The organism is Photobacterium rosenbergii (assembly GCF_003026455.1).
Classification (GTDB): domain Bacteria; phylum Pseudomonadota; class Gammaproteobacteria; order Enterobacterales; family Vibrionaceae; genus Photobacterium; species Photobacterium rosenbergii.
In genome coordinates this window covers 1-57077 of record NZ_PYMB01000022.1, presented here as the reverse complement: position 1 = coordinate 57077, position 57077 = coordinate 1, and the positions used below count along the sequence as shown (strand labels likewise).

Annotated in this window: 54 protein-coding genes and 2 tRNA genes (1 of these 56 running past the window's edge); 20 read left to right on the top strand and 36 right to left on the bottom strand. The window is 47.4% G+C overall.

The features are described 5' to 3' along the window. The 3 genes from C9J01_RS24270 to C9J01_RS24260 all read left to right on the top strand — a co-directional run. Positions 1–449 carry the 3' portion of a TRAP transporter small permease gene (locus C9J01_RS24270; protein ID WP_107300700.1) on the top strand. 124 nt of this gene lie to the left of the window's left edge, so the window shows 449 of its 573 coding nt (coding positions 125–573); its start codon lies off the left edge, out of view; the stop codon is at positions 447–449. 1 nt (position 450) lies between these two features. Next, positions 451–1761, top strand: coding sequence for a TRAP transporter large permease (locus C9J01_RS24265; RefSeq protein ID WP_107300699.1), 1311 nt, complete (start codon positions 451–453; stop codon positions 1759–1761). Positions 1762–1863: 102 nt separating this feature from the next. Then, positions 1864–2511 carry a GntR family transcriptional regulator gene (locus tag C9J01_RS24260; RefSeq protein ID WP_107300698.1) on the top strand — a complete coding sequence of 216 codons (648 nt, stop codon included), beginning with the start codon at positions 1864–1866 and terminating at the stop codon, positions 2509–2511. 84 nt (positions 2512–2595) lie between these two features. Here the strand turns inward: C9J01_RS24260 and tcuB are convergent, their stop codons facing one another. The 4 genes from tcuB to C9J01_RS24240 are packed head-to-tail and all read right to left on the bottom strand — an operon-like array spanning position 2596 to position 8179. Continuing rightward, the gene (gene tcuB / locus C9J01_RS24255) at positions 2596–3735 is read right to left on the bottom strand and encodes a tricarballylate utilization 4Fe-4S protein TcuB (protein ID WP_107300697.1); all 1140 of its coding nucleotides are present in this window, start codon (positions 3733–3735) and stop codon (positions 2596–2598) included. Continuing rightward, positions 3719–5116, bottom strand: a complete 1398-nt coding sequence (gene tcuA, locus C9J01_RS24250) for an FAD-dependent tricarballylate dehydrogenase TcuA (RefSeq protein WP_107300696.1) — start codon at positions 5114–5116, stop codon at positions 3719–3721. The genes tcuB and tcuA overlap by 17 nt, the downstream gene beginning before the upstream one ends. Positions 5117–5128: 12 nt before the next feature. Further along, positions 5129–7084, bottom strand: a complete 1956-nt coding sequence (locus tag C9J01_RS24245) for a tripartite tricarboxylate transporter permease (RefSeq protein WP_107300695.1) — start codon at positions 7082–7084, stop codon at positions 5129–5131. Between the two features lie 9 nt (positions 7085–7093). Next, positions 7094–8179 (bottom strand): Bug family tripartite tricarboxylate transporter substrate binding protein, encoded by a 1086-nt coding sequence (locus C9J01_RS24240; protein ID WP_107300694.1) that lies wholly within the window; start codon positions 8177–8179, stop codon positions 7094–7096. Positions 8180–8437: 258 nt separating this feature from the next. Between C9J01_RS24240 and C9J01_RS24235 the strand changes: the two genes are divergently transcribed. Next, positions 8438–9199, top strand: coding sequence for a sulfite exporter TauE/SafE family protein (locus C9J01_RS24235; RefSeq protein ID WP_107300693.1), 762 nt, complete (start codon positions 8438–8440; stop codon positions 9197–9199). Between the two features lie 43 nt (positions 9200–9242). Beyond that, complete coding sequence (locus C9J01_RS24230; protein WP_107300692.1) at positions 9243–9950, top strand: GntR family transcriptional regulator; 708 nt, start codon at positions 9243–9245, stop codon at positions 9948–9950. A gap of 80 nt (positions 9951–10030) precedes the next feature. Here the strand turns inward: C9J01_RS24230 and C9J01_RS24225 are convergent, their stop codons facing one another. Further along, complete coding sequence (locus C9J01_RS24225; RefSeq protein ID WP_107300691.1) at positions 10031–11005, bottom strand: NAD(P)H-dependent oxidoreductase; 975 nt, start codon at positions 11003–11005, stop codon at positions 10031–10033. Between the two features lie 144 nt (positions 11006–11149). Between C9J01_RS24225 and C9J01_RS24220 the strand changes: the two genes are divergently transcribed. After that, positions 11150–12049: a LysR family transcriptional regulator gene (locus C9J01_RS24220; RefSeq protein WP_107300690.1), complete on the top strand. Its 900-nt coding sequence runs from the start codon at positions 11150–11152 to the stop codon at positions 12047–12049. On the opposite strand, the gene C9J01_RS24215 is transcribed toward C9J01_RS24220, so the two are convergent. Then, positions 12050–12793 (bottom strand): FadR/GntR family transcriptional regulator, encoded by a 744-nt coding sequence (locus C9J01_RS24215; RefSeq protein ID WP_107300689.1) that lies wholly within the window; start codon positions 12791–12793, stop codon positions 12050–12052. A 232-nt stretch (positions 12794–13025) separates the two neighbouring features. Here C9J01_RS24215 and C9J01_RS24210 point away from each other — a divergent pair, with 232 nt between their 5' ends. The 3 genes from C9J01_RS24210 (at position 13026) to C9J01_RS24200 (ending at position 16511) form a co-directional block, all read left to right on the top strand. After that, positions 13026–14285: a M20 family metallo-hydrolase gene (locus C9J01_RS24210; protein ID WP_107300688.1), complete on the top strand. Its 1260-nt coding sequence runs from the start codon at positions 13026–13028 to the stop codon at positions 14283–14285. Positions 14286–14391: 106 nt separating this feature from the next. Further along, positions 14392–15783, top strand: coding sequence for a YfcC family protein (locus C9J01_RS24205; RefSeq protein WP_107300687.1), 1392 nt, complete (start codon positions 14392–14394; stop codon positions 15781–15783). Positions 15784–15806: 23 nt separating this feature from the next. Beyond that, on the top strand, positions 15807–16511 hold the full coding sequence (locus C9J01_RS24200) for a DUF1028 domain-containing protein (RefSeq protein ID WP_107300686.1): 705 nt from the start codon (positions 15807–15809) through the stop codon (positions 16509–16511). Between the two features lie 65 nt (positions 16512–16576). On the opposite strand, the gene C9J01_RS24195 is transcribed toward C9J01_RS24200, so the two are convergent. Beyond that, entirely contained in the window at positions 16577–16909 is a 333-nt protein-coding gene (locus C9J01_RS24195; protein ID WP_107300685.1) for a DUF4156 domain-containing protein, read from the bottom strand. A 224-nt stretch (positions 16910–17133) separates the two neighbouring features. Here C9J01_RS24195 and C9J01_RS24190 point away from each other — a divergent pair, with 224 nt between their 5' ends. Continuing rightward, entirely contained in the window at positions 17134–17352 is a 219-nt protein-coding gene (locus tag C9J01_RS24190) for a hypothetical protein (RefSeq protein WP_107300684.1), read from the top strand. A 3-nt stretch (positions 17353–17355) separates the two neighbouring features. On the opposite strand, the gene C9J01_RS24185 is transcribed toward C9J01_RS24190, so the two are convergent. The 7 genes from C9J01_RS24185 to C9J01_RS24155 all read right to left on the bottom strand — a co-directional run bounded on the left by C9J01_RS24185 (position 17356) and on the right by C9J01_RS24155 (position 23864). After that, positions 17356–18078, bottom strand: a complete 723-nt coding sequence (locus C9J01_RS24185) for a sulfite exporter TauE/SafE family protein (protein ID WP_107300683.1) — start codon at positions 18076–18078, stop codon at positions 17356–17358. 153 nt (positions 18079–18231) lie between these two features. After that, positions 18232–18750, bottom strand: a complete 519-nt coding sequence (locus C9J01_RS24180; RefSeq protein WP_107300682.1) for a MerR family transcriptional regulator — start codon at positions 18748–18750, stop codon at positions 18232–18234. Positions 18751–18756: 6 nt separating this feature from the next. Continuing rightward, a complete protein-coding gene (locus C9J01_RS24175) occupies positions 18757–19683 on the bottom strand; it encodes a DMT family transporter (protein WP_201797864.1) in 927 nt (308 codons plus the stop codon). Between the two features lie 60 nt (positions 19684–19743). Further along, positions 19744–20634, bottom strand: coding sequence for a GNAT family N-acetyltransferase (locus tag C9J01_RS24170; RefSeq protein WP_107300681.1), 891 nt, complete (start codon positions 20632–20634; stop codon positions 19744–19746). Between the two features lie 92 nt (positions 20635–20726). After that, a complete protein-coding gene (yidZ, locus tag C9J01_RS24165; protein ID WP_107300680.1) occupies positions 20727–21683 on the bottom strand; it encodes an HTH-type transcriptional regulator YidZ in 957 nt (318 codons plus the stop codon). After that, positions 21658–22887, bottom strand: coding sequence for an MFS transporter (locus C9J01_RS24160; protein ID WP_107300679.1), 1230 nt, complete (start codon positions 22885–22887; stop codon positions 21658–21660). The genes yidZ and C9J01_RS24160 overlap by 26 nt, the downstream gene beginning before the upstream one ends. A 128-nt stretch (positions 22888–23015) precedes the next feature. Further along, positions 23016–23864 carry an SIS domain-containing protein gene (locus C9J01_RS24155; protein WP_107300678.1) on the bottom strand — a complete coding sequence of 283 codons (849 nt, stop codon included), beginning with the start codon at positions 23862–23864 and terminating at the stop codon, positions 23016–23018. Between the two features lie 301 nt (positions 23865–24165). On the opposite strand from C9J01_RS24155, the gene murQ reads away from it, so the two are divergent. Then, positions 24166–25071, top strand: coding sequence for an N-acetylmuramic acid 6-phosphate etherase (gene murQ / locus C9J01_RS24150; RefSeq protein WP_107300677.1), 906 nt, complete (start codon positions 24166–24168; stop codon positions 25069–25071). A 16-nt stretch (positions 25072–25087) separates the two neighbouring features. Then, complete coding sequence (murP, locus tag C9J01_RS24145) at positions 25088–26530, top strand: PTS N-acetylmuramic acid transporter subunit IIBC (RefSeq protein ID WP_107300676.1); 1443 nt, start codon at positions 25088–25090, stop codon at positions 26528–26530. Between the two features lie 79 nt (positions 26531–26609). Here murP and C9J01_RS24140 read toward each other — a convergent pair whose 3' ends face one another. The 3 genes from C9J01_RS24140 to norV all read right to left on the bottom strand — a co-directional run bounded on the left by C9J01_RS24140 (position 26610) and on the right by norV (position 30723). After that, a complete protein-coding gene (locus C9J01_RS24140; RefSeq protein WP_107300675.1) occupies positions 26610–27704 on the bottom strand; it encodes a permease in 1095 nt (364 codons plus the stop codon). Positions 27705–28060: 356 nt separating this feature from the next. Continuing rightward, positions 28061–29209 (bottom strand): NADH:flavorubredoxin reductase NorW, encoded by a 1149-nt coding sequence (gene norW, locus C9J01_RS24135; RefSeq protein ID WP_107300674.1) that lies wholly within the window; start codon positions 29207–29209, stop codon positions 28061–28063. Continuing rightward, entirely contained in the window at positions 29209–30723 is a 1515-nt protein-coding gene (gene norV / locus C9J01_RS24130) for an anaerobic nitric oxide reductase flavorubredoxin (RefSeq protein ID WP_107300673.1), read from the bottom strand. The genes norW and norV overlap by 1 nt, the downstream gene beginning before the upstream one ends. A 622-nt stretch (positions 30724–31345) precedes the next feature. On the opposite strand from norV, the gene C9J01_RS24125 reads away from it, so the two are divergent. After that, positions 31346–32779, top strand: a complete 1434-nt coding sequence (locus C9J01_RS24125; RefSeq protein WP_107300672.1) for a cytochrome-c peroxidase — start codon at positions 31346–31348, stop codon at positions 32777–32779. 202 nt (positions 32780–32981) lie between these two features. On the opposite strand, the gene C9J01_RS24120 is transcribed toward C9J01_RS24125, so the two are convergent. From C9J01_RS24120 to C9J01_RS24075, 10 genes are all read right to left on the bottom strand, one after another. Further along, positions 32982–33620 (bottom strand): DUF1190 family protein, encoded by a 639-nt coding sequence (locus C9J01_RS24120; protein ID WP_107300671.1) that lies wholly within the window; start codon positions 33618–33620, stop codon positions 32982–32984. A gap of 10 nt (positions 33621–33630) precedes the next feature. Then, the gene (locus C9J01_RS24115) at positions 33631–34047 is read right to left on the bottom strand and encodes a DUF350 domain-containing protein (RefSeq protein WP_107300670.1); all 417 of its coding nucleotides are present in this window, start codon (positions 34045–34047) and stop codon (positions 33631–33633) included. 33 nt (positions 34048–34080) lie between these two features. After that, positions 34081–34713, bottom strand: coding sequence for a YjfK family protein (locus C9J01_RS24110; protein WP_107300669.1), 633 nt, complete (start codon positions 34711–34713; stop codon positions 34081–34083). Positions 34714–34771: 58 nt separating this feature from the next. After that, positions 34772–35806: a potassium channel family protein gene (locus tag C9J01_RS24105; protein WP_107300668.1), complete on the bottom strand. Its 1035-nt coding sequence runs from the start codon at positions 35804–35806 to the stop codon at positions 34772–34774. A 23-nt stretch (positions 35807–35829) separates the two neighbouring features. After that, entirely contained in the window at positions 35830–36516 is a 687-nt protein-coding gene (locus C9J01_RS24100; RefSeq protein ID WP_107300667.1) for a PspA/IM30 family protein, read from the bottom strand. Further along, entirely contained in the window at positions 36516–36914 is a 399-nt protein-coding gene (locus C9J01_RS24095) for a DUF2170 family protein (protein ID WP_107300666.1), read from the bottom strand. Before C9J01_RS24095 ends, C9J01_RS24100 begins: the two co-directional genes overlap by 1 nt. Before the next feature lie 266 nt (positions 36915–37180). Continuing rightward, positions 37181–38248 (bottom strand): hypothetical protein, encoded by a 1068-nt coding sequence (locus C9J01_RS24090; RefSeq protein WP_107300665.1) that lies wholly within the window; start codon positions 38246–38248, stop codon positions 37181–37183. After that, a complete protein-coding gene (locus tag C9J01_RS24085) occupies positions 38241–40703 on the bottom strand; it encodes a TcfC E-set like domain-containing protein (protein ID WP_158264595.1) in 2463 nt (820 codons plus the stop codon). Before C9J01_RS24085 ends, C9J01_RS24090 begins: the two co-directional genes overlap by 8 nt. Before the next feature lie 27 nt (positions 40704–40730). Beyond that, a complete protein-coding gene (locus C9J01_RS24080) occupies positions 40731–41387 on the bottom strand; it encodes a hypothetical protein (RefSeq protein WP_146157113.1) in 657 nt (218 codons plus the stop codon). Positions 41388–41532: 145 nt separating this feature from the next. Next, a complete protein-coding gene (locus tag C9J01_RS24075; protein WP_107300662.1) occupies positions 41533–42063 on the bottom strand; it encodes a CS1 type fimbrial major subunit in 531 nt (176 codons plus the stop codon). 302 nt (positions 42064–42365) lie between these two features. Between C9J01_RS24075 and C9J01_RS24070 the strand changes: the two genes are divergently transcribed. After that, entirely contained in the window at positions 42366–43052 is a 687-nt protein-coding gene (locus C9J01_RS24070) for a hypothetical protein (protein WP_107300661.1), read from the top strand. Positions 43053–43061: 9 nt separating this feature from the next. Here C9J01_RS24070 and C9J01_RS24065 read toward each other — a convergent pair whose 3' ends face one another. Then, positions 43062–43337, bottom strand: coding sequence for a hypothetical protein (locus tag C9J01_RS24065; RefSeq protein ID WP_107300660.1), 276 nt, complete (start codon positions 43335–43337; stop codon positions 43062–43064). Between the two features lie 309 nt (positions 43338–43646). On the opposite strand from C9J01_RS24065, the gene C9J01_RS24060 reads away from it, so the two are divergent. The 4 genes from C9J01_RS24060 (at position 43647) to C9J01_RS24040 (ending at position 47359) form a co-directional block, all read left to right on the top strand. Beyond that, a complete protein-coding gene (locus tag C9J01_RS24060) occupies positions 43647–44222 on the top strand; it encodes a winged helix-turn-helix domain-containing protein (RefSeq protein ID WP_107300659.1) in 576 nt (191 codons plus the stop codon). A gap of 722 nt (positions 44223–44944) precedes the next feature. Continuing rightward, entirely contained in the window at positions 44945–45637 is a 693-nt protein-coding gene (locus tag C9J01_RS24050; RefSeq protein ID WP_107300657.1) for a hypothetical protein, read from the top strand. A 527-nt stretch (positions 45638–46164) separates the two neighbouring features. Then, positions 46165–46710 (top strand): peptide deformylase, encoded by a 546-nt coding sequence (locus C9J01_RS24045; protein ID WP_146157112.1) that lies wholly within the window; start codon positions 46165–46167, stop codon positions 46708–46710. Between the two features lie 31 nt (positions 46711–46741). Further along, positions 46742–47359 carry a PadR family transcriptional regulator gene (locus C9J01_RS24040; protein WP_107300655.1) on the top strand — a complete coding sequence of 206 codons (618 nt, stop codon included), beginning with the start codon at positions 46742–46744 and terminating at the stop codon, positions 47357–47359. 73 nt (positions 47360–47432) lie between these two features. Here C9J01_RS24040 and C9J01_RS24035 read toward each other — a convergent pair whose 3' ends face one another. The 8 genes from C9J01_RS24035 to C9J01_RS24000 form a co-directional block, all read right to left on the bottom strand. Next, complete coding sequence (locus tag C9J01_RS24035) at positions 47433–48179, bottom strand: ABC transporter ATP-binding protein (RefSeq protein ID WP_107300654.1); 747 nt, start codon at positions 48177–48179, stop codon at positions 47433–47435. Further along, on the bottom strand, positions 48179–49270 hold the full coding sequence (locus tag C9J01_RS24030) for a FecCD family ABC transporter permease (protein ID WP_237157060.1): 1092 nt from the start codon (positions 49268–49270) through the stop codon (positions 48179–48181). Before C9J01_RS24030 ends, C9J01_RS24035 begins: the two co-directional genes overlap by 1 nt. Further along, positions 49267–50475: an ABC transporter substrate-binding protein gene (locus tag C9J01_RS24025; RefSeq protein WP_107300653.1), complete on the bottom strand. Its 1209-nt coding sequence runs from the start codon at positions 50473–50475 to the stop codon at positions 49267–49269. Before C9J01_RS24025 ends, C9J01_RS24030 begins: the two co-directional genes overlap by 4 nt. A 221-nt stretch (positions 50476–50696) precedes the next feature. Beyond that, complete coding sequence (gene ptsP / locus C9J01_RS24020) at positions 50697–53198, bottom strand: phosphoenolpyruvate--protein phosphotransferase (protein WP_107300652.1); 2502 nt, start codon at positions 53196–53198, stop codon at positions 50697–50699. A gap of 19 nt (positions 53199–53217) precedes the next feature. Further along, entirely contained in the window at positions 53218–53529 is a 312-nt protein-coding gene (locus C9J01_RS24015; protein WP_107300651.1) for a PTS fructose transporter subunit IIB, read from the bottom strand. Positions 53530–53815: 286 nt separating this feature from the next. Then, positions 53816–54658 (bottom strand): helix-turn-helix transcriptional regulator, encoded by an 843-nt coding sequence (locus tag C9J01_RS24010; protein WP_107300650.1) that lies wholly within the window; start codon positions 54656–54658, stop codon positions 53816–53818. Positions 54659–54882: 224 nt separating this feature from the next. After that, positions 54883–55197, bottom strand: a complete 315-nt coding sequence (locus C9J01_RS24005) for a PTS fructose-like transporter subunit IIB (RefSeq protein ID WP_044620522.1) — start codon at positions 55195–55197, stop codon at positions 54883–54885. Positions 55198–55218: 21 nt separating this feature from the next. After that, positions 55219–56280, bottom strand: coding sequence for a PTS fructose transporter subunit EIIC (locus tag C9J01_RS24000; protein WP_107300649.1), 1062 nt, complete (start codon positions 56278–56280; stop codon positions 55219–55221). A 457-nt stretch (positions 56281–56737) separates the two neighbouring features. Here C9J01_RS24000 and C9J01_RS23995 point away from each other — a divergent pair. Both C9J01_RS23995 and C9J01_RS23990 read left to right on the top strand, forming a co-directional pair. Continuing rightward, a tRNA-Ser gene (locus tag C9J01_RS23995) sits at positions 56738–56828 on the top strand. Positions 56829–56956: 128 nt separating this feature from the next. After that, positions 56957–57033: transfer RNA gene (locus tag C9J01_RS23990), tRNA-Asp, on the top strand. Positions 57034–57077 lie beyond the last annotated feature (44 nt).

Below are 57077 nucleotides of genomic sequence, written 5' to 3'. Positions count from 1 at the left end.
CTTGGAGTGAAGAATTCGTTCGCTGGTGTTTTATTTGGTTTATCTGGATTGGGGTGAGTTACGGCTTTAAAACCCGAAAACATATTTCGGTGACGGCACTGGTGAATATTTTGCCGCAGACAGTGCAGAGGGTGATCAGTCTGCTGGTCAATTTAGTCGTACTTTGGTGCATGGTTAAATTGTTCATCTACGGTTGGGATCAAATCATGAGCCCGATTATCGCTCGCCAGTCATCCATCGTGCTGTATTGGCCGTTGACAGAAACCCGGGTCAGCATGCAATGGCTTTACGCTTCGCTGCCGGCAGGGGCATTGCTGAGTGCCTTCCGTTTGGCACAAAACCTCCTTGAAGATATTCGAGATATGTTTGCTACCAAACAACAAGCAACTGAACAGAAATCAGAGGAAACAATATCGACTGGCCAAATGCAGCAGCAGGGAGGGAATTAAAATGGTTTCAACTACCTTATTCGGGGTCTTCTTATTGCTGGTCTTACTCGGGGCACCGGTGGCCATTTGTCTTGGGGTTTCGTCGCTTATTGTCTTGGAATACTTGCCGGGCACACCCAATATCACTTTGCTTGCAAAAAGCGCGGTGATGGGGGGGAACTCATTCCCACTGGTGGCAATCCCGTTGTTTGTTCTGGCGGGCGAAGTGATGCAGCGCGGTGGCCTATCGACCCGTATTGTTGGCGCAGCCTATAGCTTGGTCGGCCATTTCAAAGCAGGTTTGGCATATGTGAATGTACTGGCGAGTATGTTTTTTGCGGCCATTTCGGGCTCCTCTCCTGCCACCGTTGCGGCGATTGGTTCGAATATGATCCCCGAGATGGAGCGGGTGGGGTATAAGCGGCCTTTCTCGGCGGCATTGACTGCAGCTGCTGGAATTACTGGGGTGATGATCCCACCTTCCATCCCGCTCATCATTTATGGTGTTACTGCCAACCAGTCGATTGGTAAGTTGTTCCTGGCTGGGATTATTCCGGGCTTGATGTTTGGTCTTGGTTATATGCTGGTGGCTAAGATGACCATTAACAATAACCTTTCGCCGGCTAGCCGTGTTTCTCAAAAGATGGTGCAAGCCATTGAGGGGAGCCAAAAAGAACAGCAAGGTGGTTGGCGCCAACATTCTATTTGGGCATTGATTGTACCGGTGATCATCCTTGGTGGTATTTACGGGGGGATTTTCACTCCGACTGAGGCCGCAGGGGTTGCTGTTGTCTATGCCTTGTTTGTTAGCCTGTTTATTTATCGCGACCTGAAAATATCAGATTTAAACGGTGTCTTTTTAAAGGCTGGCCTGACTTCGGCGACAGTGCTTGTCATGGTTGTAATGGCGTCTTCGTTTGGCCGCTTGCTTACCCTTGAGCGGGTTCCGATGGAAGTGGCTAACTTCATTACAACCGTGTCAGAAAACCCATTGCTGGTATTGCTGCTGATTAACATTATGCTGTTGATTGTTGGTATGTTTATGGAAACAATCGCTTCGATTATTATCCTAACGCCGATCCTGCTACCTATCGTGCAAACAATGGGGATTGACCCGGTGCACTTTGGGGTAATAATGACAGTCAACTTGGCGATTGGTTTCTGTACGCCGCCACTAGGGGCTAACCTGTTTGTTGCCACCGGGGTTGCTAACGTTAGTTTGGAGGAGTTGGTGAAATCTATCTTGCCTTTCTTGCTGGCAATGGTGGTGATGTTGATGATGGTGACTTTTATACCGCAGCTGTCTTTGTTCCTACCGTCAATTCTTCTATAAGCTATTGATTGCTTTTGGAAAGAATAACAAGTAACTGGTATAATCACGCAGTACTCAATACGGGCAACGATAGGTTGCCCGTTTCATTGATAGTGAGCTTTTATGAAACAAGACCTTCTCAAAGACATAATTTACCGTCGAATCAGAGACATGATTGTTGTCGGTACACTACCGATGGGCATGAAGATATCGGAAACTGTGCTCGCAAACCGTTTGAATGCGACCAAAGCACCGATCCGAGACGCAATTAAACGTCTGCAAAGCGAAGGTCTGGTTCAAGTAAAACCGAAAAGTGGCACCTTTGTGTTTCACTTTACGGCTGAAGAGTTCCATGAGCTGCTTGAGTTCCGCTACCATATAGAATCTCAGGGGTTGAAGCTTTCATTCCAAAAGAACCCCAAGCAGCTTATCCAGGAGATGTGCTTTATTCTCGATAAGATGGAGTTGTGCATTAATTCGGGAAGCACTTTTGAGTATTTGAACCTTGATAACGAGTATCACCAGATCATGATTTCATTGTGTGATAACCGTTACTTTCAAGAATCCTACGATTTGATTTCGGCCCGTATGGCAACAGTTCGAAACCATCTTGGCAACAGCGAATCACATATGTTGCGCTCGTTTGTTCAGCACAAAGAGATTATCGAGTCGCTGAAGAATAATGATATCGAACATGCCCAGCACCAGTTGCTATGCCACATTCTTCCAGAACACGGCGCATTCTGGAATATGAAAAATATCAGTACCTGAGTGGTAAAACGCGGTACCTGTTAAGTGTTTTTAAAAATAAAAAGCCCGGTATCTACCGGGCTTTGTTGTATTGGTGGGGAACGGCTATTTCGCCTTAGCCTCTATCGCATTGCGGTTCAGTGCCGCGAAGCGATAGATGATATGGACAAACTTGCTAAATGGCATCGCGACAAACAAGGTGAACACGGTGCCGAGGTGGATAGCCAAGGTCATGCCCATCAACGAGGTGTCCCTGACTGCCAGTAGCAACAGCCCAGTGATGCTGACCAGCATCAGCAAAACTAAGAAGGCAACATCCATACCGAACATGCTTCTTACCGACGGTTGCTCGGCAAAGTTGATTTTGGTCCACAGCAACCCAGCAGGGCCGATGATCAGGCCTATCCCTCCCACAGTTCCCAGCACAACCGGTAGGCTGAAGTAAGGGTAAGGTGCCGGCCAGCCAAAGCCATAATCATAGACGGTGGCGACCGATGTTGCGGCAAAGCACAACAGGAAACCGTACATCATGAAGTGGTGGAACATCCTACGTGTATTGGAGAAAGATTCGTTTCGTGTATTACAGCCTTCGCCGTTGCCGCCAAGGTGGCGTAGGGTCAGGGCATCTTTCAATGCCGGGATCAGGTTATCTCGCGAGAAAAATTGTTTGAGGCTGTAGCCTGTTTTGCGCCAAAAGCCGACGAAGGACATCACCAAGGCGGCAATGACAAACAGCATGGCTCCTCCCATCAGGGCAACCATGGCGTTGTGAGGCATGATGGCATAGAAATCGCCTTGGTGTTCGCCGAACAAGACTTCCGGCGATTGGATAGCAATCGCGATCAGGATAGCCAAAGACACACTGACCAAGGTGAGCATCGAAACAAACAAGCCGTTATGGGCGATCAAACCAGACAGTTTGCCCGGCCAAGCATATTTCTTGTAAGTTTCGTTCCTCAAATCTCCCAGCGCTTTGGGCACATTGAGGTTGAACGGATGCGGCGCAGTGTACTGGCAGGCATGGTAGCAGCCTGTGCAGTTGTGGCAGAGGTTGGAGAGGTAATCCAGGTCTTCATCGCTGAACTCGCGCCGTTGCTGCATCGCCGGAAATACCGCACAAAAGCCCTCGCAATAACGGCAGGCATTACACACCTCCATAACCCTGCGGGCTTCTTGGACTTTGTCCTTATACTGGGTATTCCCCTTGTCGATGAAGATGATATCTTCCTCAAGAATTTGCGCCATGGCTTGCCTCCTTGCCTGCAATGCGTCCAAATACGGTTCCGATAGTCATGCCTAATCCGGCAAGGTAGCCTTTGCCCAATACGTTACCGGCCATCACTTCACCGGCTGCAAAGACATTTTTCGATGGTTGTCCGTCGGCCATCAGTGCCCTCGCATTTTCGTCCACTTTGACACCCAAGTAGGTGAAGGTAATGCCTGGGCGAAGAGGGTAGCCATAAAATGGCGGCTCGACGATTTTGCGTGCCCAGTGGGTTTTGGGCGGGGTTAGCCCCTCGGTACAACAGTCATCCAAGACAGTATTGTCGAATGTCCCCGGGGTAACGTGGGCGTTGAACTCGTCCACAGTCTGCTGCAGTTTGGCCGGATCCAACTTGAGCTTGGCCGCGAGTTCCTCAATGGAGTTGGCCTTGACCGGCGGAAATACCGAAGGCATGAAGTTGTTAATAGATTGGCTGTCGATGATGACATACCCGATCTGATCGGGCTGGGCGGCTACGAGGCGACCCCAAATCGCATAGCGTTTGGGCCAGAAGTCTTCCCCTTCATCATAGAAGCGCTCGCACTGGTTGTTGACCACAATACCGAAAGAAACGCAGTCGAGTCGGGTGACGATCCCGCCATCGAATTTAGGAGAGCGGGCATCAATGGCCACGGCATGGCATTGGTCTGGCTCGCCGACAGGCTGGAAGCCGTTATTGATAAGCTCTTTGAGCAAGCGGCCTTTGTTGTAAGGGGTACCGCGGATAATAAAGTTCTCTGCCGCAGGCCCCCAGGCTTCTTTCAGCCAGTCGATGTTGGCTTGGAAACCACCTGCTGCCACCACTAAGCTGTTGGCGCGGATTTCATAGGGAAAGCCTTTGGCATTGACCACCGCTTTTTTGAACACGCCGTCTTCTATGACCAGTTCCTCGACTTCGGTGTCGTATTCGATTTCCACCCCCATTTTTTCTGCCGACAGGTAGTAGGCGTTCACCAAGGCTTTGCCGCCGCCAAGGAAAAACGCATTGGTTCGTGACAGGCTCAGGGTGCCGCTCAGCGATGGCTGGAAGCGGACGCCGTGGGATTTCATCCACTCACGGACACTTTCAGACTCGCGGATAGCCATGCGGGCAAGTTTTTCATCGGTATTGCCGCCGGTGACCCGCATCAGGTCTTCCCAGTATTCGTCTTCGGAATAGCTTTCGCTCAATACGTCCTGCGGCTCGCTGTGCATGCAGCGCAGGTTTCGGGTATGGCGGCTGTTACCGCCGCGAAAGACTTTGGGGGCGTGTTCGATCACCAGAACCGACGCGCCTTGCTCCCTGGCACTGATGGCAGCACAGAGTGCGGCATTGCCACCTCCTACAACCAATACATCCCAGTGTTTTGATAAATCAGCCATTGATTTGCTCCGTTACCAGCCCATAGAGTGCTGGACTAGTGTTAATAATTGTTCGCCTACCACGCCGCTCGGGTATTCCAGCACCATGACGTAAGACATGGTTTCTAATACCCCGAGCGTCAGCCCTGTCAGCACGGCAGTCCGTGTCCAGCTGGCGTTGGCTTCTTTGCGAAGGAAAGTGATATAGAAAAGGGTCACAGCGGGCAGGAACCCGGCCAAGATTACAGTTCCGGCGAAACCACCAAACCACCACAGGTAGTAGTAAAACGAGCGTTGGTATTGGTTGTCATTTTCCAGATCTTGCAGCTCGACAGCCGCGGTTTGGGTACGCCCAAGCCGCCATAGGTGCCAGGCCATGGCAATGATCATGGCGAGGCTCACGATTCCGCCAAACACACCACCGAGTAAGCTCAACTGAAGCGCTTCGTAGCCAGCCCAGATAAAGAAAATCAGTATCACTGCGGTAAATAGCTTTTGCTCGGTTGAAATCTTGGTTGATGCTTGTGAAATTTCCGGCTTGGGTTGTTTTTTGAAACTAAACCAAAGCGACGCTGCCGTTAGCAGGGCAATAATGATAGTGCCGGGGCGCAGGAACATCTCAGCGCCGTAAAACTGCATCGCTTGGTAAAGGTAAGTTTCGATGTTTCCTGCCAGGACAAAGCCAATCAGGAATGCCGGTCGAGGCCATTCGAACCGCTTCATGGCCAAACCAAGGATACCGACAGCAAACAAGGTCAGTAGGTCGCTGATATCCCTTGTCGCTTGGAAGGCAGCAAAACTGATCACGACCAGCATGAACGGTGCCATCAGGGCGTAGGGAATCGTAGTGAGCTTGGCGACTTGGCGCGAGAACAGCAAACACAGTCCGGCTCCGAAAATGTTTGCGATGGCCAGAGACCAGACGATGGTATAGGTAAGCCCGAGGTTGTCACTGACCATAGAAGGACCAGGCTCGATGCCAATTAACACCATGCCGCCGAGGAACACCGCCATACTGCCGGAACCGGGGATGCCAAATAGCAGTGTCGGAATTAGGCCGCCACCTTCCTTGGCGTTATTGGCAGACTCGGGAGCCAATACACCCCGTACGTCGCCCTTACCAAACTCGCTATTATCTTTGGCACTTTGTTTGACGTGGCCGTAGGCGATCCAATCCACTACGTTGCCACCCAAACCCGGAATAGCTCCAATCATGGCACCGATAGAGGCACACCTGACACATAACCAGCGGTAGAGCCACATGTCGCGGATCCCCTGTACCCAGCCAGAGCGCAACTCGCCCTGGGAGATAGCACCGCCTTGACGCAGCAGGTAGATGATTTCGGGAAAGGCGAAAATGCCCAGTGCCACTACCACTAAGGGTAAGCCATCGTAGAGGTAGAACATGCCAAGTGTCATGCGCTCTTCACCAGTTGCAGGAGCACTGCCCACACTACCAAGCAATAGGCCAAGGCCACACGCCATCAGGCCTTTGCTGATACTGTTGCCAGCCAACACCCCAACCATACTGAGTCCCAATATTGCCAGCATGAATAACTCTGCCGAACCGAGGCTGAGGATCAGTGGCCTTGCGACCAAGACAAACACGGTTAAGATCAGGGCGCCGAATACCCCGCCGAATAGCGATGCGGAAAAGGCAGCACCAAGTGCCCGAGCAGCCTGGCCTTTTTTGGCCATCGGGAAGCCATCGAGTACGGTGGCCTGTGAGGCACTGGAGCCAGGGATCCCCATCAAAACCGAAGTGAAGGTATCGGAGGTTGGGATCACCGCAACCAACCCGATCAGCATTGCCAATGCAGGTACGGTGTCCATCCCGTAGAGAAACGGTAGCAATAGCGAAAGGCCGACGATGCCGCCGAGGCCAGGGAAGACCCCGACCGCGAGCCCCATTAGTACCCCAGCCAGCATGTACAGCATGCTTTGGGGCTGGAATACTTCAGCTAGTGCTAAAAAGAGAGTATCGAACATACATCACCTCTAGAATCGGGCGTTGAATCGTTCTTTTAACCAAGCTTGGACCCAGGCCTGATCGTCCTTGCTGATTGCTGTCGCTTGTTTGTAGAGCGTGCCTATATTGTCACCTGTCGCAGGGCTATAAGCCCCTAAAGCCAGCTTTGATGCTTGGATGAACTCAGGGTTATTGGCGATTTTCTCAAAGGCAGCTTTATAGGTAGAAATCACCTCGGGATCGGCATTTTTAGGCAGCAAGACCAGTTTTTGGGCAGGGAAGCCGGGGATGAAAAAGGCTTTCCAGGCTTCAAAGGCAGGGCCAGACGGTGCCTTACCATGGATAGATTCATAAACTTCGGCAAAGTGCGGTAGGTCTGGGAACGACGGGTCGCGAATAAGGTTGCCTTGTGAGTCAAGCGCCCCCCAACTCATCAAGGGAACAGCTTTGCCTTCTTCGACGAGAGGAGTCACTTTCGACAAATAAGCCGACGATGTCTGGTAATCCAGGTTCACTTCGCCACGTTCGAATGCCAACCGCGCTGCACCTTTCCCAGTCATACCAAATACTGGTTTGACGTCCATCCCGAGTAGTTCAAAAGCCAGAAGGGGAATAAGATCGAGAGAGGTTGGGCCCTGACTACCGTAGGTAAGTGCCGACTGGGTATTTACTAACTTTTCAGCAGTATCAATATTCAATTCTGGGTTTACGTATACCACCCCACCAGATGGCGAGGCAAAAACGGCTTCCCAGTCAAGGTAGTCATAACGAACACGCTTATCATCCAAAAGCCATGGCAGCTGGGTTGTCCCAGAGGTACCCAGTAACATCAATCCGTCTTTACGGGCCCGTTTCTGGAAGAAGTTGGCACCTTTTATCGAGCTTCCTCCCGGCATGTTCTTAATAACAATAGCTGGCTGACCTGGTAGGGCATCTGTGAGGTAAGGAGCGATAAAGCGTGCCCAGCGGTCAGTACCGCCACCTTCTTTAAATGGGATCACCCACTCGATGCGCTTGCCGCTAAAGTCTGTCTCAGCCACCGCAGGGGCAGAGATACTGATGGTGGAGATGGCGGCAATAAACACACCGGAAATAAGCCGTTTGAATTTGTTCATGTTCGCTTCCTGTATATCCGTTCGGGTAGGAGGTGTTGTTGTTTTTATTTTGTATTGCATTGTATACAATGCAATACAATAATTAACAATATATCAACATCGGTCAATAAGTGAGCGCCAAAGTATGAGCTGAATCGACTTTTTTATTTGGTATCTGTGGTGTCATCAGGTGTTGGAAATGATGTGTTAGTACATTTAAGTTTATTTAAAACAATGCTTTAATTGTTATTGTGAATAGAAGGGAGCAAGGGGAGACTGATGGAGCAGTTTTACGAGTGGTTCAAACCTTCAGTGTTAACAGAATTGCAATTTGCCATTCTGATTTCATTGAGTTTTGTAACATCGGCGATAACGGCAATCATGGGGGTTGGCGGTGGTGCGGCCTTGATTGCGGTTATGGCGAGCTTTATGCCGGCAGCGGCGATCATTCCTGTTCATGCAATGGTACAGCTCGGCAGCAATGGCGGCCGTTTATTGCTGATGCGCCGGCATGTTGTCCGCCATTTCGTGTTGTGGTTTGTGGTCGGAACAACCATTGGGGCCATGATTGGCGGCAATATCGCCGTGTCTTTGGAGCCGGCCTATATCCAGTTGATCTTGGGCGGATTTATCCTTTTCAGTTGCTGGGTACCCATTGCCTCTGCGCTCAATGGCAAAAAGAGCCTGACCTTGCTCGGTTCGCTGACTTCATTCTTGACTATGTTCGTTGGGGCAACGGGACCGTTTGTCATGGCCTCTATGCGTCATGTTATTAATGACAAGCAAAAATTGGTTGGCACTATGGCTGCGCTAATGACCGCGCAGCATTTGATCAAGGCGGTAGTCTTCGGTGTGCTGGGCTTTGCGTTTGCCGAATGGCTAGGCGTTATTTTGCTTATGATTTGTAGTGGTTTTTTTGGCACAATGGCAGGCAAGGCATTACTTGAGCGGGTTTCAAACGAAAGGTTCCAGCTAGCGTTGCGAATTATGCTGACCTTGCTGGCGTTGAGGATGCTGTGGTCTGCGTTCGGGCAACTGTAATAGCCGGGCGTCGAGCGACTCGCTGATTTGAAAAGGAAGATAGATGAATACGATAGCGGCCTTATCTGCTGAGGATTTTAGCTTCGAGCTTGAAGCAGAGGAACAAAGTGCTATTGAGGGTACTTCGCGGTCGGAGTTTGCTTATCACATGCTGCGAATGGCCCTGCAGCGAGGGGTGTTCAAGCCGGGTCAGCGCTTGAGAGAAGTCGAATTATCAACGGCACTGAATGTAAGCCGTACCCCTATCCGCGAAGCGCTGCACCGCCTTGCTAATGATGGCCTGCTGACTATCAGTGCAAATAAGGGGGTGGCCGTAGCGCAGTTGGATATCCAGCAGGTAATGGAGCTCTACACCATGCGCGAAATCCTGGAAGGGGCTGCTGCAGGGCTAGCCGCGACGCGGGCGTCGGACATGGAAGTGATGCTAATGCAGCAGTTGCTGGATGAAGACCGGCAGTCGGCGGCGGATGATTATGCCCGCCATGCCCTGATGAACCGCCGGTTCCACCGTACCATTTACCAAGCGGCCCATAACCCGTATTTGCTCCGTTCGCTCGATGGCCTGCGTGATGCGATGGCCTTGCTTGGCAAAACAACCTTGAGCGACCCAACCCGTTGGCAAACCGCCCTTGAAGAGCATCAGGCGATGGTTGATGCAATTAAAAATCGTGATGCCTCCGAGGCAGAAAAGCTCGCTCGCTCCCATGTCCAAAATGCGCTCAAAGAGCGTATGAAGCAGTTCATGCAGTAACTGTTGCTGACAAGCATAATAAAAACAGCGCCGCCTTCGATAAGAAAGCGGCGCTGTTTATTTTCAGGAACTGTTTATTTTCAGTCGTTGTTCACTGGCTCGACAAGGTAGTCATGGATAGTGACTTTTCCTTCATCAAGACTTACCGACCAGGTTTCGTTGACCAACAGGTTTACACTCTCACCCTTGAGTGCTGAATCCTCAAAGCTCTCGGCTTGTAGGCGGATACGAAGTTCAACCTGGTACAAGTTAGCTTGCGTGTCACCTTGCGGTTTGACTTCAACCTGTTCCACTTGGTGGTCACAGCCCGGTTTGAAGGTTGCTCGGGCGATGGCATACCAGTCACGGAAGCCTTCGTGGCCGATAAAGGTACCTTCCGGCATGGTAATGTTCACATCATCGGCCAGAAACTCGGTGAAGAAAGCATTCTCTTCCGGCAGTTTGTCGAACTCTGCGAACCAGTTGGCGACGAACTTCTGGATCTGGTTGTCGGCTGAGCCAGTAATTGTTGTGATTTGCGTCATCAGTGCAGCTGCATGGTCACGGGCACGACTTTCTACATCTTCCTGGGTGTTGTATACACCAGGAATGTAGACCATGCGGTGGCTGTAAACCGGTTTGTGGTACACCATGCCAGCAAGGTAGGCAGTCTGCTGCAGTGGGTACATGAATAGCTCAACCGTGAAGTGGTTGTAACCCAGCGGATCGTAAGACTCTTCCGGCCCACCGATGGTGAAAGAAAGAATGAAGTCTTTGCCCTTCAACTTATCGCCTTTTGAGCCATAAGCAAAGTTGTATGAGAAAACATCGTCGAGATATTTCTTCAGCAGTGCCGGCATTGAGTACCAGTAGAACGGGAACTGCAGTACAACGACATCAGCCTTCAGTAGTGCTTGCTGCTCTGCTGCCACGTCGATTTGGTAGTCTGGGTATAGGCTGTCTAAGCGGCGTACTTCAACGCTGTCCAAGCCTTGTTGCAGTGACTCCAAGATCACTGTGTTGGTGTAAGATTCGTTTAGGTTTGGGTGACCAGAAATTACCAGTACGTTGCTCATTGTTTTGCTCCCGTTCGTATCGCTCTCGATTTGATGGGATAAGTGTATCTAGCCTTATTGGTAATTTTTAGATGACGTTTTCTTAATTTATTATTAGGCTAAAGCTTATAATGCTTATTCAGTTGTCATTTCAGTGAGGCGAGTGTGAACGGTGCAACCTACAACCAGCTAATGATGTTCCACACCATAGTTAACGAGGGCAGTATTTCCAGTGCGGCACGCAAACTTGAGATTGCCCCGCCATCGGTGAGTCAGGCGCTGAAGACCCTCGAGCAGCAAATGGGGCTACCTTTGTTTACCCGCACTACCCGAAGGATAGAGTTGACCGAAGCGGGCCTGCTTCTGTTCGAGCGAACCCAGGGGGCGATGTCGGAACTCAACTTTGCCGTCGAGAGTGTGAAGGACTTGAGTGAGGACCCATCCGGTAAGGTACGGATCACCACTCCCCGGTTTGCCTATCAGTACCTGCTCAAGCCGATTTATGTCGAGTTCTGCCAGCGCTATCCCAATATCCAGTTGGAAATATCTATCAATGATGCGGCGGTCAATATCATTAGCGACGGCTTTGATATGGGTATTCGCTTCGGTGACCGAGTTGAAGAGGGCATGGTGGCCCGCCAACTTACGCCGCCGACTAGGGAGTCCTTGTTCGCTTCTCCAGAATATATTGATAAGCATGGCATGCCTGGCACGCCGGACGATTTGAAACAGCATAAGCTGATCCAGTACCGTTTTATCGCTTCCAACCAACTGGCACCGCTGAGGTTGAATAATCAAGGGCAGGATTTAACGGTAGATATGCCGCTCGGGTTAGTCGTCAATGATACCGATGTGATGGTGGATGCGGCGGTCAATGGCTTGGGTATAGGCCGGGTGATAGAGCCGATGATTGCTGATTTGCTGGCGGATAAACAGCTCGTGCCCGTATTGGAGCCTTATTGGTACCCCTATTCTGGCCTTTATGTGTATTTCCACCAAAACACACAGAAGGCCAAGCGGGTGCGGGTTTTTATCGATTATTTGGTCGAGAAGTTGGCTAGCTGATTATTCTTGCAAAAACTTCTGTGCCACTTCGACTTCTTGCTCTTTCATCAGCTGGTGGGCGGTTTGCATGTGTTGTTGCATGATGCTTTTCGCCAGCGGTGCGTCTCCTGCTCGAAGGGCTTCAACCAGTTGCTGTTGGCTTTGTATGCCTGTTTGCCACAACTCATGATTTTCAGGCTCATAGAGCTTTTTGTAGATAGTGAGATCGGTGAGCATTTGTGCTGTGAAGCGAACAATGAATTTCAATAGCTCGTTGCTTGAATAACTGGCGAGCAAGCTGTGGAACTCAATGGCAGCAATATGGTGCTCCCGCTCCTGGAAGATATCGGTTGGCGGGGTGCTGTACTTTTCTATTTGCGACTCAAGCTGTTGCAGTTGTGGTTCTGACAGTTTACCTGCCAACATGGCTGCGACATCTGGCTCAAGCGATTGTCGGACTTGGTAAAGATCGGAAATAGAAAGATCTTTGAAGAACAGATAATTACTTAGTAGTGACTGTGCTTTGCTTTCTCCCATTTCAGCAACAAACGCACCGCCTTTGGGGCCAGTTTTGGTCGCCAAGATCCCTTGTGCTTCCAAAATACGCATACTCTCACGGACGGTGCTTTTCGACGCATCAAAAAGCTCCATGACCTGTAGCTCGTTGGGAAGTCGATCACCAGGCTGTAAATTCTGTTCGACAATCCATGATTTGATTGACTCAGCAAGTTGTTGGGTTCGTCTGCCTTTCGTACTGCCTGCCACAATTACCTCGAAGTGCTTTGTTGCTACTGAATGGACTTGCTGTTAGCGGTTGATTCTTACCAATAATTTATCTCTTGTCATCATTTTTTCTCACCGGAAAGACGATTAAAAGTATGCCTATAAAGGATTATTATTGGCAAAAGTTCATCATTTATCATGATAAATAGCTTTATTTTGGTATTTATCATGATAAATTACAGCCAATCATGAGCAAAAAAAGACCGATTGATACATGACTGGACTAAAGGAATGCGCCAGCCTGACTTGGGAATGGTTGGAAGAAATAGCAGGTTGTTCGCAAACATCGAACCCAGATATTGAGGGGGTGACTCGGTTGTGTGCTTCGAAGGAGCACCGCCAAGCGAATGGCAAATTACGCCAATGGATGCTGGCTGCTGGTATGCAAGTCAGATTGGATAATGCCGCCAACTTGATTGGGCGTTATCAAAGTAAAGCGCCTAATGCCAAAACGCTGATCTTCGGATCGCACCAAGATACAGTACCCAATGGCGGTAAGTACGATGGCATTCTCGGTGTTATTGCGCCTTTGGCTCTAGTCCATCAGTTCAACAGCAACAATACCGAGTTTCCTTTCCACATTGATGTGATTGCGTTTAGCGACGAGGAAGGCACGCGCTTCCAGTCAACCTTGCTTGGTTCAAAGGCTATTTCGGGCACATTTGATCCACTGATGCTAGAGGCCACTGATGCACAGGGAATGACTATGCGCGAGGCGCTAGCACAGTTTGGTTGCCGTCCTGAGCTTATCGAAAACGATGCCTATCAATCTGATGAGGTGTTGGGGTTTGTCGAGCTTCATATCGAGCAAGGGCCGCAGCTTGAGCAGGCCGGGCTACCAGTCGGTATTGTTAGTGCTATTACAGGTATCGAGCGCCATACCTTGTCGATAAAGGGCAAGGCAGGACATGCCGGTACGGTACCGATGAACATGCGCCAAGATGCCTTGGTTGGTGCGGCGCAGGTTATCCATAACTTCGACCAGTTGTGTAAGAGCCAAGAGGATTTGGTGGGCGTGGTAGGGAAAATCGAAAACTTCCCGAATGGCGTCAATGTGATCCCGCAACAGACAGATATCACCATTGAGCTACGTTCGCCGAACGACAGCTCACGTCTAGCAGCGCGCTCGGAACTATTAGCAGAGATTGAAGAACTCATGGCGGCATACAACCTGTGTTATGTGCACAAGCTGAGTTATGAACAGTCTGCAGTGACATGCTCGGAGAGTTTGTCGTCGCTGTTGGCACAGGCGACATCGGCGGTAGGTATTGAGCCTATGCACTTATTCAGCGGCGCGGGGCATGACGGTTTGGCGGTTACTCACCTCACCGATATTGCCATGTTGTTTATGCGCTGTAAGAATGGCGTCAGCCATCACCCTGATGAAGCGATCACTCAAGCAGATTTATTGTCGTCGCTTGAGGTGCTTCAGCAATTTTGTCTATTGCTCAAAAGCGATAGCACCTGTAGCTAGGATTGCCTACAGAGTTTAGGACAAGGCCTGTTTCGCTGGCGTCATTGAGATGTGCGGAATTCCAGTGAATGCAGGCTGATAATTAGGTACGACGGAGAAAAAAGATATGGATATGACAGACAAGATGGCTTCAGAGGCAAAGCGCCCTTGGTATAAAAATATGCCTGACCCTATGGTGCTGATTTTTATGATTTTGGTTGCGACTTATGCGCTGACCTTTATTGTGCCAGCCGGTGAGTTCGAGCGCATTGTCGCCAATGGCCGCACCACAGTAGTCCCTGAGTCTTTTGCCTATTTAACCGATACTCCAGCGGTTCACTTTTTTGATATTTTTGTCGCCATTCCACAGGGGCTGATCAGCGCAGCGCCCTACCTGTTTATCGTGTTTATAGCTGGCGGCTTATTCCACATTTTGCAAAAGACGGGTGCACTTGAAAATGCCATTGGTGTGGCAGTAAATAAAGTCGGCGTTAAAAACCGTAACGTTATCATCACTGTTGGTACCTTTATTTATGGTTTCTTCGGTGTTGCCGTCGGTTTTGAAAACAATATTGCCTTGGTGCCAGTAGCTGTGTTGATTTCAGCAGCGGTGGGTTATTCCTCCCTTGTGGGAACCGTAATGGCAGTTGGCGGTATTGGTATTGGTTTTGCCCTGTCGCCAATCAATCCTTATACCGTGGGCGTTGCTCAGGGAATTGCAGAGTTGCCTACTTTCTCTGGGGCGTGGCTTCGTACCTTGATGGTGCTGACCTCTCTGGCTCTTTTGGCGTACTTCATTTGTGCCAAAGTGACAAAAATGGACTTCAAAGAGCCTGAAGGTGTTGAAGGGCTGAAGAAAGATCTTTCTGACTATCAACTGGGCGGCAAAGACAAAGCCACATTAGGTGTTTTCTTGGCTGGCCTTGGCATCATGCTATACGGCGTGTTCGCCAACGGTTGGTATATCAATGAAATTGCTGGCCTTTTCCTGCTAATGGCGATTGCTATCGGCATGGTTAACGGGCTAAGTGCCAACGGTATCGTCAAGCAGATGATGGAAGGCGCTTCTGGGGTGACGGCGGGTGCGCTAGTTATCGGTGTGGCTGCCTCTATTCAGGTTATTTTGGACCAAGCCCAGATCATCGACACCATTGTTAATGCATTGAGCTCGCTAATTCAGGATATGCCTATCGCGGTATCGGCTATTGTTGCCAGTGTGGTTCAGGGCGTTATTAACCTATTTGTTCCGTCAGGTTCAGGCCAGGCAATGGTCACCATGCCTATTCTTGTACCTGTTGCAGATTTGGTGGGTATGAGCCGTCAGTTGATGATCACTGCATTCCAAGTCGGTGACGGCCTGACGAACCTGATTGTTCCAACGTCTGGCGGTACGCTTGCGATGCTGGCTCTAGGCCGTGTGTCTTATGAGCAATGGCTGAAGGCGATTTTGCCATTCATGGTGCTGGTTTACGCTCTATGTTGGGTTGCACTCTTCATCGGCCAATTAGTCGGTTATTAATTGGCTTTACAGACTGAGAATCTATGACGATTTCACTTATTCACTTTAACCCAGAGACAGGGACTTCTGCATCTATCACAGCAACCGGTGGTGTGTCCGTCGGTGGCTATGTGAACCATAGCTGGCGTGGTCTAGGAGGATGTGCCACCCAAGGGCTATTCACTAACCCTTGGTATGCCGAGAAAGCGAAGCAGCTATTGGCTGTGGACTATCAGAGCGGTGCGGTTATCGAGCGGTTGAAAAGTGAAGATGCTGGATTTGAGCAGCGCCAGTGTATGGTGATGGACAAGCATGGCACGGCGGCATTCATTCATGGCAACGAGAACATTCCTGTTGTCGGCTCGGTAGCTTTTCCGCATATTGCTGTCGCTGGCAATATGCTGGAGAACGAGAGCGTACTGCATGGCTTTGCTGAAAGCTTTATCCATGCGGTATGTACCAACCCTGAACTGGTGTTGCAACATAACGCGGTGCCAAGCTATTGCGAAGATTATGAGCAATCATTACCCGAAGTATTGATTAGCGCTTTGGAAGCGGCGCTCGCAAGTGGCGGTGATAAGCGGGGAACTTATTCGGCTTCGCTGCGTGTTGAAAGCCTGACTCAAGCTCCAATTGATATCCGGGTGGATTGGTCTGATAGGAGCTTGATTACCGATATGCGCAAGGTGTTGGGGCACGTAAGAGGTGATAGCTTCCAGTCGTTCTTGAGCCAATTACCGACAGCGTAATCTTTCACTTGATGGAATCTATTTATGACAGAGCCTGCATGAGCAGGCTCTTTTTTAAATTTGTTTTATCTACAGTCGTAAGCGGTGCCGAGCAAGGAAACCGAAGTGGTAAAGTTGTGCGGGCTCATAGTCACAACGGTATCGGCGCCCATGTGGAATGCGTTGTTTTTCAGCTCGTTGACCGCACCTTGGATGAGCGCATCATTGCTGTAGAACAGGTAGGAATACCAGTGGCCTTCGTTACCAGTGACTTCACCGACCCAGCGGCACTTATCGAGGCTAGGAAGGCTGGTGGTGAGAACGCGGACTTGGTTAGCTTGCGGCAGTAGATCTTCGCTTGGTGCAGCGCAGCCGAATAGAAACAGGCTGAACAAACCTGCCAATAGTATTTTTCTCATGTCGCTTTACATAGTCCGCTGGTGAAACCCAAAGTCGGCGCTAGGTTAACACCTAAATTGCCGTGTGCTAAGTGATTTTTAAGTAAAAACTCAGGCTGTTTGATAGCTCGAGCAGCCCTGTGCTATCAAAGGGTTGGGTTAGCTTCTTCTTAATGGTTCCATTTTTATCAAAGCCATCTATGCTCATCTAGGTATGTTGGAAATAAGCACTGTGGTGGACGGGAATGGACGAAAAACAGAAAGTAAAAGATCTTCTTGTAGCAACACGGTTTGGCGTATCGGCATTGGAGATGGAAACCATCATCAATGTGAACCGAGATATCGCCTTAGGTATCATAGCCGAACTGAAAAACGAGGGGGAGGATATCCAAACTTTCGGCGAGGAAGAGAACCCCGCCGAATTGGTACTTTATTCGATAGGCGCTATCGAAGAAGGGATTTGAATATTAAAGGCTTGATAGGCCCTGAAAGATAGCCGTCAACCCGCTGGCAAGGCAAAGCAGTAAGGCAAATTTCCTGACGACTCCCTGTGACAGGTTGCCGACCACCTTGTTTGCCAACCAGTAGCCCAATAGCGCAGCTGGAAGCAACGGCAGGGTGATTTGAATGTGCTCGACGGTAAATAGCCCATAGAAAGACAGCACAACTAGCGACATGATAGAGGTGATGACAAAAAATGCCGACAGGTTGCCACGCAGTTTGGCGGCTTCTTCATGTTGCATCAACAGTGCCATCGGCGGCCCGCCAATGGACGAGCTGGTACCCATAACCCCAGACATGAAACCGGCAACCAGCATTCTGTTCGGTGTTGGTTTCAGCCTGTAAGGCAGGGCACTGATCCCCACTGCAATCAATACCATTGCCCCCAGCCAAAGAGAAAGCGTAGCGCCGGATACCACGGTTAGTAGGTAACCTCCGAGCAGCGAACCCGGTACCCGGCCGATAATGGCCGACTTCAAGCCGCCGATTGATACACTGCTGCGAAGTTTATGGGCATTGATCAGTGAGATAACTAACGCCACCAAACAGATAGGTGCAGGCACATAGTGCGGCGAAAGCTGGAACAGCAAGGGGGCTGCAACTATCGCTAGTCCAAAGCCGATAGCGGTTTGAACGAATGCGCCAAGAAAAATTAAGGTGGCAGCGAAAAGGACTGTCGACTCAAACATGGAAGGTTCTCAAAAAGCCATTAATAACAGCAGCTTGGTGCTGCTATCTACATTCGGCTATAGCATATCATGGGGCGTTGTTTGGCTAGAAGCTATATTCTTTGCAGGCGAGAATATAGCCTTGAAACGCTAGCAGAGCGGGATGAAGTCGCTTTATCGGGAGTTACGGCGAATGGACGCGATCTCGTCGGCATCTATATTGAGTGACTCCAAAAACTCCTGATGAGCGTCGGGTTCTGTTTTTTCAAACTGCTTGTGCCAGTTGGTCATGTCTTCTTCGTTGAAGCCTGCCCCGCGCATGATCTCGACCCAACGAGCTTTGGTGAGCTGGTTTTTCTCGAGTAATTCCGGCTCTTCCAAAACCATCAAAATGGCCTTTTGCTGTTGGCGCAGGGTTTGGATTTCCTGCTCTAGTGCATTGAATTGATTGCGTAGGGTTTGCTCTTGCTTGACCGTTTTTTTGCGCTCAAGCATCGGGCCAATTTCTTGCACCGGCAGACCGAAAGAACGGTAGGACAGGATACTTTTGAGCCGGGCGACCTCTTTTTCGCCATACCAGCGATAACCGTTATCCGACCGGTTTGCTGGTTGCAGCAAACCCACGCGCTCGTAGTAGAGCACGGTGGTACGGGAAATATTGCAGGCCTTGGCCAGTTGCGTCACAGTCAGCATTGTCACTTACTCAGTTCTAGCTTTTGAATGTCGCTTATACAACATGGGTAAAATAGCACTCAATATAATGGTCAGCCCGCCGAACATAGCCAACCCGTTTGGCGTCTCGGCAAATAGCCAGTATCCGATAGCCATAGAATAAATAATCTTAACGTATTCGACATTGGCTATCACGTTCGCCTCGCCATACTTATAGGCGGTAACGCCAATCCACTGGGCGATGGAAGATAGGACACCTACGCACATCAGCAACAATAACTGTTCGCCATTAGGCCATGTCCAATTTAGCAGGCTAGGTAACAGCGCCATCAACCCGACAAAAATAGCTTGGTAGGCCAGTAAGGTGATTTTGGACTCAACTTGGGCGACCTTGCGAACACAGATCACCGCGACAGCAGCGCCGAACGCCCCAGCCAAGCCAAGTAAGGTGTAGGTCAGTGAGGATTGCTCGAAACTAGGCTGGACCACCATCATCACGCCAACAAAGCCGGTAATGATAGTAAATAAGCGTGAAGCGCTGACCGTTTCAGCAAGGAATAAATAAGAAACTGCCGCAACAAATAGGACTTGGGTAAACCCCAGTGCCGTGGCATCAGCCAGCGGTATGTTGCTGACGGTGACAAAACCGAGGGACAAGGCAGCGAAAGCCCCCAAGATACGGAATGTATGTAATTTGAGGTGCTTGGGCTTTAATAACAAGTCGATATTCTTGACGATAGCGGGTATCAGCAAAGCTACGAATACCAACTGGCGGAAAAAGAGGATTTGGAAAACCCCAATATCATCACTCAGTATCCGGACTAATACCCCAACGAAGGTAAACAGCGCTGTCGACATGAGTGCCAGCAGAATGCCTTTGGCTGTTGGTGGCAAATCAGCCAACGTCGCTCGGATGGATTGTGACACTGTTAGGTGTTGAGAAAGGGAAGGCATAGGAATCAACCTCTGTTGTATAACGAGAGGTGAAAGGTAAAGCCTACACCTGTAGACGGGTCAAGTAACAAAATCCTCTTTGGCCAAACGCATCGGCGTGACCGGAGCGCCATAAAAATCCACTGTTTTGCCCGTTACTTCAGCCCCAAACTGGTTGAGTATGGCGACGGTGGCATCCCTGGCGTCGCTGACAATGTAGTCGGCAATGTTGGTAAAGATATCGGACAGTGATTCGGCGGCTAGCTTTTTACCAATGCCAAAGCCTCGGAAGTTGGCATCGATAAAATAGCGTCCCCAGTGCCATTCGCCATCGATTTCCCAGCAGGCGACTGCGCCGATGACATATTCGCCGCAGCGGGCAACCCACCATACATAAGGCTGGTCAGGATCAAGAGGGATAAGCTCCTCGGGAATGCCTTGCTCACCATTAAAGACATGCTTGATAAGGGTATCGACTTCGTGCTGGTAATTGGGGCTTAGCCTCTCGACTTTGACCCGGAAACCGTCAGGTTGGAAGTTGCTCTTGAATGCGTTCAATCGCAGCGTACGCAAGCCATTTTCTATGGTATCGAGCTGGTCATTGCCCAGTCCGTTAAGGAAAGTGGCGAATGCGGTGTCGGCCGACCGGTTGGCGTGCTGTAGCGCCGCTTTGCCATCGGGCAATAGCTGATAGATTTTTTGCCGCTTGTCGGCAGGGTCAAGCTCAACGGATAGATAGGCTTTATCGATCAATGTCGTCAATGTCCGGCTCAAAGATGCCTTTTGAACATTCAACTGAAGCGCCAACTCATGAAATGAAGTGCTGCCGTTGCGATGCACATAGGTCAGGATATGGGCTTGCGACAGGGAGAGGTTGGAGTTCAGGCAGTTTTTATCGAGCAGCCCCAACTCCCTGATGAGATAGCGCAGTTCACTGCGTATGTTGCTGATAGCGGTCGTTGACTCAGACATTGGGCACATCCTTATGCTTGAATATTTATTCACGCTACCGCTATTTGTTGATAGTGTCAACAAACTAACTTTGCAAGTCTTTACCGCGAGTTTTACTGGTTGCTATACAAGGCTTTGATGGTCTCTTTCAGCCAAGCAATTTTGGGGTTTTGGCCGTTGCGCTTGTGCCAAATCATAGTGAATGGAATTAGCAGTGAATCTAGCTGCGGCTGCTCCAGCGGGATCGGCAGAGAAACCAAATCGGTGTGCATCTGCTGGCAATAGCGCTGGCAGTACTCCGGAGCTGTGGTGATCATTTGATGGCCAGGTTGGGCAGCCATAAACAGCGATTGCTCGAAGCTTGCCATCGTCAGGGCAACATGGCGGGTGAGTCCTTGCTCTGCCAGCACTTCATCCAATGCCCAGCTCTCGCTCTTCTCCCACACGATATTGATATGCGGGTATTTGAGGAAGGCTTCCATATTCCATTCTTCTTGCAGCGCCGGGTGATCTTTTCGCAGGTAGATCTGAGGCAGATCGGAAAACAGCACTTCAAAATCGATGAAATAAGGCAGTAAATCCAATGACTCCTTCGAACGAGGATGGCTCTCCCGGCCGGTAAATCCGATATCTGCCTCGCCACGGGTAATGGCTTCCAGTGAATCGTAGTCCCAGTTGCTTACCTTCACTTTGGCATCCGGATAACGCTGGTAGATCTGCTGCGATAGCTCGTTGAACATGATCAGCAGCAGCGGTGATTCCATGGTGAGATTGAAGTGCACGCCTTTTGGCGTCTCATCACCGCGCTTGGCCAATAGCTGGCTGCCAATTTGCAGCCAGTCGGAGAGATCGTGTGCCATGCTGAGTGCCAACGGTGTCGGCTTTAGCCCCTGCGGGGTTTTGACGAACAAGGGATCGTCAAACCACTCCCTCAGCTTGTTGAGGGATTTGCTCACCGTCGGTGGGGTCACATTTAGCTTCTTGGCGGCCTTGGTGACGCTCTGCTCCTGTAGCAAGAGCTGCAGGGTGAAGAGCAAGTTGAGATCAAGGCGTGCTAGTGATTTCTTCATTGGCTTTACAAGAGGTTGGCATCGAAGGCTGTGCTACCAATAATATTAGAGCTGTAGATATAACACCACCTAAAGCCAGGATGATAATCAGCATATTGAGTGCCGAGACGCCCAGCAGGCCCATCAGCCAGATATAAAAGGCCGAGGCACAGACTTGGGCAATACCAAGAATGGAGCTGGCCATCCCTGCACGCAGGGAAAATGGGCTCAGTGCTTGGCTCATGGTGACACCAAAGCCGATAGAGAAACCGGCACAGATAAGGCCAAATCCAACCAAGTTAGCCATTTGGTTCAAGAGACCCAATCCCGAAGCCAACAGGACGACTGCCGCAGTGGCAAAAAGCCCTTGTGAAAACAGCATCAAACTACGCTGCTTGAACACACCCAACAGGAAGGGGGCAGAGAATGAGGTGAGCATACTGACCAACGCGGTCAGCGCCATGGTGGTTGAGTAGCCGCCACGATCAAAGCCCATCACGTCCATCACCAGCATTGGCGAAACATTCACATAAGTCAGGATAGTCGTCACCCCAATTGAGGTGATGACAACTCGGCTTATGAAAAAACGCTCAAGGAAAGGCTCGGTAGAATCAAGCGTGGCATCGCTGGACTGCTGTGGGTCAGGACCCTCTATACCTTTTTTGCTACGACGGTTCGCATTGCTTTCTTTAAGTACAAGAGTTGATAAAAGGCATACCACGACACCCATCCCAGCCATGGTGCTGAACAGGCTTGGCCATGGGAACTTGAGCATGATCAGGTGGCCGATCACTGGGGCAATCACAGGCACTATGCAGGTGATGCCATTGAGCATTGACAGTACCTTGGCCCGGCGTTGGTCATCGAGCGTATCGCGCAAAATAGCAAAGGCGACGACGTAGCAAGAGCCGGCGCCAACCCCCTGGGCGAAACGGGCTATCAAGAAAATGTTGCTGCTTTCAGCCTGGCCGCCCAGCAGCGAAGCAAAAATGAAGATGATAGCGCCGGTAATGGCAACTGGTTTACGGCCGATGGAATCAGATAGCTTACCTGCAAAGAACATAGTTGTGGCCATGCCTGCAAGATAGACCGAAAAAGCAATATGGAGCTGTGATTCGGTGGCGCCGAGGTCGCTGGCAATTTGCGGCAAGCCGACCAGATACAAGTCAATAGCGGTTGGATAAAGCAGAACAAGTGCAAAACTGCACAGAAGAAACCGGATCATAAATACCTCTTTGTTGTGTCGCGAGAAGTGTAGTGGTGATCCGGCTGGCTAACGAGTTGCCATTTTGACAACAGGTATTTCCATTGGCGACATAGGTTAAGTGTTAGGCTGCGGTGCTGTCCCCAGATTCAAAGTTGACTAATGGCGTTGCTCGCTGAATCAATCAGCGCGATGGCCTCTTCATTGCGGGTTTGGATTAATGCCATAAATAGCAAATCAGTAATACAGTTTTGCGCTGTCCGGGAGTATATCGCCGAGGTTCTTGCCTGTGTTTCATCGGCAATGGTATCGAGCTGGATATCAGCCATGCGCCGGATAGGGCTGTCATTGAGTCCTGTGATGGCGATGAGTGTAGCGCCCCGTTGTTTGGCAATTTCTGCCGCAATGACGACCTCTTTCCGGTTACCGGTAAATGAACACACCACCATGGCATCATTGGCATTGAGGGTTTGGGCAATGGTGATTTGAACATGGCTGTCCAGTTCACATAACGCAGTGATGCCGATCTTCATCAGTTTGTAGGACAGATCTTTCATGACGATGGCTGAGCCACCCAGTCCGACAAGGTGCACCTTGTTGGCCTTATTGAGCACTGTTACTGCCTGATCCAGATTTTCGTAGTCCAAGGCATTGGTGGTTTCTACAATGGCAGAGAGCTTACTTTGCGATAGCTTCTGCGCCATCACCTTAGCGGTGTCATTTTGCTGGATATCACCATGTAGGGTACCTGATACTTCGAGCACCTTTTTGCGAGTCAATTCTTCGTTCAGGGCTTGTTTGAGGGCTGGAAACCCTTTGAATCCAAGCTTCTGGGCCAGTTTGATGATGCTGGACTGGCTGACACTGGCCTGTTCGGCAAATGCCGAGGACGATAGGCCGACGACACTCTCTGGGGCGTCAAGGATCACCTGCGCAATCTTCTGTTCATTGTTGGACAAGCGGTCAAATTGATTGGAGATTTTTGCAATTATCGCCATGGTTGTTCCTTAGCCGATCATTTTGATGAGCTGTTGTTGTTCTGCTCGGTGTATTTTCCCCTATTGGAATAAAGTATTCCACTTTGGCTGTTTTGTTATTATTCCAAATTCAACCTGTATATTCTTAACTTTAACTTATTTTATTTCTTACTGATCAATGGTTTGTGTAAGGGTGCTTGTTAGGGTGTGTCAATGTATTCTCATTTTTGTCGAGGTATGGAATAGATTATTCTGTGATATTGGTAACAAATTAAGAATACTTTATTCAATATTATCTCCGCATTGATTTTGGGAGAACACCATGACTATTAACTTAAACACCCTAATTACGGAAAGCCGCAACCCAGTCAGTGCAAGTATTGATGAGCTGAGCACCTTCGAGATGCTGGAAGTGATCAACGGGGAAGATAAAAAAGTCGCGCTCGCGGTGGAGGAGACCTTGCCGCAGGTTGCCAAAATGGTTGATGCCATCGTCTTGGCGTTCGAGCAGGGCGGTCGTTTGATTTACACCGGGGCAGGGACATCGGGCCGTTTGGGTATTTTGGATGCCAGTGAGTGCCCGCCAACCTATGGCACTCCTGCCGAACAGGTTGTTGGCCTGATTGCCGGTGGTCACAAAGCGATTTTGAAAGCGGTCGAGAATGCTGAAGATAATGTCGAGCTTGGCCAGCAGGATCTGGTTGATCTGAACTTTGGTCCGAAGGATGTGCTGGTGGGTATTGCCGCAAGCGGCCGAACGCCTTATGTCATGGGGGCCATGCAGTACGCTAAATCGGTCGGGGCAACTGTGGGCTGTATTTGCTGCAACCCCAATGCCCCTATGGTCGATGAGGCCGATATTGCGATTACACCGATTGTTGGCCCCGAAGTCGTTACGGGTTCATCGCGGATGAAAGCCGGCACGGCACAGAAACTGGTACTGAACATGCTGACAACCGGGGCGATGATCCGCACCGGCAAGGTGTATGGCAACTTGATGGTCGATGTTGAGGCGACCAATGCCAAACTGGTGGAGCGGCAGAAGAAGATTGTAATGGAAGCGACAGAATGCAGCCGTGAAGAGGCTGTCGAGGCGCTGGATGCGGCAAAAGGCCACTGTAAAACGGCCATTGTCATGATCCTCGCTGGCGTTTCTGCACTAGAGGCCCATGAACTACTTGGGTCTAGTAATGGATTTACCCGCAGAGCAATTAATAACGCACAGTAATGACAAGGAACGAATGATGGCAAAAATTACCTCTGGGATGATAGACAGCATCCTGTCGGCAATCGGCGGTCAGAACAACGTTGCCCGCTGCGGCAACTGTATGACCCGACTGCGTCTGGCTTTGCATGACGAGATGCTGGCCGACCACGATGAAATCAAGCGTATCGCCGGTGTGATGGGCGTGGTCGAAAGCGACAGCCAACTGCAAATTATCCTAGGTCCCGGTAAGGCGCAAACTGCAGCTGAAATGATGAATGCGATGCTTGGCAGTGTCTCTGCCGCCAGTACCGATACCGGGTCGCTCAAAGACATCGCTTCGGCCAACAAAAAGCAGATGAAAGAAAAACAGACCAGCGCCATCCAGCGTTTTCTGTCAAAGTTTGCCACCATCTTCACCCCCTTGATCCCCGGCTTTATTGCCGTGGGCTTATTGCTGGGCTTTGCTACCCTGCTCGAGCAAGTCTTTATCCTGGGTAACGAAGCGCCCAATGCCCAACTTGTCGAGTTTACCAGTTATATGAAGGTGTTCAGTAAGGGCATGTTTGCCTTCCTGAGTATCTTGATTGGTTACAATGCCCAGCAGGCATTTGGTGGCTCCGGGGTGAACGGTGCCATTATCGCTTCGCTGTTCGTTCTGGGTTATGACCCGGAAGCGGCCGCTGGCATTTATTCGGGTATGGATAACTTTTTCGGCATGGCGATTGACCCTCGCGGTAACATTATCGGGGTATTGATTGCGGCAATCCTCGGGGCCAGCGTTGAGCGTCAGGTACGAAAATTCATGCCGGATAACCTCGATATGATCCTGACTTCTGCTGTGACCCTGTTGATCATGGGCGCGGTAACATTCGTTATCATCATGCCGCTCGGCGGCGTGCTGTTTAGCGGCATGTCGTGGTTGTTTGTCAACCTCAACGGCAACCCGATCGGCAGTGCGATTTTGGCCGGGTTGTTCTTGTTGTCTGTGATGTTCGGTATTCACCAGGGCTTTGTACCGGTATATTTTGCCCTGATGGATGTGCAAGGCTTCAATTCACTGTTCCCTATCCTTGCAATGGCCGGTGGTGGCCAAGTCGGTGCGGCGTTTGCCTTGTATATGCGTGCCAAGAAAGACTCTATGCTGCGCACCCAGGTCAAGGGCTCCATCGTTCCAGGCATCCTTGGTATCGGCGAGCCATTGATTTATGGTGTCACCTTGCCGCGTGTTAAACCATTCGTGACCGCTTGCTTGGGTGGTGCTGTCGGTGGCTTCTTTGTTGGGTTGGTTGCTTACCTTGGTTTGCCTGTGGGCCTAAATACGGTCTTTGGTCCTTCGGGCGTGGTGGCTTTGCCGCTGATGACCTCGAATGTGGGTATCTTTGCCGGGATGGCGGTATATGCGGCGGGCTTGGCGGTGTCCTACCTTGCCGGATTTATCCTGACCTGGATGTTTGGCTCGAAGGATGTTGATTTGTCTTAGTGGCCTTAGAATGAGAAAAGCCGACCCTTTTGAGGTCGGCTTTTTGTTGCACGCTGTCTGGATTACCTAAAAGATCCGCTTACCCAAACAGGTAGGTGTACATGTAGCCTGCGCCAATCGCCATGCCTAGGATGACGGCTAGGAAGGCGGCAATCATCTGGTTTTTGAAGATAGACTTGAGCAAGATAACTTCAGTCAAGCTTGCACCTGCACTACCGATGATCAGGGCCATCACCGAACCCATCGCCATGCCTTTTTTAACCAGTGCGGCACTTAATGGGATCACAGCTTCAGCACGGATGTAGAGCGGAATACCAATTACTGCTGCTACTGGGATCGCATACCACATACCTTCGCCCGCGTACTTGGCAATCAAGTCAGTCGGAATAAAACCGTAGATGAAAGAGCCAATCAAAATACCTAGCATCAGGTAAGGAAGTACTTGCTTGAAGTCTTTCCAGGTTGAGTGCCAGATACGTACCCAGCGGCTTTCTTCTTTCACAGTCATTACGGCTTCACCACAACCGCTGATTTCTACTTCTACCTCTTCTTTGCTGCCACAGCATGAGCTGGCAACTGGCTCTGGCTTTGGTGCTGCGCTACAGCATGAAGTCGCTACAGGCTCAGGTTTGCTACCGCAAGTTGACGCTGCTTTAGGTGCTTTGTTAGATGCAGAGTCGCTACAAGAAGTACCACAGCTAGAACCACTTTCAGCCACTTGGTATGCCTCTTCACGGACATAGCGCTCGAAGCCCAATTTCTCTAGCACATAACCGGCAATGACAGATACAGCCAACGCGACGGCGAAGTAGAACACAGCCACTTGGACGCCGAAGGTGACGACAAACAAACCAATGATCACTGGGTTAAGCAGTGGGCTAGCGAACAAGAACACCATCATTGGACCAAAACCGGCACGGGCACGGAGCAGACCTTTTAGGAAAGGAATGGTCGAGCACGAACAGAATGGCGTGATAGAACCAAGCAGCGCAGCGATGAAGTAGCCTTTGCCGTTGCGCGAGCTCAAGATCGACTGGATCTTCTCCGGTGTCAGGAACTCTTGCAGGACACCGACTAGGTAGCTAATCACTAAAAATAGAACGGTTAGTTCTGCTGCCAGGAATAGGAACATACCTGCAGCTTCTTTAAACATGTTAACGAATTCAGGACTCATGGTTACGGCCTCATTTGCTCGTTTATTTCGATATGTGTCGAAATATAGGCTTGAAGCAGGACGGTGTCAATTAGTTATTTCTAATTTTATCGAAATAATTTTGTTCAAAACCCAATAAGCAGGTGATGTTGGAAGTAAGGCGTTGGAATAATTAGATTTATTTGAGGGTGTAGCAAGAGGCTAATATCGCCTCTTTCTTTGCTATTTGTTTTACAGCAATACGGGGACCACTTTGCATGGCTAGTGTTGTCTATAGGTGAGTATACAAGCTATTCGAAAGTGTCAAGGTAGGGCTGCAAGGGATAAAAAAAGCCAGCCTATTAAGGCTGGCTAGGGTACAGGTAGTCTTTACATACCTAGTTGGCTGCAGTATTTAGCTCTCTCAGCATAGGGAAAGCTTGACTTGCTTGGTCACCCGTACAGATAAAACCAGTAAGCGTATCTTCCTTGTCGTAACTCTTAACGAGCATTCCACCAACTTGAATATCAGCAGTCCATTTAGCAGTTCCTTGCACAGAGTTACCAGCTAGCTGAATTGGATATTCGGGTGTCTTTACCTTCACCAACATGTTTGGCAGGCGAAGAGTGGATGAGCCACCACCTATCTGGTTAGCAATGACACTAGCAGACATAACCGCCGGTTGAAGGAATGCTAAAACACGCCCGTTAATCTCGGCACAATCCCCAATAGCGAATACATCTGGAGCACTAGTCTTCATCTCTTCATTAACGACAATCCCCTGATTTGTTGCAATCCCTGACTCTGTAGCCAGTGAGATATTAGGGCGAACGCCAGCCGCGCTAAGAACGACGTCACTATAAACACCAACGTCTTGGTTGGTGAATAGCATTGTACCGTTGCCGTTACTCAGTGCTTTTTCTACCAGGCTGTTCGTGAATACCTTAATGTCAAACTCTGACAATGATTTCTGTAGTTCTGCCGCTACGAAATCAGGAATCAAAGAAGATAATAGATGAGATGATGGCTCAATAATGGTTACTTTCTTACCGACCTTCGCGAGATCCAATGCAAGCTCAACGCCAATAAGGCCGCCGCCGATAACGGAGACATGATCTGCCTCGTCTAGCTTTGGCTTGTTTGCTTTGAATTCTTCAAGGCTATTTAGGGTCGCAATGATGTTATTGTCGATGCCTTTGATAGATGGAACGAATGCACTTGATCCTGTGGCAATAACGAGCTTCGAGTAAGTGTAGAACTGGTCATTGGCCTTAATGGTGTGCGCTTCATGGTTAATATTTTGCACATAAGTATTGGTGTGAACCTTGATACCATGCTCTTCTTCCAACTCACTGGCAGTGCTAGAAGCCAACTCTTCAGGCCACTGATCTTTGCTGAATACATGGCTTAAATCAGGCTTGCTGTATTCACATCCATCACCCGCTGTGAAGAGTTCAATGCTCTCAGTGCAGCCAGTACGACGTAGCATCTTGACTGTCTGTAGAGCGGCAAAGCCGCTCCCGATGATGATAATAGGGTAGGCCATTACTTAACCTCCACAAAGACTTCTTTACCGATACCGCACTCAGGACATAGGAACCAATCAGGAACATCTTGCCATGGTGTACCAGGAGCTACATTTTGATTCGGTTCACCAAGTTTCGGATCATAGATCCAATTGCAGACGGTGCAGAGAAAGCAAGTACAGTCATCACCGTATTCGCCCTCCTTGGCTTCTTCTTTAATCTCTACGGGTGCAGGTTCTGCAACAGTAGCTGCTTTAGGTTGCGGTTCTTCAACGGTTTGGCTAGTAACGACTTCCGCATCTTGAGGTTTCTCACCCATGTCTGCAGCGACAACATTCTGGTCGTTCCAGGCTTTAGCGAGGGCCACACCATATTCTACGCAGGTTTCAATGCCGTTCGTGTCGGGCTTCCAGTGCAGGTGAAGTGGCTCCTCCACGTTAAAACCGGCTTCATGAAGGCGGGCATCAATACGTTTAACTGCACCACCCGTCCAGCCAGATGAACCAAACGCAGCAGCAGCTTTCTCTTTAAAGCGAAGGCCGTGCACTTCCTCAAGCAGGGCTGCTACTTTCGGCATCATAACGTTGTTCATGGTTGAACTACCCACTAACACACCTTTAGAACGGAATATGCTAGCTAGAACTACGTTTTTATCGCTGCGAGATACGTTGTAGATCTTAATGGCGGTGTTAGGGCTTTCACTACGAATACCCTTAGCAACAGCATCTGCCATCATTCGCGTGTTACCACTCATGCTGTCATAAACGATGGTGATGTGATCTTCTTTATAAGCTTGTGACCACTCGTAGTATTTCTCTACGATTTGTGTTGCGTTTTCACGCCAGATACAACCGTGGGAGGTGGCAATGATGTCGATTGGCACACCAAGTGCTAGCACCTCTTCGATTTTTGCCTTAACCAGCGGCGCGAATGGAGTCAGGATGTTTGAGAAGTAACGCTGGCATTCGTCAAATAGCTCAGTTTGGTTCATCTCATCATTGAAGAGGTGTTCATCACAGTAGTGCTGACCGAATGCATCGTTTGAGAATAGGATGTTATCGCCAGTCATATAGGTAGCCATAGAGTCAGGCCAGTGCAGCATCTTCATTTCTACAAAGACAAGCGCCTTGCCGTTACCAATATCCAGTGTGTCACCAGTCTTAACGACACGGAAATCCCAGTCTGGCTGGTGGTGATGACCAATGATGCTGTTAACGCCGGCTTCAGTACAGTAGATAGGTGTGTTTGGAATCTTCGCCATTAGCGTAGAGAGCGCGCCAGCGTGGTCATGCTCAGCGTGTTGAGTGATGATGTAATCAATTTGGTTGAGATCAATTTCTTGTTCTAGGTTAGCAATAAATTGCTCATCGAACTTATGATCTACAGTGTCGATTAGAACAGTCTTTTCTTCTTGGATTAGGTAACTGTTGTAAGAAGTACCACGACCCATCTTGTACTCAGTACCGTGGAAGTATTCTGTTTCCCAGTCTTTGATACCAACCCACTTAACATTGTTTTTAACTTGAATGTTCATAACGACTTTTACCTTGATGATTCTGATATGTATAAATCTGCTCAGGGTATTGCATCAGCCGTGCCAACTTTTAAAAACGCAAACGCAAAGGTTTGCGTGTGTGTTTTTCATGCAATTCAGGGGTTTAGGTGAAAAGTGATAGTCATTATGACAACGTGTGAAGTTGTTAAAATGACAATTATAATGTCAAATTGACAGTGTGTGGTGAAATGAGAATTCTACCTTTTTGGGGCTGATACAGACACGCGCATGCGTATATCACAGCTTTATATGAGAACCATTCGCAAATTATTTTTAATTTAATTTTACTTATCTGAGTTTGTATATACCTTACAGCTAACTTCTTATCTGAGGGTATAAAGCAGCTTTTATTGATTGTATTTATTTGCTGAAACTGCATTTAATTATGGCGTTTAATTGATCTAAGTAAGTCGGGGTGTGTCACTAACTTACTGCTGCCATTGGTTTTTTCTCACGTGTTAGAAACAAGAACTTTCAAGGGCGTTAGGCTTTTAGTTAATTGATGTGAATGGAATATCCATTTTCACAAACAACGGCAGTCAAAAAATAAAAAAGAAGCTGCCCATAAAAAATAAATCATTTGGCTAGGTTGGAGTGTTATATGAATACCTCCCGTTACTTATTGGCTGTTGCATTGATTGCGACGGTCACTGCTTGTCGTGAAGATTCTGATGATGAGGGTTCATTAGGGTCAAGTTCTGCGGGGACTGATGGGACCGAGGTAGTCCAAGGCCCTGCAGAGACACCACCATCTGAAGATTCTCCTACGGAAGGATCATCAGAAGGCGATAACCCTGTAAATCCGCCTTCAGGCGGGGATGATGGAGCGGTTAACGAACCACCGCCGCCGCCCCCTCCGGAAGCTAAACTGGACATCGATGGTCTGCCGTTACCTGATTTATCGGCGACTCATGACTACGAAGCATACTTAACGGCACAGCCGAAGTATTACACCCGAATTACTTCGCCGTTTGGTAATGTTGACTCGCAGAATAACACCCCATTCGATAACAAGGTTTCCAATGCGGGGGCGAACCTAGGGCGGGTTATTTTTTACGATGTCCGTCTTTCGGCGAACAATTCCGTGTCCTGTGCGTCTTGTCATATTCAAGAAAATGGTTTTACCGATCCCAAAGTCTTTAGTGATGGTTTCGATGGTGGCAAGACCGGCCGTCATTCCATGAGTTTGACCAATGCTACTTACTACCGGAATGGCAAGTTTTTTTGGGATGAGCGAGCCGATACCCTTGAGGAACAAGTGCTGATGCCAATTCAGGACCCTATCGAAATGGGGATGAACCTGTTCGATCTGGAAGTAAAAATGGCGGCAACGAGCTTCTACGCCGATTTGTTTAATGAAGCATTTGGTGATGAGGCGATCACCAGTGATAGGATTTCTAGAGCCTTAGCCCAGTTTATCCGTACTATGGTTTCCTATGAATCAAAATACGATCAGGCTTTCAATGCGGGTGAATGGGATGAGCCGGATTTTGAAGCGGTGTTTGACGAGAAGGAAATGCTTGGGCTGAGGTTATTTTCAGGCTTCCCAGGCACAGAGAGGGATTCACTCGGGTGTATTGCTTGTCACCAAACGAGTGCCCATTCTATGGATCAGGCTCACGTGAATGGTTTGGATGCGGATACCAGTAGCGATCAAGGGGCTGGTAATGGCTTTTTCAAATCGCCCTCACTACGCAACATTGGCGTAGGTGCACCTTACATGCACGATGGACGGTTTGCCACCCTGATGGATGTGGTTGAGTTTTACAACAGTGGCATCCAACGCCATCGTATATTAAGCCCTGATCTGACTAGTAATGGACAGGTTGGTGGCCGACCAATAAGAATGAATTTGAGTCAGGAAGAAAAGGAAGCGCTAGTGGCCTTCATGGAAGCTTTGACGGATGAGGGATTCCTTAGTAATCCGATTTATCACGATCCATTTTTCCCGAATACTGTGGAAGGACAGCTTAAGGCTCTAGAAGAGAAAGCTGCTGAAGCGAAGGCTGATGATGGTGAACAGCCTGCACCATAGGATTATAAGAACAACGTCTAGACAAAAAAAACCTGCAACAAGGATGTGCAGGTTGTAATGAAAGGAACAAATTGACGAGATATGAACTTGTCAATGTTAACTACGCGGGAGGCGAACTGGTCGATCAGATCGTATTTCACTTTTTGATGAGTATTGATTGGCTTCTTTTCAAAAAGTGATGTTGTGATGAGAGATAGGCTGCTTAGCCTCCCCACCCTTTGCTTCCACTCGAAGAGCGGCTGCTGCTCCAACCTGATTTTGCTGATACCGTTGAACCAAAACCACCGCGAGAAATCGTGCGACTGACGGTGGGTTTAGGTTTCATCTGATCTTTGCCTACCCGTACCTTAGTGTTCTTGTAACCGCTTCGGCCGTAGTCATAGCCGTCGGCAGTGGTCCAGCGGTCGTAAAAAATACTGCCGGGGTAGTAGGAACGGAACATTGGCTGTGAATAATAGCCACCGCGATCCCTGTCTAACATTCTTGCAAACATGAACCCCGCCATAGCAGGCATAAACCAGTTATTTCCTTGCGGCTGCATACAGGCATTGGTACCGAACTCTGCCTCGCAATCATAGCGGGAGTTGTACTTTGGCGCAGTGCGGGACGCTTCCTGCAAGGCAAATTGGTACGCGGCTTTGCACTCTTCGGTGTAGTTCGGGTTGTCATCCACACAATCATTGAGCGATTCATAGATAACTGCATCTTCGTTGCTGTCGCTGCAACCGGAGAGCACAGCTGTTGCAAAAACTGCGGTCATGGGAGCAGCCATTGAGCCAATTGAGATCGGGCGCCAGTTCTTTTTCATACTGGCGAGAACGACATGTTTACTGCGTTTCATGGCGTCCCCCTTAGTATGTCATACAGGCGGCATTGAGCAGGCCAACAGACACCGAGGTGGCCGCCATGACGATACCGGCAGGGATCTCGCCCGCTTCGATACGCTCGACGATTTTTGGCATGAAGCCGAAACGCAAAATAGCAAAGGCAATCAACTGGGCGAACAGGGCAACAATCCCCCATAACGCGAAATCAATGAGGTTAACCGAGTTGCTGGCTGCACCGGCGATAGCGAGACAGTAACCTATGATAGAGCCAGATAGCCCGATAGCTGCTGCGATGTTCTGATCTTCTTTAACCAGTTTCCACTCATCATGTGGGGTAAAGCGGACGTAGACGAACTTGAATACCAGCAAGAATGCCAGTGACAGGGCAAAGTAAAGAAGAAATGCGCCTAGGCCGGCAAGTGAGTTAGTAAGTACTTCCATGTTAATCCTATTCTTTGTCTAAACAATTGAATGTTAGCCTATTAGCTTGAAATCTGTGGGTGATAAATCAAAGCCGGTACTGATAGCGACGCAGCGCTCGGCTTGGTTGTGGTAGATTTTCTCCTCACCAGCCACAAGCAGAGACTCGAATTGTTCATTACCGGTATTGCGCTCGTAAATCATCACAAACTGATCGGTTTCACTGATGGTGCCATTTTCTAGCCAGGTTTTTTCTGTCATGGCAACGGGACGGGAGTTTTCCCAGACTTTGTCGAACTGAAAGCCTTCTAGCTCCCAACTCGGTTTGACGATTTCATGATCGAGCAAATGCTGCCACTGGCTCTGGGTATCTATAGGGCGCGATTCGTAAAAGTAATAGAGTTTGACTTCGCTGACATCGGCTTCGGTTGTGCCGTGGGTTAATACCTGGATAAAGCCATCATCGTCGGTGTAATAGCGCAGCAGGCGGGTTTGCTCGTCGAGGTGAACTTCACCGACCGCTTTGATGAGTTGGGTGCGTGAGGCCCCCTCGATAATCAGGTCTGGCTCTATTAACCGCAGCTTCAGATCATCAAGCTCGAAAGCGCCACCTAGCCTTAAACCCAAAATTTCAGGGCTGCTCGGGGGAGCGGCCTGTGGTTGTTTCTTCTTGAACCAGTCAAACATAAACACTCCCGTGTTGTTTGGTGTTGTTTGGTGTTGTGAGTTGATACCTTGATGCTTGCTAGGTGCACTTTGACCAGTCAATTTGATCTACACGTTCGTCGGCAATATAAAACAGCTTGGCACCGGGCGGGACGTCACGCTCAAGTGGTGGGTTTAATTCCACGCCTTTGCCTGTATCGATGGCAATAAGGATAGCTTCATATTGCTGCTTGAAGCCGTTGAAAAGCGGCGCAACCTTGCTTGGCTTCGAGTCTGTTGGGAATTGTACTGCGTACTGGGTCATCCCTTTGTGGGTGCTAAGTAGCTCGTGGTGAAGCTCGCTTGAACCAGGGTCGATAGCAGCTTTTGCCAGCATCTCGACCGCTACCGACGGAATACATTCCACATTAGGGCAGTGATGCTTGAGCAGATCACTCAATGACTCATCGTTGAAGTAAGCCAAGATATGGGCGTTGGGGTTTTGGTTGGCACAGAACAAGGCTGCAGAGAGTGTCACGTCATCTTCACTGTTGTCGATAACAATACAGCTTGCAGTTTCGACACCCGCCCTTGCCATTGATTGGCTGTCGGTAAAGCTTGGCGTGCGGACGAATTCAATGTCGCCCGGCAACGGGTTTTCAATGTCCGGGCGGACACACAGTACGATGGCTCGGTGGCCTTTTTCTTCGTATTGCAGCATTTTTATCAAGTGCAGGGTACGCTGCTCGTTCCACCCTAGCACCAGAATGTGGTTTTCCACCGATACTTTCCTCCGGCCTAACAATCCCTGTTTCCAGTAATCAATAAAGACACTTGCGACTCGACCAACCGCTAAGGCAAATAGTCCCAAACCGCCAGGGATCACAAACAGCATAACGACCCATTTTCCGGCTACGGTTGATGGCGACATATCGCCGTAACCTACTGTAGAGGCACTGACCACCAGGTAATACAAGAAGTCGGTTGGGCTTTGTATGAGTGCGGACTCACCTACAGCAAAGAGCAAGATATAACTGACAACGGTATAGCCAATCACTAACAGGAGGAGGTTTCTGCCACTTAGCGCATGGAAATGCTGAGCTGCCCAGCGCCGGAATACTAGCCACAATGACATACAACCTCCTTATAAAACTGCGGTTACTGGCCCAAGATACGCTTTAGTTCATCTTCTGCAGAAGACTGCTTGCCTGCAGTTATCCCCGCGTCGGCCAGTTTTTTGTCGAGGCTACTGCCCGATTGCTCTTCTGCCATTTCGGCAGCAGCTTCAAGCTGTGCCGACTTTTCGGCCTGACGCTGCTTGATACGCTCAAGTGACTCGACCGCCGTGTGCATCTTGGCATTGGCACCAACATTGGTTGCCGATACCGCAGACTGGGCTTTTTGCACCGCTTCGTTGGCCTTGACCACATCCACTTGCTGCTCTAACTGGCGAAGTTTGTCTTTGGCTTGGCTGATATTGGTACGCATCTTTTGCTCAGAGGCAATAAACTGGTCGAGGTAGGTTTGTTCTGCCTGCTGCTCGTTGCGTAGCTCAGCGACCTTTTGTGCGCATTCAAGGGCAAGATCTTGCTGGCCTTTCTCCATCGCCCCCCGGGCATGGCCCTCGTACTCTTCGATTCCCTGCTGGAAGCCATCGACTTTCTGCTGTGACATCTTGCGCTTGGCAACGATGCTGACCAAGGCTTCGTCAGAACGGCGTAGCTCTTGTTTGGCTTCACGGATCTCCTGATCGAGGATACGTAGAGCTTGGTTGTCGGCAACCGACTCGGCGGTTTCGTTCACACCGCCTTTGATCGCGGTGAACAGTTTCTTCCAGACACTCATTACGCAACCTCCTTGAGGTGATCTTGGTATAGCTCGATGAAGGCTTCGACATTGCGGAACAGCGTCGCAACCTCAATTACAATGCTTTCTGCTTTTGACTGGGAAGACAACGAACCGAACGCAACATAGTAGTCGTTGCCGGCAATCTCATTGATGCCGATAGTCGATAGCGGGAACATCTTGTGGGTGCGCAAGATGTCGTTGTTGAGCGAGTCAATGTCGTTGACCTGCTCTGCCGGGAATAGCAGCACCTCTACCAGAATTTGCTCGCCAGAAACGGCCAAGAAGGCTTCGATATTGTCTTCGTTGCGCAGGACCAGAGTTTGGTCGTTTTGTTCTACTTCCCAGCCTTCGTGCTCACTGAGAAGTGGGATCAGTTCAGAAACTTGCCACGTCATAGTTGCTACCTTTTGGTTTAGGTGTCAGCGAATAGAATGAAAAATCTACTCTTATTATGAGGTTAAATTGTTCAATTACCATGAAATGCTGTTTTTTTGTTGTATTTTTGTGAGCTGATTTATGCCGCTGTGAAGACTGGTCCATTATCTAAAAGCGCTGGAGAACACTGCTTGTATTTCTCCTTTTGTAATCAGCAGTTATTCTCGTCGCGCTTTGAACCTATGGATAAGTCAGGGGAAGCTTTCTTCTTTGCTGTGGGGGAGCCTTAGAAATCGGCCTCGAAGGTGAGGTTTACAGTATCAAAATAGGTCTTGCCCGTTTCGCCGTGTTGACTGACTCCAGATAAAGTGAAGTCAATATACCCTGGGTATTCATAAAGGCTGTCGGTAAAATCTGCACCATCGATATAGGTAGGGATATTATGTCGCAAGTCAAAAGTCCTTCCTTGCTTGGGGAACCGTGCCTGAGTTGCCAGTTCCATCTGGGTACCGGCAAAGTTGCAGTCCCCACCAGAGGTAGCAGAGCTCGGACTGCTACATGTCATGGTGATACTATAGCGCTCATTACTTTGTGCTCGGAAACGGACTTTTCCGGTGAAAATATCATCATTCCCATAAGATTGCATCAGTGACACCGAGGTATAGGGCATATCAATCTTAAACACATGGCCGACAACCAAGCTGAGGGTTGGGATGTATGGTGAGACCATCGAGGATTGAGTGGTGCCTTGGCTCATTGCAAGTTCGCTACTTTTGAACTGGTATCCACCCCTCGTATAGTAAATCCCTGGAGGGACATTGTTAGCGTCAAGCAACTCAAATGCCAAAGTGTAATAGAATGTCGGGTTTGTGTTAAGGTACGGCGTCTCTTCTAACGTGCTATTGCTATTGATACTTTTTTCTACAAAGAAATCCCAGGATAAATTAAGGCTAGCACAGGTGTCGCTCGATTTAAGGGGGCCAACCCAACCCAAACTTGCTGTTTTTCTCACACCCAATGGTGATATTTTTAATTGTGCTGTGCCTTTTCCCTTACTTTCATACAGGGTCACAACCGCTGGCTGTCCAATCCGTATGTTCAACGTGTGAGAGTGTATACCTTGTGATTTACCATTTAAGAGATATTGGTTGGCATAAGGTTTATTTTCAGAGCAAAGAGCTGAATTTGCTACTCCCGACCTTGGAAAGACATAGTTGCTTGTAGCTCCTGGGGTGTAGTAGAGCAGGCTAATAGGTATAGTATATTGAGCACCCTGTACCAGCCCGGACCAGAAAGCCAAGCAGCTTGCAGTGGCTAAAATTCGGATCATTGTATTCATTTTTGCTTTACCCATTGTGGCACCCTATTTTGCCCAAATACACGAAATCCTGGCTGTTGCTGAATATCAGGCTGTCGTCAAGATTGACGGTACAGATTGCGCGGCCCTGGCTGTCGAGCAGCTCTATCACCGGGTACTGGCGTGATACTGTCAGCTGGAAATATTCCTCATTGACGGTACCGAGCACATCGATGGTAGATTCGTGGTTGCTGACGGTGATCTTGGACTCGTGGTTCTTCAATGTAACGCTGTCGCTGCCTAAGTCACTGAAGTCGATGTAACCAGCGGCTTCAAACGTCTGTCTCGGGTCGATGGAAAGAAACGCATAGTTGCCTTTGTAAAGCACGAATTCGTGACTATAGTCATCGATGACGGCATTCGATGAATTTATGTACATACTGCTTTCGGTGAAAATGGGTACGGTCACCAGAGTGTTGCTATCCCTAAGCTTGACGGAATTCCCCCCGCTGACATCCGCGCGCACCTCGATATTGCTTCCTGGCTGGGTGTCCATATTGACGATAACCCCAGAGCTGGCCCTGTTACGGTCGAAGGCATAATGGGTTCCTGAAAAGTACATGTTGCCACTGACCCTTCCATATTGATTGCTGTTATAGTTTCCTTGCTGGGAATCTCGGTACACAAAGCTGCCCAGATATGCATTGGCACTGTCGAACCTGAAATTACCATCGACACCGAGCCGTGCGAACTCCTCTCCCCCTCCGGCAGTGAAGGTCAACTGGCTCAGCTTGCTTTCCTCCGGCAGCTGCCTTGACATGATGACTTCGCCATAGGAAGACTCGCTCTGCCCGGTATAGATGAAGTTGGTGCTCAGTGAGTAGTCCCGTCGGGCTCCTAGGGTAAAATTGATTGACATCGTGGCTAGCAGGTCATCGGTCGATGAGGTCCCCAGTGAGGTACTCAAGTTCGCTGGTACGCCGAATACGCTGACGGCATTCTGGTTCTCGATACTCAACTCGTTGTAGTCACTACTGTATTGCGGCGCACTCGCCTTTGACGTATATGCATTGAGCATGAACAGCTTGGAATAACGCTGGTTCGGCATTAGAGATACGTTCAAGAAGTACGAATGGCTCTCGGCACCGAGCAGATCGCTAAAGCGGTAGCTGAAGTTGCTGTTTACCATCTTGTCCAGCAGTGTACCGCTGTAGTTTGCCTGTAAGTTTATCCCCCAGTCTTTTGATTGGATATCGAGTTCGGTTGATAGTTTGACGCCCAGAGGAAAAGCTGGCTGGTAATTGATCGTCGACTGGAAATATTGGTTTGTACCTATGTTCAGTATCGAGAACGAACCGGTAGTGAAGTCACTGATTTTGGACTGGTAGGCGAAACCTGCTGCCAGATCATCGTATTCTCCATCCAGTACATCAAGTTGATGGTGTCTCGAGTTCATCATCCCCAGTGCTAGTGTAAAACCATTGTCGGTTAGCGAGTTGCTGACCGTATCTGTAATGGCCTCTAGTTCCTCGCCACTTAAAGACCGGCGAATAATTGACACGTCATAGACACCGATCGGAAAATCAGAGACCGGAATTTGTGCCATCCCAGCCTCTGCGCGTGTGATGTAGAGCAGGCGGTTGCTGCGGTAAACCTCAACCATGCCGGTAAATGGCATGAACACTTGCAGGGGGGATCCCGTTCCTTGCTGTTTGTTCCTGAATGTTTCGCTGGTTGACGAGTACCAGCCGCCCACCATGTTGCGGCTGGGGATGACCCCGATACTCGAGTTGTACAGGTTGTTCTGACCAGAGGACTTGAATCCTAGCTCATGTTTTATACCGGCATAGGTTCTTGAACCCAGTAACTTACCGACGTTGAGCGAATTGTCCCCGTTGTAATGGTCGAAGTTCGGTTCGGCTTCAATGAGGTATTCAGCATAAGAAATCTGCCCGAACAGTGATAGGGAGCCGTTGGAATTGTCACCTTCCGTGAAGTTGGCGTTGTATCGTACGCTTCCGCTTACCGTATTCACCGTGCTGCGACCTATGTGTTCCCGCTCCAGAGAGCCTATGCTGCTATCAGCTTCAATACCGAAATGTTGGTTCAGTGCTGGGACGGATATATCGTTAGGTTGAAGATATACAAGCAGTACCTTGTCTTCGTACTTTTCTTTTAGCGTAAAGCTCAATGCCCTGCAGAGGCTTTCACTGTCAATGATGTCGCGGATGAGCGCGCTTGAGGCACAGCTGTATGACTTGTTGAGCTCAAGCTCTTGCCCATCCGAGTGGTAGTGCTTTGTACCACTTTTGGATAAAACAATCTCACCCTCGTCAATGGTTTTATTTAAATAAAGCAATTCAGTAGGTGTGGCTGTATGGCCGAGCAGTTCTTTGAAACCGGCAGGAGTGACAAAACTGAAACTATTATTTTGCTGAGCGAAAGTGTTTGTTTGTGTGGCTGCACCTTCGTAGCAATATAGCGCCGCCAAGACAAGTATTGTTATTCTCATTATTTGTGTCATAGGATTATCAACATATTATTGACTAGTGATTACTTTCTTACCGATACCAGGTTCGACTAAATCACATTGCCAGGATAATTGGCTTTTACCCTTGTTCATTAAGCTGAAATCTAATTGGCGCTTGGGTGGCAGACGAAATTCCGTAAATACTTTGCAGTCATTTCCCCTGCAAATGTTGCAACTCTGCAGCAGGGTTATACTGTCACCGCTGTTGGTCACCTTGCTGCCCTCGATGTCGAGTTGGTAAGTTGGGTTCGATTTGACGACGGTGACAAACGTGGTAGAGGACATTGAAAAGAACAATGTAGCTTTCTTTTCGTCCTTGTTTTCAATACCGGTATATTCGACTTCTGTAACTGGGTAAAAGCGGATCTTATAATTCTTATCTGCTTTAATCGCCTTGCCGGTATATATTGCTCTTACGTTAGTTCGCCCCCCTGGTGGAATAGCTATCTTATTTGGAAGGACAATTAATTCGTCTTTCTTTAGCTTTCCACTGATCTCTATGAGCTCTTCATGTCCGGTTCCTATAGTTTTAGGGGAAATATAATAAACGCCGACTTTTACAAACTTTGGGCTCTCCTTATCGGGATTGGATATTTGAATAAGTGTTGATGAATCTTTGCTATTAGAATCTATTGTCATTACTTTGTTGGGCACCGATACTTGCATGATACTAGCAAAGGAAGGTACGCTAAAAAAAATGAATAGTATTAATAGTCGAGAGACGTTGATTTGATATATCATGGTTTATCCACGTTAAAAGATATAGAGTGCTATTGCACTCCATATCATAAATAATGAAAACTATGTGAGATTAGAACTCATCTTCAAAAACAATATTAACAATACCAGAGTATATACCGGCAACATCGTATGTAGTTGCCGCTGTTTCTTGTTCTATTTTTAGTTCAAGTTGATGTGTTTCAAGTGCCGATGGTGTCTGGGTGTTTTCAACGATGCCTTGTGGTGTATCGCTTAGTGCTATGTTATTTACACTTACTGTTAACGGTATTTTTGTACTACCGCTCATCAGATGAGAATCTTGTTGCAGATGTGCAGTAACGCCAACCATACTCTTTGCTTCTAAATTAATAGCGTATGGAATGAATTTATTTGTGTTTTCATCATATTGAATATCTACTTGGCCAGGCCATATTGTTCCAAATAAAGGATTGATACTAAATGATGCTGAAGGGATTGTTGCTGATAAATTGATGACTTTATTAACTCTATCACCGCTTGCAGCCATAACTGTTCCACTAGAAGCTAATACAGCTAGAATTAGAGAAGTAGCAATTCCTGCTTTTGGCCTATGTGTAGCTTTAATATTCTTGTTGTTAAACATACTTACTTACCTTTTCTTGTGTAATATAAAATAAAACATGGTAGACATGCTTTGTTTAGAAGACGAGTTCATTATATTTACCAGTTATCGAATAAAGCCAATAAAAAAAAATTAAAAGCATTAATTTTTTACATTACCAACATTATTTATTTTCAATAATTGCTTAAATACCAATTAATTGTTTTTAATCAAGATTAACTTGCTTAATATCTGGCTTATGGGGTTTATCGATAGCGTCATTTTTATAGTAGTGATGTGACTTTTAAAATTGGATTGTTCATGTTTTTAAAGGAGTTAGTCCGATGGCACAATTAAAGTTTATTTTACCGTACCTTTTAATTACGGCTTTATCTCCGACTGTTCATGCAGAGAATAGTTATGATTATATTTCAGGAGGTTTTCAATACTCATCTGTCAGCAATAACGAGAACTTATTACCAGAGGATTCGTTCTCTGGATATTATCTCGGTGGGTCGTGGAATTTTTATGAGAACTTTTTTGCTGAGTTCAGACATGAAATGAAATCTAAAAATAACTTTGTCCTATCAGATTCAATGATAGGTTTAGGATATTACTATTATATTAACCCTGAAATTACAGTCTATGCGATGCTTGGTGGGGTGGATTATCGTTTAACTTATGATTTGACAGACGATATCATACCCGATGGTGCTTTTGGTGAATTGGGTTCGACTAATTTGGGTATAACGACTAATAATAGTGCCCTGGCTGCTGAGTTAGGAATTAAGTGGGATGTGTTAGATAAACTAACAATCGGACCGGCTGTATGTGTGATAAACTATGATGAAGTTATTGTCGATTATCGACTTGACTCAGCCTTTGAAGTTTATGATGGAGTAAGCGTTGAGGCTAATGTAGGATATCAATCTATGGATCTAGTTAAGACATTTTTTGATAACTCAAAACTTAATCAAAACCTAGATTTTGATGAACTGAATTACCAACCAGGTGTTCGTTTTTCATTCTGATCAATTATCCTATTTGTGAATAATTTCACTTCTTCTAAGTGATGCTTGGGAGGTTTTATATTGTTCGATATCATTTTCTTTTAGTTTGTATTCTAGATCATTTGAAAATAGATAAAATTGATCTTCTTTAATACTTAAGAAAGTACACCTAGTTTTAAACTGCTTACCTATAGTACCAGTCCAGTATATAAAGCCATCATGCTCAATAAGATGTAACTCTTGGTGACTAAAATTATAGTTCTCATGTAGTAAAACATTTAATGTATTGATATTAATATTTCCCATGTACACCTGACATTACTATTTCAATGTTTCTCGCGGTTATAAGCTAAGCTACTATATCCGTAGATAATCTCAAGAAACAGTTAAACTACATTAATAATTCAAGAGTAAACCTAAGCGGTATTAGTATTTATGCGTTTGTACCTGTTATTTTTTAATAATAATAATAATTAATATTAATTAATGATTACCTTGTTAAGATATACTTTTAACCTTGTATGTTTTAATGTACATTGTGGTTTTTTGGTTAGGCGCTTTCTTAATATAATAATAATAATTTTATAATGTCTTTTATAAAGGGCGCTACGTGTAATGTGTAATTCAAATGATTCAGTATGCAAAAGGCTGTTTTTAAATGATGATGTATATTTAGTCGAAGAAAGGAGGTCTATAACCAATAGTAGGAATGGTAATGAGGCTGTGTTTTCAACGTCTGAGGTCTCAATTATAAAAGAGTTAGTTTTGGCTAACGGTAAACCTGTTTCCAGACGTTATTTACTCGATAATTGCTGGGGGGGGAGAGTTGTTACGAATACATCATTAAGTGTCGCAATAAATAAGATAAGGGAAAGGCTATCAAGTGTAGGATTAGAGGATACGATTCTAACTGTGCCACGATTTGGCTACCAAATTAACTTAACCAATGATGAGAAGTTAGAGGTTGTACCGTTATTTAATCAATACCAAGAAAAGGAAGTTGATAAGGAAATAGAATGTGAAGAAGTTTGTTCAGAAGGTTTAGTCGAAGAATTAATTGATAATGATATAAAAAAATTTGAATATTTTAGGTTAAATTTAAATGCGTTGGGGCTTTCTAGAGACTTTATTATAGTTTTTACGTCATGGATAGTCTCTACGATTATATTCACTTTTTTCTTTTTTAATTGATAGCTTCAATGAGAGAACTTATCATATGCATTTATTATATAACTTAAGGCTTATATACAGTGGCGTTTTATTGTCTTTATTATCGTTTGTTATGATTGGAATGTTAAGTGCCCTTTTCGATAACTCCAGTTATATTTTTAAACATGAGTTTGATAGTTTAAATGAAGGGTTTTCTTTTAAATTTTCCGAAGGTGAGTTTATAGGAAGTTATAGTCTTACACAAAGGGATAATAGGTTAATGTATATTGATTATAATGGCTACTATCTTAAATTTTTCTCAAACTACATTACCGTCTCAATAGCTTCAAGTCGTAGTGATGAAGATATTAATTCCCGATTTACAATGAAAAGCCTCAAGGTAATAGAAGTTGGTGAAAGATATTTATTAGATGCGAAAATACCTTCGCTAATCATTAATAATAAATTAGTTAGAGGATCTCGAATCATGTACGAAGGTGAAAGATTTCTATAGTAATAGTTGTTTGGTTAAATAATCATGTAAAGTTTTATTTAATATTTCGCATATTGTTTACGAAGGTGGTGATTGATTTGTTCGCGTTACCACCTTTTTCAGGCTGAATGTATTTTATATTCTTGGTATTGTTTCAATTTCCATTAATATTAATTAAACCTTATTTCTCGTTTTTAACTTAACATCTTTCTGTAACGTGCCACACTATACCCAAACGACAAGGAAATGGTAGGTTTGAGGTAAGAGCGTTATGCTGGATATTAATGATTACTCTAATTATATAGTTACTCTTGAACCTGTAATTAACAGTTCGCGGGTGATTGTTGGGTATGATATCGGATTGAAGAATAAAGATGATGTGCTTGGTTGTGATGCAATCTTGGATTATTCAGAAAAACTGAACCTCATTATATATATGCTTGATAAATTAACATACCTTATAGAAGGTCAGGCAAAGCGGAATAGTTTTTCAAATACTATTTTCTACATAACATTGGAATCAGAGTATTTAAATGAACCAAGAGTTTTGATTTTTGTTAGTGTTTTAAAGAACTTGCTTGAGAATAAAAAATCTAGTCTTGTGTTTACTCTTCAGTATAGTGATTTTATAGACAATTCAAGCCATTTATACTCATATGAGTATTATTATCAACAATATAGTCAAATTGATATTGGAGTTATATGTACTGATACGGTAAATTTCCATCAACTATATTATCAACTCGAGCTACAAAAAAATAATAACATTTCTGTTGTTAAATTAAGTATTGATTTGCGATGGTTTAAAGATATTATCACACAAGTTAGCCCTATATGTAAAAAAAAGGGTACTATGATTTTTTTCGAAAATGTAAATGATGATGGACTTTTCTTTGAAGCTTCAAATATTAGTAATGCTATGTGCAAAGGCCGAGTAGCTGGTGGTGTTATGTATCTAATATAAGTTTTTGTTATATTATTCAAAATTTTAAAATGGAGGTTGTTGATGATTCGCTTTGTTGCTTTATATTCAAGTAAAAATAAGCTTGTTTATAGCTCTATTGTTTTTGCTTTTTTATTATCCTTTTTTTTAGTTTAATTTTTTGTTCTTCAATATGATAGCCTTGTACTTTCTTTGGTTCTGTTTCTATATATTCCTATTACAATTTTTTTATGTATGTGTTCGAATTATAAGGCTAAATATATTAATTGATCATGCTAGAACAGTTGTAAATACTGTCAATGCCTAAGTGTATATAGTCTGAGTTGGGAGGATATAAAACTATGAATTCATTTTTTTACTTTGCTATTTCATTGGTTTCAGCTTTATTGATTGGGGTATTAACTGTCTCGGCTCTATATGGCAGTAATAAATTTGACACAATAAGAGAAAATCATTGTTTTTCGTTATATCTTGATAGTGTAGGTAAGTAATGCATAAATCTATTTTTATTTTATTAGGTTCAACTTCTCTGCTCGGATGCAGTTCAATTGAAACGACAGATGATACTCCCTCCATTAATGATACTGTTTTTTGTTGGTGATGTCCTCAGAAGTCGTGCTGAAAATGTTGATCCCATTAGTGATGAAACTAAGCTCATTGTAGAAAAATTAATAAAGGCAGCGAATTCGGGTAAGAATGCTGTGGGTCTCGCAGCACCAAAAATTGGTATAGGTAAGTCGGTATTTGTTTACCGAGTTCCTGAAAGGAAGGATGGGGCTGTGATTTTTCCTGATGAATGGGAGGTGGCTGTCAACGCCACCTATCAACCTGCAAGTGATGAGATAGTAATGATGTCTGAAGGGTGCTTTTCAGTCCCTCATTTTTACAGTAGGTCAGTGCCTAGGTATAAAAAAATACACTATAGCTACTTCACTCTTGGCGGAACTAAGGTAGAAGGTACAGCAGAAGGCTCTAAAGCACAGATTATTCAACATGAAACCGATCATCTAAACGGTTTTTTGTATATCGACAAACTCGATGATACGGGTAGCCTTGGTAAACTCAGTGAACTAAAAAAATCAACGAGCAAGTAAATTATATCTAATGGAAGAGATAAGATAGACGATGGCATTACAACACATAATACTGACACGGCTAAATAGTCAGGAATCGACTGGGTACGATATCACGAAACACTTTCGTCAATCGCGAGGGGTAGATTGGGTTGCTGGACATCAACAAGTGTACCGAGAGTTAGCAAAACTCGAAGCTCGCGATGCTGTTAGCCATACCGTCTATCCTCAAGATAGGAAGCCGGATAGAAAGGTCTATAAGATCACGGCTAAAGGACTAGAGGAACTAGGAGACTGGGTAAAAAGAGGTCAAATTTGTTTGCATCCATTCCGTGATGAAATCTCGGCTAAGATTTTGGCAGCACAACCTGATGATTTACCTCATGTCATTCAGTCTTTAGAGAACCTTAAAGATAAAGTTGAGGCGAATCTTAAGCAGATTCAGCAAACCAATACTAAATGGCTTGCTGACAAAACGGCGAATAGCCACGAAATCATGATGAAGAAAATCGTTCTCAACAGGACGAAAGCTCACTGGGAATCTCTTCATGATTGGTGTAATGAAACCATCTTCGCTTTGAGGGCAGTTTTAATTGAGCCCAATGAAAAACCTCAACAACATTCTGAGTGTAATTCGTTGAGTGAGAGTTACTTTGAAGGTACTCGGTAAGTGTTTTAATCCCCCCCCGGTTTCGATGCTGCGCAAAAGGGCAGACAGAAAACCGGGGGAAGTTTTTGCAAGATTAGGGCTGTACTACCACCACCGGGGTTTCATTGAGTTCGATGATGGCTGAGTTGACATCAAACACATCGCGGATCAACTGTTGGTCGATAATCTGCTGCGGGTCGCCAAAGGTGAAGAGTTTGCCTTGATGCAGCGCCGCCACTTTATCGGAATATTGGATTGCCAGGTTCAGGTCGTGTACCACCATCAGGACGCATGCAGCATGACGGCGGGTGTAGCCCTTAACATATTCCAATAACTTTAGCTGGTTATTCATATCCAAGGCGGCAGTTGGCTCATCGAGAATAAGCACCTTGGGTTGATTGATCACTGCTTGGGCCAAACCAACCATCTGGCTTTCACCACCTGATAGTTCGGTACACACTTTATTGGCCAGATGCAAAATCCCAATGCTGTCGAGCAAAGCCAGTGCTTTTTCGGCACTGTTTGCGCGGGTAAACAGCGAACTGACGCCAACATGCATGGTGGTGATGAGCAGTTCAACCACGGTAATACAGGCATTGATCCTATGATCCTGTGGTAGGTACCCGATATCGTCCAATGCAAGGGGGTTACCCTGCCAAGAAAAACAGTGGGGATCTCGCTTGATGAGCTTGGTCATCTGCTTGAGCACGGTGGATTTTCCTGCACCGTTTTTTCCGATCAAAGACACCATTTCACCGGGCTCTATCGTTGGCAACGATAAGTCATCTAACACTTTCTGCTGACCATATGAGACAGACAGATTATTGATATTTAATGTCATCAGAACTTTCCGCCTTTTTTGATGATCAAGAAGATGAAGAACGGAATACCCACCATCGACATCACGACAGTGAGTGGCAGGATGATCCCCGGCATGATGGTTTTGCTAGCAATAGACGCCAAGCCCAACAGCACAGAGCCGAGTAAAAAAGAGGCGGGTAGGAAGAAGCGTTGATCTTCACCCAGAACCATGCGGGCAATATGAGGCGCAACCAAGCCGACAAAACCGACTGCACCGACGAATGATACAGATAGGGAAGTGATTAGCGAGACCAGCAGTAAGGTTTTGATCCTTAGGCGATTGACATTGATACCCATCGATTCAGCCCGCTCTTGGCCAATTTTAAGCGATGATAGCTGCCAGGCATCTTTCATCATGATGCCAAGCACCACAGGAAGTACAATCGCTAACACTGTGATCTTTTCCCAGCTGCCCCGGTCGAGTGAGCCCATTTGCCAGAAGACCAAGGTTTGCAACTGTGTTTCGGTCGCGATGTACTGCATCATGGTCAGCATACTGTCGTAGGCAAACATGATGGCGACACCAAACAGCATGACACCTTCGATAGAAACCCGTTTTACCGAGGAAATTCCGGCAATCATAAAGGTGGTCAGTAGGCACATGATAAAGGCCATCACTGCGACCTGATATTCAACCGGGATGAATGGGATAGCAATAACATTGGTGATCACCAATGAAGCCCCAAATCCTGCGGCTGCGGACACACCGAAAGTGTAGGGATCGGCAAGCGGGTTGCTTAGGGTTGTCTGCATCTGTGCACCGGCCAATGCCAATGCTCCGCCAACCAATGGGGCCATTAGCGACATTGGCATTCGGATATCCCAGATAATCACCCTGCTGGCAATATCGCTAGCGGCAGGATGGAAGATCCCAGCTAATACCTGGGTTAATGTCAGGCCTTGTGAGCCTATTAGGATGTCGGCAACCACACATATAAGACTGAGGATAAAAAAGCCGGCCAGTGCGATTTTCTTCTTTTGGTTACGCGCCCGGTGTTGATGCAGGGCAGCCGCAATGGGGCTGCCTGCTTGTTCGACGGACGTAGCTTGAGAAAAGGCTACCTCACTCACTTCGCCGCTCCTTTTGACTTTGCAGCGCCCTTGGAAATAGCCTCAAAGTTGTTTTGGCCAAAAGTGCCGCTGGCTTGGCGGTTGGCAAAACGGAGGTTCATCTCTTCGAAGGTTTTCTCGGGATCCAAAGAAGCAAATTGATCCGGATGGATCCACTTGGCGAAGTATTCCATTGCAACTAGGTTATACGGCGAGTTGTAAAATGGCATATAGATGGAATACACATCCTTGCTCTGGTAGCCGCTGACGGCTTTAAGCCACGATCTATTCATGAGGGATTGGGTAGCCTTGCTGATTGCTTCCTCATTGATAGGGGAGTAACCCAGAGGGATCCCGGCGGTCGCATTGCCTTTTTTATCAATCCAACCGGTCGTTTGCATAATGTAGACATCAGGCCGTGCGGCGATGACGCTCTCTGGTGACATCTTACCGGTGATGGCTCCTTTCAGTGGCTTATCAGCAATATTGGTCGCCTTTAGGAAAGGGATATAGGCACCCATGTTACCGGTTGCAAATGTCTGGCAGCATGACCCGTCGTAACCGGCAGCACGCTCGATAAACACCGTTTTGCTTGATTCGCTATTTGGCAGGTTGGCAACAGTTTGCTCTATTGCCTTTACGTGCTGTTGGTAATAATCGGCAAAGGCCTCACCTTGGTCTTCTCTGCCTAGTGCTTTAGCCAAACTGGTGACAGATTTGACAGTGTTTTTGATGGGATCTTCACGGAAATCAATGGCAATCACCTTGATGCCAGCCGTTTCGAGTTTGTCGAGTAGGCCTTTTTCCCGTGCAAGGGCAATGTTGGAGATATCAACCACGAACACATCGGGTTTGTTATCCATATTGATAAAGCGTTCGGCATCAAATTCCCCGGATTTGATTTTGCCGATTTTCATCACCTCGGCCAGTTCCGGATAATCCTTGATATAGCTGGCATACATGCTCGGCGCAGAGAGGCGCATGTCATCGCGCCAAGCGACGAGATGATCAGCCGCATCTTGCTGGTAAATGATTTCCAACAACGGAAATACACGGCCGGTAGAGAGGGCGACATGCTGTGGTTGCTGCTCAATGGTAACGGTTCGGCCAGCAACATCAGTCACAGTGACCGGGAAAGTATCAGCGAATGAAGCAGATGAAACACATGCCGAAGCAAGCATAACGGAAGATGTGAGCAAGGTTCTCAAAAAGGGTGACTTATTCATTGGTGATTATTATGTGTTAGAAATATGAATCGCCATGCTAATGATAATGCTTATCACTTTATATATCGTTTATTGGAATATAATTTTCCCTAATTGTAAATAATGTAAATGTGTCAGCTAGTTACCCATTTTTACTGTAGGGGTAATGGTCAATAAAAAGCCCCCTGACCGTCCGAATGAATCAGGGGGAAGCTAAGGTTTTTCCTTGGGGAAAAGTGATGTTATAAGGCGAGTTCTTGTTCTAGCATCTGGATCATCGCCGCTTCATCACCGCAGTTCCTCAACTTATCGCGAAAATCCTGGTGGATCAGCTTGCGGGCCAAGCCAGAGAAGATCCGCATATGCTGGTCACCTTGTTCTTTGTTGAGGGTAAGCATAATGATGAAATCAACATCACCCGCATCGGATTGCCAGTCAATTGGTGAATTGAGTTGGGCAATGCTGATGCTTGAATGGCGGATATTGTCGGATTTGGTATGCGGGATGGCAAAACCGTGTCCGAGCCCGGTTGAGAATACTGCTTCACGGGCCCAGATATCGTCTTCTAACGCGTAGGTGTTGTCAGTACGCCCTTGCACGCCTAAATTGCCGACCAATGCCTGTACTGCCTCTTCTTTGTTGGCAAAATCCGCATGTTTGAATACACAATCGATACCCAATAGTGGTTTGTCTTGCCCGGTTGCTGATGCTTTATCGAGTAGGGCGGTGACATCTGCGATAGTGGGGCATTGGCAGGCTTGTTCGAACAACTGCTGGCAATGGGCAAGTGTTAAGCCATTAAGGGCAGCTTTTGCCGTGGTGATTTTAGGTGCGCTCATGCTAATTTCATCAAGCCCGGCGCCGACCATTAACGGCAATACGTTGGTATCTGCACCTAACTCACCGCAAAGGCCGACCCAGCGCCCGTGATCGTGTGCTGTTTTAACAACTTGCCCTAGCATCCGTAAGAAGGCAGGCGCTAAGCTGTTGTAGAGGTGGGAAACTTGCTCGTTATCCCTATCAACAGCTAACAGGTATTGGGTCATATCATTGGAGCCGATACTAAAGAAATCGACCTCCTGACAGAACTGGTCAATGATGAAAGCCACTGAAGGCACCTCGACCATGATCCCAAGTTGTACCTGCGCAGAGTAGGCAATATTGCTGTTATCAAGTTCGGCTTTGACATATTCCAGTTGCTGCTTAACCCAGCGTATCTCTTCAATGCTCTGGATCATCGGGATCATAATCTTGGTGTTGCCAAAGACGGATGCGCGTAGTATTGCCTGTAGTTGGGTGCGGAACAGTTGCTCGAACTGTGGGTATATCCTAACCGCACGGTAACCTAAGAACGGGTTAGTCTCATGGGGCAGGTTGAGGTAATCAATCGGTTTGTCGCCGCCGATATCCATAGTACGAATGATCACAGGCTTTCCGTTAGCGGCTTTTAGTACTTCGCTGTAGTGTTCGTATTGTTCATTTTCATCAGGGGCCGATTGGCGATCCATAAACAGCATTTCGGTTCTGAATAGGCCAATGCCCTCTGCGCCATTGGCAAACGCAGCAGAGGCTTCTACTGAGCAAGCAATGTTTGCGGCAATTTCCACATGGTGGCCATCATTGGTGATGGCTGGCCGGTGGATAAACTGCTGTTTCTGCTTATGTTCCTGCTGGTTAAGCATGATTGCGCGTTGGAAGTAGCGCTGGACAGGCTCGGTGCAATCAGTCGCCAGCACGCTTAGTTGGGCGTCAATATATACGGGTGTATTCAAGGCTGATCGGCACTGCTCGGCGGTAATTCCTGATAGGGTCGGGATGCCAAAAGCCCGCGCAAGGATCACTGTGTGTGAGGTGCTACCTGCATGAGTAAGTACCAACCCCTGCAAATAGTGTTTATCCAAACCGATAAACTGGCTCGGAGTCAGGTCTTTGGCAAAGAGGATGCAAGGCTCGGTCAGTTCAAAATCGCGCTGACATTGTATCTCTGGATAGGCCGCTATTAGCACCTGTTCTGCCACATCCCTGATATCCAATACACGCTCGCGTAAGTACGTACTTGCTGATTGCTCCAGCTGCGCACTTAGCTTATCGACAGTCGCCAATATGGCATTAGCCGTGGTGTGGCTGCCCAGTAGCTCGGTGACGCCACCGGTAAAGTTGCTGTCGTTTAAGATAGCAAGGTGGGCGGTCAGTATTTCTTTTTCCTGTAGGGATGCTGTTGCTGCAGTTTCAGAGAGGTGTTTGGTAACTTGCCGGTGGGCATTGGAGAAGCGTTCTGCCTCGCTGTTGCAGCCCGTATTGTCAGTTATTGTGGCGAATCGGTTGAGGTCGCTGTGGGTAAATTTAACGAGCTTACCTTGGCCTAACCCAGAAGCAAGCCGCTTACCTTGCAGTAATGTAGGCTGGTGGCGCATTAGTGATTGGGGCAGTGGAAACGCTTCGTTATTGTCTTCGCTTGCGAGGGCTTCATCACAATGGGGAAATTCGTTGTGAATAAACCCTTCAAGCACGTGACTGGCTTGTTCGCTGTCTGAGCCCTCGAAGATTAGTGTGCAGTTATCATTGAACAACGTATCTGTGCCGACAAGAGACAACACACTTTTGGCATCACCTTGGTGATTGTTGCGGTGGTTCACTAGTGTAATTTGGCAATCAAACCGGCCGCAGGCTTTTTCGAGATGTGTTGCCGGGCGGGCATGGATACCATTGGGTAGTTCACAACGGAAAGCAAATTGGTGTTTCATGGGTACGACTGCCTTGTAATTAATGCGCTAACAGCTGCTGACATTGAGAGAATACCCGGCGAGGACGCTGTAGGGCATCTTGGATAGTGACTTCGAGGCAACGATGGTTCTTGAATCGGGCACTCTGTTCGATATTAATATCGGCGGCGAGGACGACGACATCGGCCCGTGCGATATCTTGTTCGCTGAGGCGGTTTTCAATCCCCATGGCGCCCTGGGTTTCAACTTTGATGCTAATGCCGAGTTTCTTGGCGGTTTCGATTAATTTGTCGGCGGCCATGTAGGTATGGGCAATACCGGTTGGGCAAGCTGTAATTGCGACCACTCTCATCATTTTCTCCAATCGTTTTAACTCTTTATGTCATTACTATAAGGAGAGGCAAGTGATGGCGGTAGAAGAGAAAACAACCCTTTACTGGACTTTTGTAGCGCCCATTTATAAGCGTGATAAGTCTCTCATTTTGCGGTCGATCTTATGTGATTACCGTGTAATAACGGTCGGGAGCGGTTTGTGTAACCTATAGGGAGCGGTAATACATGGTCCACTCCCTGTTGGGATTAGCATTTTTAAGGCTACCTTGCCCGGGGGCATAGTTTGGCATAGCTTTCTGCTGTCATTAATGGCAGCGATATTCTGTCGGGGTTTTCCCTGTTTTGCGCTTGAATACCCGGCAGAAATAATTGGGGTCGTGGTAGCCGCAGCGCTGGGCCACTTCTTCAAGGCGGAAGTTGTAGCGCTTGAGCATGAATTTGGCGCGCTCCAGCCTTACCCAGGATATGTAATCGGCAAATCGCATGTGCCCCTCCTGCCGGAAAAGCCGCGACAAATGGTTCGGTGAGATATTGAAACGCGCCGCCACGGTATTACGGTTGATATTGCGGTGGAAGTTCTCCTGCACGTAAATACAGATCCCCTTGAACATGTCTTCGCTGCGACGGCTTGTATCTTCTGACGGTTGGGCCAGCATGTCTTTGCAATAACTGAGCAGTGCAAGCAATAGGAACTTATCGGCAGGCTGCTTTTGCTTCTCGTAGGCGAGGGTAGATAGCGCAGTCAGAATATGGTCGATAGCCCGGCCGGTTCTTTGCGGCACACTGTATTTGACCACGTCGTAGAAGCCTTCCTCGTTTTCATGCTTGCTGACAAGGCTGAAGCCGAGTTGGCTTTTGCCAAAGAGCAGGCTGAGTACCGAACACTCTTTGTCCCAACTCGGCTTGTTCCAGGCGTTGGCCGGGATAAAAAGTGCATCACCAGGTCCGAGTAGGATATTTTCAATTTGATGCTTTGGGCTTTCCAGTAAGTTTTCGTACTGGCCATTGAAGACCAGTTCCAAACGCGGAAAGTTGACCTGGTAGCTGGCTTCGGGAGGTGGGATATCATCGCCGGCAAACCAGATGGTATTAAAAGAAGTACTGTCGGAAATGACATTGTCGAGGAGATCAGCGAAGGTTTGCTTCATGGTTTACATCTACCCAATCACTCGCCACTGGCGTAGTGTTATCAAAAAAGAAAGGCTAGTTCTGAAAACATATAACTTACTGAAGACTAACCGTTTATATGATACCACTCTAATATCTACCTCCTCGAAATGATATTCTGTAAACTGTTGAGTAGGTATCATTTTTCGACGTCGTTATGTGCCAATGCCTTGGCTGTTTAAGGCCAAGGCATTGTTGTGAGGATTTAAGCTGAAGCGAGGTGCGCTTCGATTTTATCCATAATTTGCGGGGCTTTCTTCACGGCATCTGCCACTCCGACCCTAACGATTTTCTTGCCCTTGAAGCGCTCTTCATTTTTGATTGCGATATCTTTGGTCAGGATAACGATATCTGCATTCTCCACTTCGGCTGACAAGATTTCATTTTCAATTCCGATAGAGCCCTGGGTTTCGATTTTGACTTCCCAGCCTTTGGCTTTGGCGGCTGTTTCTAGAGCTTCTGCTGCCATGTAAGTGTGGGCAACGCCCGATGGGCAAGATGTTACGCCTAGTAGTTTCATGTTGTTTCTCCCGAAATATTGTTATTCGAAATCTAATTCAAGGGTGTCTTCCGCCGAGTCATCTTCAACTTTGGCGTCTTGACGTTGTTCGATAGGTTTTTTCAAAGCGTTGACCATTAGGGCGGTGGTCAGGGCACCGGCGGCAATACCGACGATGTAGAACACGCGTCCGTCCACAACGGGTAGGACAATCAGGCCACCCCATGGCGCATGGTTAAGGACGTTGAACATGAAGCCGACGACGTTACCGACCATACCGCCAACCACGATAGATGGAAGTACGCGCATCGGGTCGGCAGCGGCAAAAGGAATTGCCCCTTCGGTGATACCGATACAGCCCATAATGCCAGCGGCTTTACCCGCTTCGCGCTCTTCGTCGGTGTAGCGCTTTGGTGAAAGCAGTGTTGCTAGGAACATACCCAATGGCGGCACACAGATAGCGATACCAACACCACCCATCAGCCATGGTTGGGTTCCGACTTGGGTTTGGGCGAACAAGGTCGCGACTTTGTTGATTGGGCCACCCATGTCAAAAGCAGTCATGCCGCCGAGCACCATACCTAAGAAGGCTTTGGAGGCACCTGCCATACCCTGAAGCCATAGGTTCATGCTTTCCATCGCCATGGCGATGGGTGTGCCGATCACCCAGATCACCAAGCCAGAGACAATAAAGGTGCCGCCGATAGGCAGGATAAAGTAGGTTGAGATGGCTTTGAGCTTGTTGGATAACGGAATACGCTTAAGCTGCAGGACAACATAGCCTGCAATGAAACCAACTACGATGGCACCAAGGAAGCCAGCTTGTACTTGGTTAGCGAGGTAAGCGCCAATCATACCCGGTGCTAATGCTGGGCGGTCGGCAATCGAGTAGGCGATATAGCCGCCGAGTACTGGGACAAAAAGGGTAAAACCGGCGATACCCATATCCCATAGGCCTTCAAGGAATACGCCTTCCGGTACGGCACCTTTACCCCCAAGCATCACTGACAGGGCAAGTAATACCCCGCCGGCGACAACGAAGGGGAGCATGTGGCTGGTACCCGTCAATAAGTGTCTTTTTAACACTGACAGTTGGCTTTTCATTGTGAATTACTCCATGTATTTATGGTTTATTTTTTTAGTTGGCTTGGCAGCCAACGCAATAGGGTTGAGCGATGTTCTAAGACAGATTGTTGTCTGGATGGCTGTAATTATGGGACGGTCAACATGACGAAACTATTGGATAAATAGGCCATTAGCTGGACTTTTGTACCCTACGAAATGAGATGTGATTTAGCTCTCAGGCCAACAGTGAGGGCGATCACTAAATCATGCCTGCAAGGAGGTTGACGTGAGCGTGATGTATTAAAAGTCCAGTTGGTGAGGGAAAATCCAGCCTGTGATTGGGTTATTGAGTTCAACTTCTGAGGTGAAGCGGAGGAAACCCCGTTAAACAGTCTGTTTTTTGCTGATATTTGTTGTTTTTGTTGAATATATAAGCACTTGAATCATTGATGGGTTTACAAACCCAACCCTTACGATTAATATACGCCGCACTTACGGAGAGATGGCTGAGTGGTTGAAAGCACCGGTCTTGAAAACCGGCATACGTTAATAGCGTATCTAGGGTTCAAATCCCTATCTCTCCGCCACATTTCAATAGTCAGTAGTAATACTGGTTATTTGACCTTCTGGGTAAGTAGGGTTCAAATCCTCCATACCCAGAGCGTCTCCACCAGATTCTAGAAATTGGGCTTTATGCCGGGTTTCATACAGAATTGGAGCGGTAGTTCAGTTGGTTAGAATACCGGCCTGTCACGCCGGGGGTCGCGGGTTCGAGTCCCGTCCGCTCCGCCACTACACTGAAGGCTCAGTCGAAAGACTGGGCCTTTTTTGTATCT

Excerpts from the sequence above, each read along its gene's own strand:
- C9J01_RS24175 (WP_201797864.1), bottom strand. The coding sequence starts at position 19,683 with ATGCCTTCCCTTTCTCAACACCTAACAGTGTCACAATCCATCCGAGCG.
- C9J01_RS24190 (WP_107300684.1), top strand. The coding sequence starts at position 17,134 with ATGGACGAAAAACAGAAAGTAAAAGATCTTCTTGTAGCAACACGGTTT.
- ptsP (WP_107300652.1), bottom strand. The coding sequence starts at position 53,198 with ATGAAACACCAATTTGCTTTCCGTTGTGAACTACCCAATGGTATCCAT.
- C9J01_RS24205 (WP_107300687.1), top strand. The coding sequence starts at position 14,392 with ATGGATATGACAGACAAGATGGCTTCAGAGGCAAAGCGCCCTTGGTAT.
- C9J01_RS24040 (WP_107300655.1), top strand. The coding sequence starts at position 46,742 with ATGGCATTACAACACATAATACTGACACGGCTAAATAGTCAGGAATCG.
- C9J01_RS24035 (WP_107300654.1), bottom strand. The coding sequence starts at position 48,179 with ATGACATTAAATATCAATAATCTGTCTGTCTCATATGGTCAGCAGAAA.
- C9J01_RS24225 (WP_107300691.1), bottom strand. The coding sequence starts at position 11,005 with ATGAGCAACGTACTGGTAATTTCTGGTCACCCAAACCTAAACGAATCT.
- norW (WP_107300674.1), bottom strand. The coding sequence starts at position 29,209 with ATGGCCTACCCTATTATCATCATCGGGAGCGGCTTTGCCGCTCTACAG.
- C9J01_RS24140 (WP_107300675.1), bottom strand. The coding sequence starts at position 27,704 with ATGAGTCCTGAATTCGTTAACATGTTTAAAGAAGCTGCAGGTATGTTC.
- C9J01_RS24085 (WP_158264595.1), bottom strand. The coding sequence starts at position 40,703 with ATGAGAATAACAATACTTGTCTTGGCGGCGCTATATTGCTACGAAGGT.
- C9J01_RS24000 (WP_107300649.1), bottom strand. The coding sequence starts at position 56,280 with ATGAAAAGCCAACTGTCAGTGTTAAAAAGACACTTATTGACGGGTACC.
- C9J01_RS24210 (WP_107300688.1), top strand. The coding sequence starts at position 13,026 with ATGACTGGACTAAAGGAATGCGCCAGCCTGACTTGGGAATGGTTGGAA.
- C9J01_RS24005 (WP_044620522.1), bottom strand. The coding sequence starts at position 55,197 with ATGAAACTACTAGGCGTAACATCTTGCCCATCGGGCGTTGCCCACACT.
- C9J01_RS24105 (WP_107300668.1), bottom strand. The coding sequence starts at position 35,806 with ATGTCATTGTGGCTAGTATTCCGGCGCTGGGCAGCTCAGCATTTCCAT.
- C9J01_RS24185 (WP_107300683.1), bottom strand. The coding sequence starts at position 18,078 with ATGTTTGAGTCGACAGTCCTTTTCGCTGCCACCTTAATTTTTCTTGGC.
- C9J01_RS24125 (WP_107300672.1), top strand. The coding sequence starts at position 31,346 with ATGAATACCTCCCGTTACTTATTGGCTGTTGCATTGATTGCGACGGTC.
- C9J01_RS24065 (WP_107300660.1), bottom strand. The coding sequence starts at position 43,337 with ATGGGAAATATTAATATCAATACATTAAATGTTTTACTACATGAGAAC.
- C9J01_RS24075 (WP_107300662.1), bottom strand. The coding sequence starts at position 42,063 with ATGTTTAACAACAAGAATATTAAAGCTACACATAGGCCAAAAGCAGGA.
- C9J01_RS24160 (WP_107300679.1), bottom strand. The coding sequence starts at position 22,887 with ATGATCCGGTTTCTTCTGTGCAGTTTTGCACTTGTTCTGCTTTATCCA.
- yidZ (WP_107300680.1), bottom strand. The coding sequence starts at position 21,683 with ATGAAGAAATCACTAGCACGCCTTGATCTCAACTTGCTCTTCACCCTG.
- C9J01_RS24235 (WP_107300693.1), top strand. The coding sequence starts at position 8,438 with ATGGAGCAGTTTTACGAGTGGTTCAAACCTTCAGTGTTAACAGAATTG.
- C9J01_RS24170 (WP_107300681.1), bottom strand. The coding sequence starts at position 20,634 with ATGTCTGAGTCAACGACCGCTATCAGCAACATACGCAGTGAACTGCGC.
- C9J01_RS24260 (WP_107300698.1), top strand. The coding sequence starts at position 1,864 with ATGAAACAAGACCTTCTCAAAGACATAATTTACCGTCGAATCAGAGAC.
- C9J01_RS24120 (WP_107300671.1), bottom strand. The coding sequence starts at position 33,620 with ATGAAACGCAGTAAACATGTCGTTCTCGCCAGTATGAAAAAGAACTGG.
- C9J01_RS24195 (WP_107300685.1), bottom strand. The coding sequence starts at position 16,909 with ATGAGAAAAATACTATTGGCAGGTTTGTTCAGCCTGTTTCTATTCGGC.
- C9J01_RS24155 (WP_107300678.1), bottom strand. The coding sequence starts at position 23,864 with ATGGCGATAATTGCAAAAATCTCCAATCAATTTGACCGCTTGTCCAAC.
- C9J01_RS24025 (WP_107300653.1), bottom strand. The coding sequence starts at position 50,475 with ATGAATAAGTCACCCTTTTTGAGAACCTTGCTCACATCTTCCGTTATG.
- C9J01_RS24110 (WP_107300669.1), bottom strand. The coding sequence starts at position 34,713 with ATGTTTGACTGGTTCAAGAAGAAACAACCACAGGCCGCTCCCCCGAGC.
- tcuB (WP_107300697.1), bottom strand. The coding sequence starts at position 3,735 with ATGGCGCAAATTCTTGAGGAAGATATCATCTTCATCGACAAGGGGAAT.
- C9J01_RS24100 (WP_107300667.1), bottom strand. The coding sequence starts at position 36,516 with ATGAGTGTCTGGAAGAAACTGTTCACCGCGATCAAAGGCGGTGTGAAC.
- C9J01_RS24240 (WP_107300694.1), bottom strand. The coding sequence starts at position 8,179 with ATGAACAAATTCAAACGGCTTATTTCCGGTGTGTTTATTGCCGCCATC.
- C9J01_RS24090 (WP_107300665.1), bottom strand. The coding sequence starts at position 38,248 with ATGGGTAAAGCAAAAATGAATACAATGATCCGAATTTTAGCCACTGCA.
- C9J01_RS24010 (WP_107300650.1), bottom strand. The coding sequence starts at position 54,658 with ATGAAGCAAACCTTCGCTGATCTCCTCGACAATGTCATTTCCGACAGT.
- C9J01_RS24060 (WP_107300659.1), top strand. The coding sequence starts at position 43,647 with ATGTGTAATTCAAATGATTCAGTATGCAAAAGGCTGTTTTTAAATGAT.
- C9J01_RS24115 (WP_107300670.1), bottom strand. The coding sequence starts at position 34,047 with ATGGAAGTACTTACTAACTCACTTGCCGGCCTAGGCGCATTTCTTCTT.
- tcuA (WP_107300696.1), bottom strand. The coding sequence starts at position 5,116 with ATGGCTGATTTATCAAAACACTGGGATGTATTGGTTGTAGGAGGTGGC.
- norV (WP_107300673.1), bottom strand. The coding sequence starts at position 30,723 with ATGAACATTCAAGTTAAAAACAATGTTAAGTGGGTTGGTATCAAAGAC.
- C9J01_RS24200 (WP_107300686.1), top strand. The coding sequence starts at position 15,807 with ATGACGATTTCACTTATTCACTTTAACCCAGAGACAGGGACTTCTGCA.
- C9J01_RS24080 (WP_146157113.1), bottom strand. The coding sequence starts at position 41,387 with ATGCAAGTATCGGTGCCCAACAAAGTAATGACAATAGATTCTAATAGC.
- murP (WP_107300676.1), top strand. The coding sequence starts at position 25,088 with ATGGCAAAAATTACCTCTGGGATGATAGACAGCATCCTGTCGGCAATC.
- C9J01_RS24245 (WP_107300695.1), bottom strand. The coding sequence starts at position 7,084 with ATGTTCGATACTCTCTTTTTAGCACTAGCTGAAGTATTCCAGCCCCAA.
- C9J01_RS24180 (WP_107300682.1), bottom strand. The coding sequence starts at position 18,750 with ATGCTGACTGTGACGCAACTGGCCAAGGCCTGCAATATTTCCCGTACC.
- C9J01_RS24095 (WP_107300666.1), bottom strand. The coding sequence starts at position 36,914 with ATGACGTGGCAAGTTTCTGAACTGATCCCACTTCTCAGTGAGCACGAA.
- C9J01_RS24265 (WP_107300699.1), top strand. The coding sequence starts at position 451 with ATGGTTTCAACTACCTTATTCGGGGTCTTCTTATTGCTGGTCTTACTC.
- murQ (WP_107300677.1), top strand. The coding sequence starts at position 24,166 with ATGACTATTAACTTAAACACCCTAATTACGGAAAGCCGCAACCCAGTC.
- C9J01_RS24050 (WP_107300657.1), top strand. The coding sequence starts at position 44,945 with ATGCTGGATATTAATGATTACTCTAATTATATAGTTACTCTTGAACCT.
- C9J01_RS24230 (WP_107300692.1), top strand. The coding sequence starts at position 9,243 with ATGAATACGATAGCGGCCTTATCTGCTGAGGATTTTAGCTTCGAGCTT.
- C9J01_RS24070 (WP_107300661.1), top strand. The coding sequence starts at position 42,366 with ATGGCACAATTAAAGTTTATTTTACCGTACCTTTTAATTACGGCTTTA.
- C9J01_RS24015 (WP_107300651.1), bottom strand. The coding sequence starts at position 53,529 with ATGAGAGTGGTCGCAATTACAGCTTGCCCAACCGGTATTGCCCATACC.